The 57,671-nt window shown below is 62.3% G+C and carries 50 protein-coding genes and 1 pseudogene (1 of these 51 running past the window's edge); 25 read left to right on the forward strand and 26 right to left on the reverse strand.

Annotation, left to right across the window (positions count from 1 at the left end; translation table 11 throughout):
* The 11 genes and pseudogenes from PV772_RS11075 to PV772_RS11125 form a co-directional block, all read left to right on the forward strand.
* Positions 1–1,290: pseudogene (locus tag PV772_RS11075) on the forward strand (CoA-acylating methylmalonate-semialdehyde dehydrogenase); the annotation flags it as partial.
* Between the two features lie 188 nt (positions 1,291–1,478).
* Positions 1,479–2,396, forward strand: a complete 918-nt coding sequence (locus tag PV772_RS11080; protein ID WP_347886161.1) for a sugar phosphate isomerase/epimerase — start codon at positions 1,479–1,481, stop codon at positions 2,394–2,396.
* A 32-nt stretch (positions 2,397–2,428) separates the two neighbouring features.
* Complete coding sequence (locus PV772_RS11085) at positions 2,429–3,442, forward strand: Gfo/Idh/MocA family oxidoreductase (RefSeq protein WP_347886162.1); 1,014 nt, start codon at positions 2,429–2,431, stop codon at positions 3,440–3,442.
* 77 nt (positions 3,443–3,519) lie between these two features.
* Positions 3,520–4,395 carry a sugar phosphate isomerase/epimerase family protein gene (locus tag PV772_RS11090; protein ID WP_347886163.1) on the forward strand — a complete coding sequence of 292 codons (876 nt, stop codon included), beginning with the start codon at positions 3,520–3,522 and terminating at the stop codon, positions 4,393–4,395.
* Positions 4,392–5,831, forward strand: a complete 1,440-nt coding sequence (locus tag PV772_RS11095; RefSeq protein WP_347886164.1) for a sugar porter family MFS transporter — start codon at positions 4,392–4,394, stop codon at positions 5,829–5,831. Before PV772_RS11090 ends, PV772_RS11095 begins: the two co-directional genes overlap by 4 nt.
* Positions 5,832–6,140: 309 nt before the next feature.
* Positions 6,141–7,142: a substrate-binding domain-containing protein gene (locus PV772_RS11100; protein WP_347886165.1), complete on the forward strand. Its 1,002-nt coding sequence runs from the start codon at positions 6,141–6,143 to the stop codon at positions 7,140–7,142.
* Between the two features lie 65 nt (positions 7,143–7,207).
* The gene (locus tag PV772_RS11105) at positions 7,208–8,251 is read left to right on the forward strand and encodes an ABC transporter permease (protein ID WP_347886166.1); all 1,044 of its coding nucleotides are present in this window, start codon (positions 7,208–7,210) and stop codon (positions 8,249–8,251) included.
* Between the two features lie 13 nt (positions 8,252–8,264).
* Positions 8,265–9,215 (forward strand): ATP-binding cassette domain-containing protein, encoded by a 951-nt coding sequence (locus PV772_RS11110; RefSeq protein WP_347886167.1) that lies wholly within the window; start codon positions 8,265–8,267, stop codon positions 9,213–9,215.
* Between the two features lie 91 nt (positions 9,216–9,306).
* The gene (locus PV772_RS11115; protein WP_347886168.1) at positions 9,307–10,302 is read left to right on the forward strand and encodes a Gfo/Idh/MocA family oxidoreductase; all 996 of its coding nucleotides are present in this window, start codon (positions 9,307–9,309) and stop codon (positions 10,300–10,302) included.
* Positions 10,302–11,345 carry a Gfo/Idh/MocA family oxidoreductase gene (locus tag PV772_RS11120; protein ID WP_347886169.1) on the forward strand — a complete coding sequence of 348 codons (1,044 nt, stop codon included), beginning with the start codon at positions 10,302–10,304 and terminating at the stop codon, positions 11,343–11,345. The genes PV772_RS11115 and PV772_RS11120 overlap by 1 nt, the downstream gene beginning before the upstream one ends.
* A gap of 237 nt (positions 11,346–11,582) precedes the next feature.
* Positions 11,583–12,623: a Gfo/Idh/MocA family oxidoreductase gene (locus PV772_RS11125; protein ID WP_347886170.1), complete on the forward strand. Its 1,041-nt coding sequence runs from the start codon at positions 11,583–11,585 to the stop codon at positions 12,621–12,623.
* A 502-nt stretch (positions 12,624–13,125) separates the two neighbouring features.
* Here PV772_RS11125 and iolB read toward each other — a convergent pair.
* The 3 genes from iolB to PV772_RS11140 form a co-directional block, all read right to left on the reverse strand.
* On the reverse strand, positions 13,126–14,019 hold the full coding sequence (gene iolB, locus PV772_RS11130; RefSeq protein WP_347886171.1) for a 5-deoxy-glucuronate isomerase: 894 nt from the start codon (positions 14,017–14,019) through the stop codon (positions 13,126–13,128).
* 17 nt (positions 14,020–14,036) lie between these two features.
* Positions 14,037–14,777 (reverse strand): GntR family transcriptional regulator, encoded by a 741-nt coding sequence (locus PV772_RS11135; protein ID WP_347886172.1) that lies wholly within the window; start codon positions 14,775–14,777, stop codon positions 14,037–14,039.
* Between the two features lie 487 nt (positions 14,778–15,264).
* On the reverse strand, positions 15,265–16,275 hold the full coding sequence (locus PV772_RS11140) for a LacI family DNA-binding transcriptional regulator (protein ID WP_347886173.1): 1,011 nt from the start codon (positions 16,273–16,275) through the stop codon (positions 15,265–15,267).
* Positions 16,276–16,384: 109 nt separating this feature from the next.
* Between PV772_RS11140 and PV772_RS11145 the strand changes: the two genes are divergently transcribed.
* The gene (locus PV772_RS11145; protein ID WP_347886237.1) at positions 16,385–17,506 is read left to right on the forward strand and encodes a Gfo/Idh/MocA family oxidoreductase; all 1,122 of its coding nucleotides are present in this window, start codon (positions 16,385–16,387) and stop codon (positions 17,504–17,506) included.
* On the forward strand, positions 17,503–18,318 hold the full coding sequence (locus tag PV772_RS11150; protein ID WP_347886174.1) for a TIM barrel protein: 816 nt from the start codon (positions 17,503–17,505) through the stop codon (positions 18,316–18,318). The genes PV772_RS11145 and PV772_RS11150 overlap by 4 nt, the downstream gene beginning before the upstream one ends.
* A gap of 456 nt (positions 18,319–18,774) precedes the next feature.
* Here PV772_RS11150 and PV772_RS11155 read toward each other — a convergent pair whose 3' ends face one another.
* The gene (locus tag PV772_RS11155; protein ID WP_347886175.1) at positions 18,775–19,275 is read right to left on the reverse strand and encodes a hypothetical protein; all 501 of its coding nucleotides are present in this window, start codon (positions 19,273–19,275) and stop codon (positions 18,775–18,777) included.
* Positions 19,276–20,500: 1,225 nt separating this feature from the next.
* The gene (locus PV772_RS11160; RefSeq protein ID WP_134164216.1) at positions 20,501–21,190 is read right to left on the reverse strand and encodes a hypothetical protein; all 690 of its coding nucleotides are present in this window, start codon (positions 21,188–21,190) and stop codon (positions 20,501–20,503) included.
* Between the two features lie 852 nt (positions 21,191–22,042).
* Here PV772_RS11160 and PV772_RS11165 point away from each other — a divergent pair.
* Together PV772_RS11165 and PV772_RS11170 are read left to right on the forward strand one after the other, a co-directional pair.
* On the forward strand, positions 22,043–22,585 hold the full coding sequence (locus PV772_RS11165) for a hypothetical protein (protein ID WP_347886176.1): 543 nt from the start codon (positions 22,043–22,045) through the stop codon (positions 22,583–22,585).
* Complete coding sequence (locus PV772_RS11170; protein WP_347886177.1) at positions 22,572–23,144, forward strand: DUF6036 family nucleotidyltransferase; 573 nt, start codon at positions 22,572–22,574, stop codon at positions 23,142–23,144. Before PV772_RS11165 ends, PV772_RS11170 begins: the two co-directional genes overlap by 14 nt.
* A gap of 579 nt (positions 23,145–23,723) precedes the next feature.
* Here PV772_RS11170 and PV772_RS11175 read toward each other — a convergent pair.
* The 6 genes from PV772_RS11175 to PV772_RS11200 form a co-directional block, all read right to left on the reverse strand.
* A complete protein-coding gene (locus PV772_RS11175; protein ID WP_347886178.1) occupies positions 23,724–25,217 on the reverse strand; it encodes an NAD-dependent succinate-semialdehyde dehydrogenase in 1,494 nt (497 codons plus the stop codon).
* 9 nt (positions 25,218–25,226) lie between these two features.
* Positions 25,227–25,673: a riboflavin kinase gene (locus PV772_RS11180; RefSeq protein ID WP_347886179.1), complete on the reverse strand. Its 447-nt coding sequence runs from the start codon at positions 25,671–25,673 to the stop codon at positions 25,227–25,229.
* Positions 25,670–26,149: an NUDIX domain-containing protein gene (locus PV772_RS11185; protein WP_347886180.1), complete on the reverse strand. Its 480-nt coding sequence runs from the start codon at positions 26,147–26,149 to the stop codon at positions 25,670–25,672. The genes PV772_RS11180 and PV772_RS11185 overlap by 4 nt, the downstream gene beginning before the upstream one ends.
* 70 nt (positions 26,150–26,219) lie before the next feature.
* A complete protein-coding gene (locus tag PV772_RS11190) occupies positions 26,220–26,780 on the reverse strand; it encodes an isochorismatase family protein (protein WP_347886181.1) in 561 nt (186 codons plus the stop codon).
* Positions 26,777–28,207, reverse strand: a complete 1,431-nt coding sequence (locus PV772_RS11195; RefSeq protein WP_347886182.1) for a cytosine permease — start codon at positions 28,205–28,207, stop codon at positions 26,777–26,779. The genes PV772_RS11190 and PV772_RS11195 overlap by 4 nt, the downstream gene beginning before the upstream one ends.
* A gap of 105 nt (positions 28,208–28,312) precedes the next feature.
* A complete protein-coding gene (locus PV772_RS11200; protein WP_347886183.1) occupies positions 28,313–29,251 on the reverse strand; it encodes a flavin reductase in 939 nt (312 codons plus the stop codon).
* A gap of 140 nt (positions 29,252–29,391) precedes the next feature.
* Between PV772_RS11200 and PV772_RS11205 the strand changes: the two genes are divergently transcribed.
* The 7 genes from PV772_RS11205 to PV772_RS11235 all read left to right on the forward strand — a co-directional run bounded on the left by PV772_RS11205 (position 29,392) and on the right by PV772_RS11235 (position 34,861).
* On the forward strand, positions 29,392–30,072 hold the full coding sequence (locus tag PV772_RS11205; RefSeq protein WP_347886184.1) for a GntR family transcriptional regulator: 681 nt from the start codon (positions 29,392–29,394) through the stop codon (positions 30,070–30,072).
* 52 nt (positions 30,073–30,124) lie between these two features.
* The gene (locus PV772_RS11210; protein ID WP_141182922.1) at positions 30,125–30,733 is read left to right on the forward strand and encodes an amino acid synthesis family protein; all 609 of its coding nucleotides are present in this window, start codon (positions 30,125–30,127) and stop codon (positions 30,731–30,733) included.
* On the forward strand, positions 30,730–31,284 hold the full coding sequence (locus tag PV772_RS11215) for an amino acid synthesis family protein (protein WP_110542234.1): 555 nt from the start codon (positions 30,730–30,732) through the stop codon (positions 31,282–31,284). The genes PV772_RS11210 and PV772_RS11215 overlap by 4 nt, the downstream gene beginning before the upstream one ends.
* A gap of 13 nt (positions 31,285–31,297) precedes the next feature.
* Positions 31,298–32,035, forward strand: coding sequence for an alpha/beta fold hydrolase (locus PV772_RS11220; RefSeq protein ID WP_347886185.1), 738 nt, complete (start codon positions 31,298–31,300; stop codon positions 32,033–32,035).
* Positions 32,025–33,512, forward strand: a complete 1,488-nt coding sequence (locus PV772_RS11225) for an aldehyde dehydrogenase (RefSeq protein WP_347886186.1) — start codon at positions 32,025–32,027, stop codon at positions 33,510–33,512. Before PV772_RS11220 ends, PV772_RS11225 begins: the two co-directional genes overlap by 11 nt.
* Before the next feature lie 13 nt (positions 33,513–33,525).
* Positions 33,526–33,729 carry a tautomerase family protein gene (locus PV772_RS11230; protein WP_347886187.1) on the forward strand — a complete coding sequence of 68 codons (204 nt, stop codon included), beginning with the start codon at positions 33,526–33,528 and terminating at the stop codon, positions 33,727–33,729.
* Positions 33,730–33,793: 64 nt separating this feature from the next.
* Complete coding sequence (locus PV772_RS11235) at positions 33,794–34,861, forward strand: LLM class flavin-dependent oxidoreductase (RefSeq protein ID WP_347886188.1); 1,068 nt, start codon at positions 33,794–33,796, stop codon at positions 34,859–34,861.
* A 365-nt stretch (positions 34,862–35,226) separates the two neighbouring features.
* Here PV772_RS11235 and PV772_RS11240 read toward each other — a convergent pair whose 3' ends face one another.
* From PV772_RS11240 to PV772_RS11265, 6 genes are all read right to left on the reverse strand, one after another.
* On the reverse strand, positions 35,227–36,354 hold the full coding sequence (locus tag PV772_RS11240) for a YbfB/YjiJ family MFS transporter (RefSeq protein ID WP_347886238.1): 1,128 nt from the start codon (positions 36,352–36,354) through the stop codon (positions 35,227–35,229).
* 692 nt (positions 36,355–37,046) lie between these two features.
* Complete coding sequence (locus PV772_RS11245) at positions 37,047–38,024, reverse strand: LacI family DNA-binding transcriptional regulator (protein ID WP_347886189.1); 978 nt, start codon at positions 38,022–38,024, stop codon at positions 37,047–37,049.
* A gap of 63 nt (positions 38,025–38,087) precedes the next feature.
* Positions 38,088–39,626 (reverse strand): carboxylesterase family protein, encoded by a 1,539-nt coding sequence (locus PV772_RS11250; protein ID WP_347886190.1) that lies wholly within the window; start codon positions 39,624–39,626, stop codon positions 38,088–38,090.
* A 328-nt stretch (positions 39,627–39,954) separates the two neighbouring features.
* Positions 39,955–40,839 (reverse strand): carbohydrate ABC transporter permease, encoded by an 885-nt coding sequence (locus tag PV772_RS11255; RefSeq protein ID WP_347886191.1) that lies wholly within the window; start codon positions 40,837–40,839, stop codon positions 39,955–39,957.
* A 2-nt stretch (positions 40,840–40,841) separates the two neighbouring features.
* The gene (locus PV772_RS11260) at positions 40,842–41,822 is read right to left on the reverse strand and encodes a sugar ABC transporter permease (RefSeq protein WP_347886192.1); all 981 of its coding nucleotides are present in this window, start codon (positions 41,820–41,822) and stop codon (positions 40,842–40,844) included.
* Between the two features lie 32 nt (positions 41,823–41,854).
* Entirely contained in the window at positions 41,855–43,162 is a 1,308-nt protein-coding gene (locus PV772_RS11265) for an ABC transporter substrate-binding protein (protein WP_347886193.1), read from the reverse strand.
* A gap of 248 nt (positions 43,163–43,410) precedes the next feature.
* Here PV772_RS11265 and PV772_RS11270 point away from each other — a divergent pair, with 248 nt between their 5' ends.
* On the forward strand, positions 43,411–44,616 hold the full coding sequence (locus PV772_RS11270; RefSeq protein ID WP_347886194.1) for an ROK family protein: 1,206 nt from the start codon (positions 43,411–43,413) through the stop codon (positions 44,614–44,616).
* A 177-nt stretch (positions 44,617–44,793) separates the two neighbouring features.
* Here the strand turns inward: PV772_RS11270 and PV772_RS11275 are convergent, their stop codons facing one another.
* Positions 44,794–45,675: a LysR family transcriptional regulator gene (locus PV772_RS11275; RefSeq protein WP_347886195.1), complete on the reverse strand. Its 882-nt coding sequence runs from the start codon at positions 45,673–45,675 to the stop codon at positions 44,794–44,796.
* A 69-nt stretch (positions 45,676–45,744) separates the two neighbouring features.
* Between PV772_RS11275 and PV772_RS11280 the strand changes: the two genes are divergently transcribed.
* A complete protein-coding gene (locus PV772_RS11280) occupies positions 45,745–46,953 on the forward strand; it encodes a YbfB/YjiJ family MFS transporter (RefSeq protein WP_347886196.1) in 1,209 nt (402 codons plus the stop codon).
* Between the two features lie 314 nt (positions 46,954–47,267).
* Here PV772_RS11280 and PV772_RS11285 read toward each other — a convergent pair whose 3' ends face one another.
* From PV772_RS11285 to PV772_RS11305, 5 genes are all read right to left on the reverse strand, one after another.
* A complete protein-coding gene (locus PV772_RS11285; protein WP_347886197.1) occupies positions 47,268–48,761 on the reverse strand; it encodes an NAD-dependent succinate-semialdehyde dehydrogenase in 1,494 nt (497 codons plus the stop codon).
* A gap of 41 nt (positions 48,762–48,802) precedes the next feature.
* Positions 48,803–49,027, reverse strand: coding sequence for a hypothetical protein (locus PV772_RS11290; RefSeq protein WP_347886198.1), 225 nt, complete (start codon positions 49,025–49,027; stop codon positions 48,803–48,805).
* A 213-nt stretch (positions 49,028–49,240) separates the two neighbouring features.
* Positions 49,241–50,137, reverse strand: coding sequence for a LysR family transcriptional regulator (locus tag PV772_RS11295; RefSeq protein WP_347886199.1), 897 nt, complete (start codon positions 50,135–50,137; stop codon positions 49,241–49,243).
* A 137-nt stretch (positions 50,138–50,274) separates the two neighbouring features.
* On the reverse strand, positions 50,275–51,669 hold the full coding sequence (locus tag PV772_RS11300; RefSeq protein ID WP_347886200.1) for an MFS transporter: 1,395 nt from the start codon (positions 51,667–51,669) through the stop codon (positions 50,275–50,277).
* Positions 51,670–51,697: 28 nt separating this feature from the next.
* Complete coding sequence (locus PV772_RS11305; RefSeq protein ID WP_347886201.1) at positions 51,698–52,672, reverse strand: nitronate monooxygenase; 975 nt, start codon at positions 52,670–52,672, stop codon at positions 51,698–51,700.
* Positions 52,673–52,981: 309 nt separating this feature from the next.
* Here PV772_RS11305 and PV772_RS11310 point away from each other — a divergent pair, with 309 nt between their 5' ends.
* Positions 52,982–54,094 (forward strand): nitronate monooxygenase, encoded by a 1,113-nt coding sequence (locus PV772_RS11310; protein ID WP_347886202.1) that lies wholly within the window; start codon positions 52,982–52,984, stop codon positions 54,092–54,094.
* Positions 54,095–54,209: 115 nt separating this feature from the next.
* Here the strand turns inward: PV772_RS11310 and PV772_RS11315 are convergent, their stop codons facing one another.
* From PV772_RS11315 to PV772_RS11325, 3 genes are all read right to left on the reverse strand, one after another.
* On the reverse strand, positions 54,210–55,529 hold the full coding sequence (locus tag PV772_RS11315) for a 2-hydroxycarboxylate transporter family protein (protein WP_347886203.1): 1,320 nt from the start codon (positions 55,527–55,529) through the stop codon (positions 54,210–54,212).
* 62 nt (positions 55,530–55,591) lie between these two features.
* The gene (locus PV772_RS11320) at positions 55,592–56,761 is read right to left on the reverse strand and encodes a glycerate kinase (RefSeq protein ID WP_347886204.1); all 1,170 of its coding nucleotides are present in this window, start codon (positions 56,759–56,761) and stop codon (positions 55,592–55,594) included.
* A gap of 10 nt (positions 56,762–56,771) precedes the next feature.
* Positions 56,772–57,671 carry the 3' portion of a tartrate dehydrogenase gene (locus tag PV772_RS11325; RefSeq protein ID WP_347886205.1) on the reverse strand. Its footprint extends 204 nt past the window's final position, so 900 of the gene's 1,104 nt are visible here — the last part of the coding sequence; its start codon lies off the right edge, out of view; it ends in the stop codon at positions 56,772–56,774.

Consider the following 57,671-nt stretch of genomic DNA (forward strand, 5'->3'; position numbering starts at 1 on the left):
GTGCTGTTCAAGTTCCGCGAGCTCGTCGCCGCCCACGTCGATGAACTGGCCCAGCTGGTCACCGCCGAGCACGGCAAGGTTCTTTCCGACGCCAAGGGCGAGATCGGCCGGGGCCTGGAAGTGGTGGAGTTCGCCTGCGGGATCCCCACCCTGCTCAAGGGCGACTACTCGGACCAGGTCTCCACCGGCATCGACGTCTTCTCCTTCCGCGAACCGCTCGGCGTGGTCGCCGGCATCACCCCGTTCAACTTCCCCGTCATGGTGCCGCTGTGGATGGCGCCGATGGCGATCGCCACGGGCAACGCGTTCATCCTGAAACCCTCCGAGCGTGACCCATCCGCGTCGCTGCTGCTGGCCAAGCTCTGGAAGGACGCCGGGCTGCCCGACGGCGTGTTCCAGGTCCTGCACGGTGACAAGGAAACCGTGGACGGGCTGCTGACCCACCCGGACGTGGACGGCATTTCCTTCGTCGGCTCCACCCCGATCGCCCAGTACGTCCACGAAACCGCCACCAAGCACGGCAAGCGCGTCCAGGCCCTGGGCGGGGCAAAGAACCACGCCATCATCCTGCCCGACGCCGACCTCAACAACGCCGCCGACCACCTCGCTGCCGCCGCGTTCGGTTCCGCCGGGGAACGCTGCATGGCCATCTCCGTCGCCGTCGCCGTCGGCGAGGCCGCTGACCTGCTGGTCAAGAAGGTCGAAGAGCGCGCCCTGGCCGTCAAGGTCAACAACGGCACCGCCCCCGACGCCGAAATGGGGCCGGTCATCACCCCGGCCTCCAAGGAACGCATCGTCAAGATCGTCACAGAGGCGGAAACTGCCGGCGCCGCCATGGTCGTGGACGGCCGCGACCTCGTGGTCCCCGGCCACGAAAACGGCTTCTGGGTGGGCCCCACCGTCATCGACCACGTGAAGACCGAAATGACCGCCTACACAGAGGAAATCTTCGGACCCGTCCTGGTGGTGGTCCGCGTCGACACCCTGGAAGACGGCATCACGCTGATCAACGCCAACCCCTACGGCAACGGCACCGCCATCTTCACCTCCTCCGGCGCCGCCGCCCGCAAGTTCCAGCGGTCGGTCACCGTGGGCATGATCGGCATCAATGTGCCCCTGCCCGTCCCCGTTGCATACCACTCCTTCGGCGGCTGGAAAGCCTCCCTCTTCGGCGACAAGCACATCTACGGCCCCGAAGGCGTCAGCTTCTACACCCGCGGCAAAGTGGTCACGTCCCGCTGGCCCGAAACCCACCACGCCTCCGGCGCCTCCTACAACTTCCCCTCCCATGCCGATGACCACGCGGTCCGCCACGACGGCATCGCAGAAGGACTTCCCGATGAGCTGGCAGCGGGAGAAGACGCAGTTCCCGGACGCGCCGATGATGCCACGGAAGGCCGTAGCCGGCGGGACTAGACCCCTTCTGTGCCGTATCCAAATTCTGACCCCTCAGGTCCACGAAAGAAAGAAATGCTGTTATGACGGAAGCAGAGAACAAACTGATCATCGGCACGGCGCCGGACTCCTGGGGCGTCTGGTTCGCGGATGACCCCAAGCAGACCCCCTGGGAACGCTTCCTGGATGAAGTGGCTGAGTCCGGCTACAAGTGGATCGAGCTGGGCCCGTACGGCTACCTTCCCACCGATCCCACCCGCTTGGCGGAGGAGCTCAAGCAGCGCGACCTCAAGGTCACAGCCGGCACCGTGTTCACCGCGTTCCACCGCGGCCTGGACCAGTGGGAAACCGCGTGGGAGCCAGCCCGCAAGGTCGCCGAACTCACCGCTGCCATGGGCGGCGGGCACATCGTGGTCATCCCGGCCATGTGGCGCGACGACGTCACAGGCGAAGCCGTGGAAAGCGGAACCCTGGACGACAAGGCCTGGAGCGACCTGTTTGACGGCCACAACCGCCTGGGCAAGACCCTCCTGGAGGACTTCGGCCTGAAGCAGCAGTTCCACTCGCACGCCGACTCCCACGTGGGCGCGCAGGCGGACATCGAGACGCTGCTCGGTGCCACGGACCCGCAGTACCTGAACCTCTGCCTGGACACCGGCCACGCCGAGTACTGCGGCGCCTCCAGCCTGGAACTGATCAAGAACTACCCGGACCGGATCGGCTACCTGCACCTGAAGCAGATCAACCCGGACGTCCTCAGGCGGGTCAACGAGGAGAACATGACCTGGGCAGCTGCCAACCTGGCCGGCGTCATGACCGAACCGCCCAACGGCCTGCCGGACCTGCGCGCGGTCATCGAAGCCGTGGAAGCGCTCAACCGGCCCATCTTCGGCATCGTGGAACAGGACATGTACCCCGTGGCCTTCGACGTCCCCATGCCCATCGCCAAGCGCACCCGCAACTACCTGCTGTCCTGCGGTTCCCGCACCGCCGTCAGCTAACCCGCCCCACAGACACCACAAAGGACAAGACAATGACTGAAACCCTCCGCGTTGCCGTCATCGGCGCAGGCCGCATGGGCGCCGACCACATCCAGCGCATCAGCAGGCGCATCCACGGAGCCGAAGTTGCCGCCGTCGTGGACGTGGATCTTTCCCGCGCCCAGGCCGCTATTGAAGGCATCCCGGGCGCCGTGGCCCTGGCGGACGCTGACGAGGCCCTGAACAACGGCGACGTCAACGCCGTCCTGATCGCCACCCCCGGATTCCTGCACGAGGACATCCTGCTCAAGGCCCTCGCCAGGGACATCCCGATCCTCTGCGAAAAGCCGCTCACGCCCGACGCCGCATCGTCCTGGAAGATCGTCGAAGCCGAGGTGGCGCTGGGCCACCAGCGGATCCAGGTGGGCTTCATGCGCCGCTTCGACGCCGAATACGCCACGCTGGGTTCGATCATCCGCAACCACGAACTCGGCGAGCTGCTGATGCTGCACCACCAGCACCGCAACCCGAGCACCCCTGAGGGCTTCACCAACGAGATGCTCATCAACGACTCCGTGGTCCACGAGTTCGACGCCATCCGGTTCTTCACGGGCGAGGAAATCACCAGCATCCAGGTCCGGCTGGGCAAGCCCACCCGCAATGCTCCCAACGGCCAGCACGACCCCCAGCACGTCCTGATCGAGACCGAGTCCGGCGTCCTGGCGGACGTCGAGATCTACGTCAACGCCAAATTCGGTTACGAGGTGGCCACCCAGGCCTCCTTCGAGGACGGCATCGTCAGCATCGGCGGCGACAAGGGCCCCTACACCCGCAGCTCCGGCCGCTGGGGCGGCAACGTCACCCCCGGCTTCGAGGAGCGCTTCGGAGCGGCGTACGACGTCGAAATCCAGTCCTGGGTGGACGCGGCACTTAAGGGCGGAATCGGCGGCCCCTCCGCCTGGGACGGGTACGCCACCGCCGCCTGCTGCGAGGCAGGCGTCGAAGCGCAGAAGAACGGCGAAAAGGTCGCCGTGAAGCTGGCTCCGAAACCCGACCTCTACAAGTAACCAGGACCGGAAAGGGGGCGGAGCCATCCGTCCCCTTTCGTGTCTCCCCCCTTCCTGATCCACAATGGAGTGTTTACGTGAAAATCGCACTTGACCCCACCCCGTTCCATCACTTGCACAGCCTGCTGGAGTTCCCCAAGGTGGTGGCGGACCTTGGCTACAAGTACATGCAGATGACCCCGCACGCGGACTTCATCCCGTTCTACAACCACCCCAAAGCGGACGACGAACTGGTGGGCCAGCTGGGCAAGGCCTGCAAGGACGCCGGGATTGAAATCGCCTCCATCCTCCCCGTGCTCCGCTGGTCCGGGCCCGACGAGGACGCCCGCGAAGCCGCCGTCCGCTACTGGAAGCGCGCCATCCAGATCGCCGTGGACCTGGGGGTCAGCACCATGAACACCGAGTTCAGCGGCCGGCCCGAGAAGGCGGAGGAATCCGAGCGGGCGTTCTACCGGTCCATGGAGGAACTGCTGCCGATCATCGAGCGTGAAGGCATCGACCTGCTCATTGACCCGCACCCGGACGACTTCGTGGAGGAAGGCCTGGCCGCCATCCGCGTGATCCGGGGCGTGAACTCGAAGAACGTGGGGATGGTCTATGTGGCCTCGCACAGCTTCCACATGAAGAACTCCCCGCTGGACATCATGCGGGCCGCGGGGGACAAGCTGCGCCTGGTCCACGTGGCCGACACCATGGACCACCACGCCTCGCACGGACTGCGGTACATCACCAACCCGCCGGGCAACCCGGTCCGCGTCCACCAGCACCTGAAGATCGGCGACGGCGACGTCAATTGGGACGAATTCTTCGGCGGCCTGAAGGAAATCGGCTTCCTCGACCGGGAGGACACGGTGATGGTGTCCAGCGTTTTCGCTGAGGACGAGAACGCCGAAGAAGTGTCCCGCTACCAACTGGAGACCATGAAACAGTACGTCCAAAAGGTAAGCCTATGAGTACGCCTGTTTCCGGAAAGGCAGCGGTCAAGCAGCCCGGCAACCATCAGCGGGCCCTGCGGACCGTCACCATCATCTCCACCTTCGGCGGCCTGCTGTTCGGCTACGACACCGGCGTGATCAACGGCGCCCTGCCGTACATGCAGGAGGACCTGGGCCTGACTCCGCTGACCGAAGGCCTGGTCACCTCATCCCTGCTGTTCGGCGCCGCCTTCGGCGCCCTGTTCGGCGGACGCCTGGCCGACCGCAACGGCCGGCGCAAAATGATCATGGTGCTGGCGGTCATCTTCCTCGCGGGCACCATCGGCTGCACGTTCTCGCCCAATACCGGGGTGATGATCGCCGCCCGGTTCATCCTGGGACTCGCCGTGGGCGGGGCCTCGGTGACAGTGCCCGTGTACCTGGCGGAGGTCTCGCCGAGCCACCGGCGCGGCCGGATCGTCACCCAGAACGAGCTCATGATCGTCACCGGGCAGCTGCTCGCCTTCATCTTCAACGCCTACCTGGGCAACTCGTTCGGTGAATCGCACGGCATTTGGCGCTGGATGCTGGTCATTGCCACCCTGCCGGCCATCGCGCTGTGGATCGGGATGAACTTCATGCCCGAGAGTCCCCGCTGGCTGGCTTCCATCGGCAGCTTCGGCGAGACGCTCAGCGTGCTGCAGCGGATCCGGTCGCAGGAGGAGGCCCGCAGGGAGTTCGAGGAAGTCAAGGCCATGGCCGTGGAGGACTACAAGTCCAAAATGGGTTCATGGAAGGACCTGGGCATCCCGTGGCTCCGCAGGATCTTCGTGGTGGGCCTGGGCCTCGCGGTGATCCAGCAGATCACCGGCGTGAACTCGATCATGTACTACGGCACCCAGATCCTCTCGCAGTCCGGCTTCGGACGCGAAGCTGCCTTGACGGCCAACATCGCCAACGGGGTCATCTCGGTGCTGGCCACGTTCGTCGGCATCTGGCTGCTGGGCAAGGTCGGGCGCCGCCGGATGCTGATCACCGGCCAAGTGGGAACCACCACGGCGCTGCTACTGATCGGCTTCTTTTCGTTGATCCTGCCCGAAGGCCCGGGCCGGGGCTTCGTGATCCTTGCCCTGACCGTCACCTTCCTGGCATTCCAGCAGGGTGCCATCTCGCCGGTGACGTGGCTGATGCTCTCGGAGATCTTCCCGCTCAAAATCCGGGGCTTGGGGATGGGCGCGTCGGCCTTCCTGCTGTGGATCGTGAACTTCCTGATCGGATTCGGATTCCCGCAGCTGCTGGACGCCATCGGCATCTCCAACACGTTCTTCGTATTCGCTGTCCTCGGGGTGGGAGCCATCGCCTTCGCGGCCAAGTATGTTCCGGAGACGAAGGACAAGAGCCTCGAGGACCTGGAGCACTACTTCAAGAACGCCGCCGGAGAACAACCTGAAAGAGCTGACAGTCGATCCGCGTAGGCCAGAATGCGAAGGGACCCCATGGCACCCGGTAGTAACGGGGCGTTCCCCGCCCTTCCAGGAGGCGTGCGTCCTACCCGATGAACCCTATTGGGGCCAATTCGCCGTGGCGGTAACGTTCCCGGGCCTGGTTCACCATCCGGCCAGCCGGGCCCGTTCCCTGTCGTACCCGCACAGGTAGCAAACGACCTAACATATTAATGTCCGAACAAAGTATTGACATGTGTGGCGTGAGTCACCATGATCGGTATAGGCGTTTTTCCGGTATTGCAAGCAGCAACCCGGAGCTGAAATCAAAGGAGATTCACAGTGGTTAAATTCTCTTGGCGTAAGGCGGCATTAGTTGCGGCGGTCGTCCCGATGCTGGCATTGAGTGCGTGTTCAAGCACTGGCGGAAAGTCCCCGGACACAGGCAATGGTGCCGGCGGCGGACAGGCCGCGAGCACCCCCCGGATTAAAGTTGCGCTTGTTACGCACGCCGCTCCCGGCGACACGTTCTGGGATATCCTCCGCAAGGGAGCGGAGGAGGCAGCTGCCAAGGACAATGTCGAGCTGCTCTATACTTCTGACCCCGAAGGCGGACGCCAGGCCCAGCTGATCCAGCAGGCTATCGATCAGAAGGTCGATGGTATCGCCGTCACCCTCGCGAAGCCGGATGCGCTGAAGGATGTCCTCAAAAAGGCGACGGACGCAGGTATCCCTGTCGTCAGCCTGAACTCAGGAGCCGACGTCTGGAAGCAAGTAGGTGCCTTCACCCACTTCGGTTCCGATGAGAACCTGGCCGGTGCTGCTGTCGGCAAGAAACTGACCTCGCTCGGTGCCAAACACCCGATCTGCGTCATCATGGAACAAGGCAACGTCGCACTGGATTCCCGGTGCGCCGGCGTCAAGTCGCAAATCCCGGGTACCGAGAACCTGTTCGTCCAGGGAACTGATATGACGGCGGTCTCCTCCACAGTCACCGCGAAACTGCAGGCAACTCCTGATGCGGACGCGATCATCGGCTTGGGTGCGCCGTTCACACTGACCATCGACAAGGCTGTCGAGTCGCTGAACCTGCAAAGCAAGGTCACAGTCGCCTCGTTCGACATGAACGGTGATCTGGCCCAAGCCATCATCGACGGCAAGGTCGCCTTCACCGTCGATCAGCAGCCTTGGCTGCAGGGCTACGGAGCAGTGGACGCACTGTGGCAGGTCAAGCGCGCCGGTATCCACGAAGGTGGCGGCCAGCCAGTGCTGACCGGTCCGTCGATCGTTGACAAGACTACTGCTCCCGACGTTCTCAAGTTCGCCAAGGAAGGCATCCGCTAAGGATGCTTTGAGCCGGGTTCCGGGGCTCAATGGGCCCCGGAACCCGCCCTAGTAGGAGAAACACCATGACCCAAGTAGCCGTCCAGCTAAAGGCGCCCGATGAGCGCGTCGCCAAGCGCAACCCTGTTCAGCAACTCCTCGGCAGGCCCGAGGTGGGCGCCCTGGTGGGCGCCGTCGTTCTTTTCGTCTTCTTTGCCGCGGTCTCCCAGACATTCATCCAGCCGGCGTCCATCGCGACCGTCCTTTATGGCAGCTCCACAATCGGCATCATGGCGGTGGGGGTCTCGCTGTTGATGATCGGGGGCGAGTTTGACCTGTCCACGGGCGTCGCCGTCATCAGTTCGGCGCTGACCGCATCAATGTTCAGCTGGTACTTCAGCACGAACGTCTGGGTCGGTGTCATTCTGGCCCTCCTCGTCTCCCTCTCCATCGGCTTCATCAACGGCTGGATCCTGATGAAAACCAAGCTGCCCAGCTTCATCGTCACACTCGCGACATTCCTGATGCTGACCGGCCTGAACCTGGGCCTGACCCGGATGATCGGCGGAGGCGTGTCCTCACCCTCGATCTCGACGATGGACGGCTACAAGGCGGCTCAGGCAGTCTTTTCCTCCTCGGTAAACATCGCCGGTGTCGACGTAAAGAACACCGTGTTCATTTGGATCCTGCTCGTTGCGGTGGCCTCCTGGGTGCTGCTGCGGACCAAGGTGGGCAACTGGATCTTCGCAGTCGGCGGGGACGCCAATGCCGCCCGCGCCGTGGGCGTGCCTGTCAAAGCGACCAAAATCGGGCTCTTCATGGCTGTCGGTTTCTGTGGCTGGATCCTGGGCATGCACAACCTCTTCGCCTTCGACGCGGTACAGTCCGGCGAAGGCGTGGGCAACGAATTCCTCTACATCATCGCCGCCGTGATCGGCGGCTGCCTGCTCACCGGCGGCTACGGCTCGGCCGTGGGAGGGGCGATCGGCGCGTTCATCTTCGGCATGGCCAACAAGGGCATCGTCTACGCCCAGTGGAACCCGGACTGGTTCAAGTTCTTCCTAGGCCTGATGCTGCTGCTGGCCACCATCGTGAACCTCATCGTCAAGCGCCGCGCGGAACTCAAGTAAGGGCCCGAACACCATGAATGCCAATCAAACGGACGCCAAACGAATTAACCAGAAGCAGCTCCTCAACGGCGAGAAGGACCCCCTGACCCACACCCCCGTCCACCTGCTCTCCCTTGAAGGGGTAGGCAAGCACTACGGCAACATCGTCGCCTTGAGCGATGTCACCATGGCCGTGGACAACGGCCGCGTCACCTGCGTCCTGGGTGACAACGGGGCCGGTAAGTCCACGCTGATCAAGATCATCGCCGGTCTGCACCAGCACGACGCCGGGGTTCTGAACATTATGGGCGAGGAACGGAAATTCACCTCCCCCCGCGACGCCCTCGACGCCGGCATCGCCACCGTCTACCAGGACCTCGCCGTGGTCCCGCTGATGCCGATCTGGCGTAACTTCTTCCTCGGCTCCGAACTGGCCTCCGGCTTCGGCCCGTTCAGGAGCATGGACGTGCAGAAGATGAAGGACATCACCAAGAACGAACTCGCCGAGATGGGCATCGACCTGCGTGATGTCGACCAGCCCATCGGGCAACTCTCCGGCGGTGAACGCCAATGCGTCGCGATTGCCCGCGCCGTGTACTTCGGTGCGAAGGTCCTGATCCTGGACGAACCGACTGCGGCGCTCGGCGTCAAGCAGTCCGGCGTTGTACTCCGCTACATCCTGCAGGCACGCGACCGCGGACTGGGCGTCATCTTCATCACCCACAACCCGCACCACGCCTTCCCCGTCGGTGACCGCTTCCTGCTGCTGAAGCGCGGAAAGTCCATCGGCTACTACGACAAGAAGGACATCACTCTGGACGAGCTCACCGCCCAGATGGCCGGCGGCGCCGAACTCGCCGAACTCGCCCACGAGCTCGAGCAGCTCGGCGGCCACAGTGACGTCGTCAAGGAAGTCCAGGCCGAGGTCGCCGACGTTTCCGGGCCAGCCGACGCAGCAGGGCAAAACAGCCCACGGCACGTATAGCCGGGAGGGGACAGGGGCCAGCACTCAGGATGAGCTGGCCCCGACTTTTCTGCCGCGGCCAATGCAACCACAAAGCAGACGGGAAGACAGCATGCCAATCCGGGTTGGCGTTATCGGCGCCGGTGTCATGGGCGCTGACCACATCAGAAACCTCTCCACCACGATCAGCGGGGCCGAAGTCACTTTCGTGGCAGACCTCGACGCCGGACGTGCGGCGGCCGCGGCCCCGCCAGCGGCACGTACCACCACAGAGCCGTCCGAGTTGATCAATTCGAGCGAGGTAGACGCCGTCGTTATTGCCTCACACGACTCCACCCACGCCGGGCTGGTGCTGGAATGCTTCGAAGCGATGACACCGGTGCTGTGCGAAAAGCCCTTGGCCCCGACGCTCCTGGAAAGCCTGGAAGTGGTGGACGCTGAGGCCGATATCTTTGCCGCAACGGGCGCCCGGCTGCTCTCGATGGGCTTCATGAGGCGCTTTGACCCAGGCTACGTCGCCCTTCGAGCATCCACCAGGGCACGTACTCAAGGCGAGCCTCTCCTGGTGCACTGCACGAGCAGGACAGCAGCCGCGGGACCGGGCACGACCTCGGAGTCCGCCATCACCAATTCGGCCATCCACGAGCTGGACATCGTCCCTTGGCTGTTGGGCTCGCCTATCACTGAGGTGTCGTGGCAGTCGGGACGGAGTACCCGGGACAGCCCCGGCGGGTTGAGCGATCCTGCCTTTATGCTCCTGCGCACCGCTGACGGGACCCTGGTAACGCTCGAGCTCTTCCTCAACGCCCGATACGGCTACACGACCCAGTGCGAGGTTGTTTCCGAACTCGGCACCGCGGCCCTGCCGGAACCCGCTGCACTGGCCGTCCAACAGGAGGGGCGCCGGAGCTCCTATCTGCCCGCGGACTGGCGCCCCCGGTTCGCCGACGCCTACCGCTTGCAGCTTCAGGCCTGGATTACCGCCCTCAGCAACGGTGAACCAGCCCCGCTCGCAACCGGTGAGGACGGCTTGCGGGCATCCCAGGTTGCGCAGGCCATGATCCGGTCGCTCCACAGCGACGGGGCCTTCACGAAAGTAATTTACTGATGAATGCCACAGTATTGCCGGCCCCACGCGTTCCGGATTCCAGGGACGCCCCCCGGCTGCGCTGGGGAATCATGGGCCCGGGATGGATCGCCGGACGCTTCACGGAATCGGTGCAGGCCCACACCGGGCAAGTGATCGGCGCCGTCGGCTCCCGCTCACTGGCCCGGTCCAAGGCATTCGCGGACGCCTTCAACATCCCGGCAGCCTATGGCAGTTACGAGGAATTGGCCGCAGCTGCCAACATCGACATCATCTACGTGTGCACCCCGCACAACTTCCATCGCAGCGCTGCCATTCTCGCCATCGACGCCGGTAAACATGTCCTGATCGAGAAACCGATCGGCCTGAACGCGGAGCAGGCGCGGGACATCGCGGCCAGGGCGAAGGCCGCCGGCGTCTTCGCTTCCGAGGCCATGTGGAGCTTCTTTTTGCCGAAATTCGATGTCATCCGGCAAGTACTGGACGCCGGCATGCTGGGCACCGTGACGACCGTCCTGGCCGAATACGGCGAGTACTTCGGGCGCAGCCACCGCATCTTTGATCCCGCACTGGCCGGTGGCCCCCTGCTGGACCTGGGCACCTACCCGCTGGCACTCATTACCGAGGTCCTGGGCGCCCCCGAACGGTTAAGCGCCCTCGGCCAAACGCACGAATCCGGCGTCAACGCGCAACTTTCCGCCATCATGCAATTCCCGGGCGGAAGCCACGCCGTGATGAACACACACCTGCATAATTTCACCCCCACGACGGCAACAATCGTCGGAACCGAGGCGACGCTAGCCATCGATGGTCCCTTCAACATGCCCGGTTCTTTCGAGATCCGCTTCCCGGACGGGCCACTGCTCCGCTACACGGAGCCTTCAGGAGCACACTTTGACGGCCTGCACTATGAAGCGGCCGCAGTGTCCCGGGCCATCACCTCCGGACAGCTGGAAACCCGGCAGCGGCCCCTGGCGTCCTCCATCCGCACCATGGAAGTCGCCGATGAGATCCGCCGCCAAACAGGAATAGGATTCCCGGACGAAGACCGTGTCCCTGCCTGAGCGAGCGTTGCATTGACCATCGCTGTCGGACCCGTGGCCTGCATCGAACTGCGCTGCTCCCGCTGGTCCGGGCGGGGTACCGGCTCGGCCCTGTGAACCAGGAAACAGCCAGCAACAGCAACAGGGTGCGGAGCTCAGGAGCGCCTATTCCTGGCGGCCCGCGCAGATGACCGAGGATTTCAGCCGGGCCTCCCGGCCCAAGCACAGCACCAAAAGGTTTTCAACGGAAGGAACGCCATGAAGGACGTCATTCTTGGTCTGGTCGGAGTGGGGCGCATCGGCGTCATGCACGCCAACAACATCACCGCACTCAACGGAGATCTCAACTCTCGCGGTGTCCGCGTCAGCCTCCGGCTCACCGACGTCGCTGAGGGGCACGCCCGGGGCATCGCTGACGGTCTCGGCGCCGAATTCCTCCCATCGGTGGAGGCACTCCTGGCCTCCGGGGTGGACGGGCTCGTTATCGCCACGGGAACCGGGACGCACCCTGAACTGATCCGCGCGGGAGTGGACGCCGGAATCCCGGTCTTCTGCGAGAAACCTGTGGCCATAAACGCCGCCCAGGCTCTGCCCCTGCTGGACTATATCCGGAGCAACAACGGCGTGGTACAGATCGGTCACCAGCGCCGCTTCGACGCCGGCTACCTGGAAGCCAAGCGGGCTTACGAATCGGGCGAGCTTGGCTGGATTCACACGCTGCGTGCCGTGACATGCGACATGACTCCGCCTCCCGTGGAATTCCTCGCAACTTCCGGGGGCTTGTTTCGTGATTGCTCCGTCCACGATTTTGACATTCTGCGCTGGCTGACCGGCCGGGAAATCGTTGAGGTATATGCCACCGGCTCGAACAACGGCGACCCGGCCATCGGCGCGGTAGGGGACCTGGACACAGCCCTGGCGCTGGTCACACTCGATGACGGAACTGTTGGCACTGTTTCAGCCTCACGTTACAACGGCGCCGGCCACGATGTCCGCCTGGAAATCCAAGGCTCCAACCGCTCGTTGATGGTCGGGCTGGATGAGAAGACAGCCTTGGTTTCGGCTGAGCCTGGAATCACCTTCCCCCACGGGGAACCCCACAAAACCTTTGCTGAACGCTTCCATCAGGCATACCGTTCCGAGATGGCCGCGTTTATAGAACTGACCCAGGGTCAGCGGGAAAATCCCTGCAGCCCAGAGGACGCTGTGGCCGCTTCCCTCGTCGCTGACGCCGCACAGGAATCCCTGGCAACGGGTGTCCCGGTCCAGCTCAACCTTCAGGCTGCCAAGGAAAGCTAAACCGGGCTAACAACCGTTCCGGCAGCCATTGACAGCCGCATGATGCTCTGGCGGGCGGACAGGAATCGGCGGGGTCCGCTCCGCGCGATTCCAACGCATGCCGGTCAACGTTGTCGCGGCCGGGAGTGGCAACATCCCCGGGGGACGGGCGGCCCAAGCGCTGTCAGATCTGGGAGACGCCCATGATCTTGGTTGCCGCAGCCCGTGGTGCCTTCGTTGATTCCGCCCCAAATGTCGGCCCGGCAGAGTTATGCAGGTCCAGGAAAGGGACGCCGCGACTGGCCAGCGTGTTAAGGAAGTAGCCCCAGGCCGGCGACGCGTTCCCCTACCGTCACCCGCTTCGCCGGCAGGTCCTTGAGGGGAGGTAATTACCACCCGGGAGACTGGAGCACGGCTCGCCGGGTCTCACGTGCCACGTCCTCCATGGGGGACCGAGGTGCAGGGGAAGTCAGTTTCAAAACCCCCAATATGCCATTTTGCAGCCGGTCGTTCCGGAACGGCGTTACGCGCCGAAGGGCAACCGGGGATCGATGTTCTGGCTCTCCCAGGTCTGCCGCACCCAGCCGTGGTGCGGGTCGTCGCTGATCAGCCATTCGCGCACCGGCCCCGGACCGGCCATGACGTTCAGGTAGTAGAGGTCATACCCCGGCGCGGCCATAGCGGGGCCGTGCCAGCCGTAGGGCACCAGGACAACGTCGCCGGTGCGGACTTCGGCGGAGACGTCGATGGGCCGATCGTCGGAGGCATAGACGCGCTGGTAGCCAATGGCATCGGCTTCAGCGGGCGCCGCACCGCCGGCCGCTACCTGCGTTTCGAAGTAGTAGATCTCCTCAAGGGAGGTCTCGCCGTCCTTCTCCTCGTCATGCTTGTGCGGAGGGTAGGAGGACCAGTTGCCGGCCGGGGTGAGGACCTCGCAGACGATGAAACGGTCGGCCTCAAGCGCGGCCGGCGTGCCGAAGTTGTGGACCTGGCGCGAGCAGTTGCCCGCCCCGCGCAGTTCCACCGGGGTCTCGGTGGCGGGCAGCAGCCGGGTGGGGTAGGAAACCTGTGCCGGGGCGGTGGCAACGGCCACCCGGCCGCCGTCGGCCGAACTGATGCTGACGGCGCGTCCGGCGCCGGAATAGAGCACGTCGGTGGGGCCGGAGAAAACGGCCGGGCGCCCGTCCAGCGGATATTCGGTGCCGTCCACGGTGACGGTGAAGGACCCGTTGAGCGGCACCACGATGCGTTCCTCGTCCGCGGCGGGAAGGTCGACGGCGGCCCCCGCCGGCAGGGTGGCCACCTTCAGTCCGGTGTGCGCCCAGCCGTCCACGGCCAGGGGGGAATCGGAGGTTCCGATGGACACGTCCCAGGTGCCGTCGGCGGCGGTGCCCAGGGGGTAGACCCAGTTGGTCATGGAGTTGGCTCCTTGGATTATCGCTGTACGAGTGTCATTTCAAAACTGTAGGAATCGGCGCGGTACACGTGGTGGCCGGTTTCAACCCGGCGGCCGGTATCGTCCACGGCCGTGCGCTCCATGGTGACCAGGGCGGAACCTTCAACGGCTTCCAGCATTGACGCCTGGTACTCATTAGCAATCATGGCGCCAACCCGCTGGTTCGCCAGTCGGAAGTTCACCCCGCCGCGGCGGAGGATCGAGTAGAGGCCCTCGGCGCCCAGCATGGCCTCATCCATGTCCGCGATGTCGTCCCGTACCCAGTTCTCCATCAGCGCCAGCGGTTTTCCGCCCACCTTCCGCAGCCGCGTGAAGTGGTAGACCTTGGAGCCCGCGGGCAGCTGGAGAGTGGCCAAGATACTCTCGTCCGCCTCCACATGGGCGAAACTCAGAACGTCTGTAGTGGGTTTCTTGCCGTTGTTGGTGAGGTCGTCGTAGAGGCTTGAGAGCTCCAGCGGGCGGCGTACCTGGCTGGAGACCACTTGGGTACCCACCCCGCGCTTGCGCACCAGCAGGCCGGACCTTACGAGCTCGCTCATGGCCTTGCGCATGGTCGGCCGGGAAAGATTGAGCTGGGCGGCCAGGTCGATCTCGTTTTCCAGCCGGGTGCCGGGCTCCAGCACGCCGCTGTAAATCGCAGCTTCAATGCCCTGGACCACCTGGTGGTACAGGGGCACGGGGGAGGAGCGGTCAATGCTGAGACCCAGGTTGTTCGCCAAGTTTCGTTCCCTCATGTTCCCTCGACTACGGTTCCAGCTGATGCACCTACAGCGTCGCTGGCCGGCTGCTACATGTTCGCTTGATAGAACAAAGCTCATCTTCGATACTACCAGTCAGCTTCGGCCGGAACCAAGGGCTTCACCTCCCTGCAGCCACTATAAAAGCCTTGTGTCTAAGATCTAAAAGCAGTATGTACTGACATGAGAAACTGGCGGAGGGCGGCCGCGAAGTCTCAAAGACGCAAAATCGCTACAGCAAATTTCCCAGACAGCACCTGGTTGAGGTCTTCGAGATCACAAAACGGTGATGCCGGTGACGCTGCCTCCCGGGCTGGCACTTGACGCCGCTTGGAGTGGGACTGCCCCTGCAGACCTCCAAAGCGCCGACAAGTTTATGACCCGGCGTTGCTGGAGGCAGTGTGTCAGCCCAACTCCCGGCTCCTTAAATTGGTGCTCTTGATGCTGAAGGGATGCACTCACTCCGGCTTTAGGACTTTGTCCCGCACGCGGGACCCGGTGCTGCTGTTGTGGCTCGGAGAACCAAATGCGGTGTCCTGATAACACTTGCTGCCGGTCCGTCTCCCTCCACGCGGTCCACGGCCCGGTCAACAGCAGCAGCGGCGAGGATCGGCGCGTCCTGACTGATGGAAGACAGTTGGACGTAGCTTAGTCGGGCAAACTGGCTATCGTCGTAGCCCACGACGGATACATCTGCAGGGACCTTCATTCCGTGCTCCCTCAGACCTGCCAGGATTCCCAAGGCCGACCGGTCATTGAAGGCAACGACGGCTGAGGGCATCTCGGCCGGAAGGAAACGGCCCGCCCGCAAGCCGTCTTCCTCAGTGGGTCCACCCGGAACGATGACAGGTTGGAGTCCGCGCCGAAGCATTTCGGCGCGGAAAGCAGCGCGCCGCTGCTCTGCGGAGATGGCTGTTCCGCCGTCGACGTGAACGATACGGCGGTGGCCCAGGCCGGTGAGGTGTTCAACAGCCATCCGGACGCCCGCGCGATCGTCACTGCTGACCGAATCAACCGCCTCCCCGACACTGTCGCGAAGAAGGCTCACGACGGGCACCTGGCGGGCGTAGTTATCCAGGTCCTGGTTACTGAGGGTTGGGGCGATCAGGACGAGAGCTTCGGAACCGAAATCCAGCAACGCTTCGATGGACCGTGCTTCCGGCCGGTTGTTGGCTACGGCACTTAAGGCTATTTCATAGCCCCTGGCAGAAGCCGCAGCGTAGGCGGCGTCGACGATTTCTGCGTGAAAGGGTTGTGAACTGGAGAAACTCAAACCTAAAAGTTTCGTCCGGTTGCTGCGCAGCAGCCTCGCCCGTGTGTCCGGGCGGTAGCCCAGATTCCGGGCGGCTTCCAAAACCCTTTGACGCGTTGGTTCCGCGGCGCCCGGTGCGCCCCGCATCACAAGGGACACCAGCGCCCGTGAGACGCCTGCCGCCTGGGCTACATCCATTAGAGTCGGGCGGCGCTGCTGTTCCGTCATATTCCTCCTTGACCCTCTGCAGTCTATAGAACGATCTAGACAGGGTGCCAACCAAGTGCCAGTATGGAGATCGCTAGAACGATCTAGGGAAATTAGTTCAGGAGTTTGGATGACTTACCTCAAGCATCCGGTCAGTGAGGACCGGCCCGTTCATATCGGTTTGATTGGTGCGGGGTGGATTGGAAGTTTCCATGCCGAGTCCGTTGCTAAGCGCATTCCCAATGTCGTCCTGGAAGCAATCGCTGATCCGGTCCTTCCTGCGGTGGAGGCATTGGCCAGCCGTCTGGGTGTTTCAAAAATCAGCGTGGATCCCGCAGACGTTATCAATGATCCGAATGTTGATGCTGTCCTTGTTGCTGCGCCGGCACGGTTCCACTCGGAGTTAATCGCAGCAGCGGCCAGGGCAGGAAAGCACGTTTTTTGTGAAAAGCCCGGCGGCCGCACGGTGGAAGAACTTGATGCCGCTCTTGATGCAGCTGAAGTTTCCAGGGTCATCGTCCAGTTCGGTTTCAACCGGCGCTACGCCGCGGATTTCGCCGCCGCCCGCACACTTATCGACACCGGTGCAGTAGGAACCCCGCAGCTGATGCGTTCCCTGACCCGCGATCCAGGCAGCGATGCCGGGATTGCCAACCCCGAGCGCATTCCGCCGGGCACGATCTTCCTGGAAACCCTCATTCACGACTTCGACACGTTGAACTGGCTGAATCCTGGCGCTGTTCCCGTTCGCGTTCATGCCGTCGCTGACGCTCTGGTCGCCCCGGAGGCAAAGGCCGGGGGACTGCTCGATACGGCGGTTGTAACGGTCACTTACAGCAATGGGGCCATTGCTGTGGCCGAAGCCAATTTCAACGCCCTGTACGGCTACGACGTCCGGGGCGAAGTGTTCGGATCCGCCGGAATGGTTACAGCGGGAGGGCCGCAGGCGTTCAGTGCCGCCAGCTACACCGCCACTGGAATCAACTCCGCCACGGTCAGATTGAACGTGGATCTCTTCCACGATGCTTACACGGCCGAACTTGCCCACTTTGTCGACTCCGTTACATGCCGCCGCGATGATCTTCAGGGTCCTGCCGGCCACGTTCCAGGGGGAACCGATGCCCGGAACGCCTTGGCTGTAGCTTTGGCTGCTATGCGTTCGGCGGAAACGGGCGTTCCTGTTGAGATCACATCGATTGCGCAACTGCGTCCGGCCGAGCCTGAACCCGACCTGGTTGGGGAGAAGGCATGAGCTTCCGGTTGGCCGTATGTGCCGAAATGGTCTATGGAGACCTGCCCCTGGTTGAAAGGGTCGAGAGGATCCACGGACAGGGCTTCGAAGCGGAGCTCTGGGACACCCGCGGTCGGGACATAGCAGCTCTCACTGCGACAGGGGCACGGTTCTCTTCAATGAGCGGCTACTTCGGCGGCAGCCTCATCGATCCCTCCAGTACAGACCAGGTTCTCGCCTCCGCCGAAAAGTTGATCCCTGTGGCACTTGAACTTGGCGTCGAGCGGATGGTGGTACACCCGTCAGAGCTTGGGGAGGGCGGCCGCGCGGTGCGGCCACTGCAACGGTCCACGGGACAGATGTGGCTGACCGGTCTACGGACCCTCGAACGCCTCGCCGTCCTGGGAGAGAAACACGGCGTTACTTTTGCGCTCGAGAATTTGAACACAACAGTGGATCACCCCGGCATACCCCTGGCGCGGGCCAGGGACACCATGGCGCTGGTCTCCGCCGTGAACCACCCCAACGTCAGAATGATGCTCGATCTCTACCATGCTCAAATCGGCGAGGGGAACCTGATAGAACTCGTTCGGGCCGCTCTGCCCTGGACCGGGGAGGTCCAGGTAGCCGACGTTCCCGGAAGATTCGAACCCGGGACCGGGGAAATCAACTACCGCGCCGTGGCAACTGCACTGGACGAAGCTGGCTACGACGGTGTCATCGGCCTTGAGGCGGGAGCCTCCGGCGGTCAGGACCTCCAAGCCGGGGACGCGGCCCTGGCAGCCTTCCGCGCAGCCTTCGAACCTGAGCCGCACATGCTCGCCGAATGCTGAGAAGGTTCTCACGGGCCCCCTGCCCACCACGTTGACTGTTGTCGAGGATGCATGCGCAGGCAATAGCGGTCACGGATGACCTGGCGGTGGCACGGATTGTTGACGCCTGCTACCGGGGTCAGAGAAAGAAAAGGGAGCATCCGTTGAGGTGGACCCGGCAAGGATCCAGAAGGGCGGAACTTGCCTCATGACAGCCGTAACCTGTGCGGCCGGCACACAGGAGAAGCCAGGGTGGGTGCCAGGGCCTCTGTGCAGAGGGCTGCAACCAAGGCATCTTGCATGACACGGTTCCGGTTCCCAGGTTTAACCGAAGTCCAATTCACTTTCACGTAGTCCCGGCCGTTCAGCCCGGTCGCCCTGTGAGGTGCAGCCAACAAGGACTGGAGAGGGAGGCCCTGGCACCCCGGTGCAGGCCCTCCCTTTCCGCGTTCGATCATTGACGGCTAGGCAAGCAGTTCAGCTTCTCCAGCAGCCGAAAAACTGCCAGCGAAGCCAGCGACCTTTGCTGTCGTAGATGTGGGCTCCAGAGCAGTTCTCCCGGCCGATCCCGATTGACGGGCCATTCTGGTAGGCATTCGTCCACGGACCCATCCAGTACGGGGCAGCGGGTTGACCCGGCTGCCAGATGTAGACGGTGAACTTGTAGTTATTGTTTGTGAGGAGATTGTGGGAGTACCACTGATTACGGCAAGTATCCGCAACGTTCTTCGAATATCCGATAACTGCGCCGTTAGGGGCCTGAACTGTCCTGCCGTACGAGCCGTCCGTAAAGGGTCGGAGCGAATACGAGTTACAGTATGCGGCGTCTGCCGGCGCCCCGCCGAGAACAGCGAATCCAAAAACGAGGCCAAGCGCGGTGATGATCGTGGCGATTGCCCGGACAGCCTTGCTCGGAAGGAAACGCTGTGGCGCGGCCATGGGCGCCTTGTCTTGGAGGGGCTGCTTGCTCTTGCTCATGATGTGGCTCCTTCTAATTTTGGACAGACCTCACGTGTCGTGAGGCATCTGACTAGGAGTCGCACCTGCTCAGTCGATCCGCACACCCGGACCGTTTCCCTGACTCGGAGACCGCTCGGCCGCCGACCTGAGTGAAGGGCTAGGAAGAGTCTGCCCGAGGATGGGCAGCTTGGTCCATACGGTTGATGTAACGGATTCATTACAGGCCCGTGGCCCTTGGCCTTGTCAGGCTGCTTTGCTCTCGGGATAAGTGACGCCGGCAGAAGCAATGCAGCCGGGCTCGGCTTCAAGATGTGACGTGGGCGGGGGAGTTCCTGCGATTGGGCTCACGGACGGCACCGGACACGCCCCCGCACATCATCATCCTGCACGGGCTGGAAACGGGCAGCGCTGACATTCAGAGCATCTTGAACGGCGTTTCGCGTTTCGCGACAAACGCGGTGTGCAACGCGGCCTGTGGGCGATCGAGAGCGCAGTACTTGCAGCGACGCAAACGGGCCGCGACCGTTGCGGGAAGTAGCGGCAACGGTTGTCATGTCTGACCATATCGAACAAAGTCTCCGCCAAGGCCCCTGCCTGGAAGCCCTGGACCTCGGCCACACAATGCACTTCGCTGACGTGTCCACCGGCGATCTGGCCCGCATACAGCCGGACACGTCGGCGAAGAGAGGCCGGAGCGCGTTGTGCGTCCCAATGGACCTGGGAGAAAGGCCCGAGGCGGTCCTAATCTTTCGCTGCCGCCACTGGTGTCTTTACCGCAGAGGTGATCGGCGAAGCATCTGACTTTACGCATGTAGGCGGCAGTACCCTGCGACTGCGATTCGCATCGAGGCAGTGGAGCAGCTCAACTCTGACCTGAAAACTGGGATGGCCACGCGCACCGTGATCGATGCAGCCTGCGGCGTGATTATGGCCCAATACCATAGCAGCCAGTGACGAGGCGTTCGAAATGCTGGCCAAAGCCTCCAGCCACCGGAACTAAAAACTTCACGACGTGGCAGCAGACATCATCGCCCGTCGCGGTGTGCCGCATGACAACTCCCTGCACTTCGAGGACTGAAAGTAGCCCCAAAGCTCCTGGCCCGCGGTCCGCACCAGCCGCACGCTTTAGGACCGGGCCCAGCATCTGACTACGAAGGTTATGGACGTTGGCGGAGGACGACAACGAGGCCGCCACTATGATCCCGGGCGGATCACGCGTAGGTTGTTCAACCACCCTGGGCTGTTATTGGCCGAGCAGGGAGACGGCGTGGGCGATGACCAACGCCAGCAGCACGAAGCCGCCGAAGGCTTCCAACCCCATCAGTCCCTTGGCCCGGGCTGAAAGCGGCATTGTATCCGTGGGGCTGAATGCCATGGAGTTGGACAGCGAGAAGTACAGATAGTCAATGAACGCAGCCGTCCAGCCGGTTTTGACCGAAGATCTGGCCGCAACTTCCTTGACGGCGTCGTGGTCTTCATCTTGCGGGAAGCGGAAGTCTGCTCTGGGCAGGTGGGGGCGCGGGGTGTGTCGGCGGGATACGGGTCCGCCGCGGTCCAGTTCCCAGTAGACCAGGGCAAAAGCGATCACGTTCGTTACCCATACCTGAAGTGCGGCGAGCAAAAGGGTGGGGCCGTTGCTGTTGGTTGTCGTAAGGGCAATGACCAGCTGAACCAAGGCAGCCTCGTTGGCCACGACCAGGAGGAGTGCCTGGCCAATGGAAAGAATTCTGGACCAGCGGGTTTCGCGGGTGAGCCGCCGAGGATTTAGGACCACCAGCGGAATCAGCAGGCCAAGTCCGACCACGACGACGACGTAGCGGACGCCCGGCAGGAATGTCGTCGGCAGCGTCCCGTATAAGCCCAGCGCAGCGAGGAGGCCAATCACGGCGGGCCAGCGATGCTCGGCTCGGCTCTGCATTTCGACTGAGATCATGATCAGGAGTCTAGGCTCGGTTGCCCCGTCGGCACCGTTCAGGGCATTGAATGTGCGCCGCGTCGGCTTAGCGTCCGCACCCAGGGGGGGTGCGGGCCTTGAACCACCCGTGAGTCGGCCGCCCTCTGCACGAACGTTCCTCACACATCGGGGGAGGCTTTTTCGCGCTGAAAGTCCACGGGTGCACCCCAGCTGATGCACTCGGAAAGCATTCCCGGCCGAGACTGCTGAGGCGTTGAGGGGCACTGACCATCCGGCACGACACGGCGGGAAACACGGACTTCGCCAGGACGCAGCCGCCCGCTTCGGACACCACGCTTTCAGCCCGTCCCATCTTTGCCTGACAGCCAGATCCCACGGGCAGGAGTCGTCACAGGCCCGGCCAGACTCCTTGCACCGTCCACCCTCCACCCCTGGTAAAGGCGGCGACAACCGGTCCCAACCCCACAAGGGCGTGCGGGTAAGTAGTCTGCCGGCACACCGCATGGCTGCACTCCAGACCCCGCAAAGCCTCCACAGCCTTGGCCATGGCATCCCTGGAGTTCGTGCCCGCAACCGTGAACCAGGCCGCCCCGTCGTCGGTCCCGTACTCAAGAAGGAACGGCATAGACGAAAGCATTCCGCACCAAACCAGAATCAGACAGGGCCGATGGTCCCTCTGGGTCGACATTGGTCCTCGGGGCCTGACACTACGCCCAGGAAAGAAGAGGGGCCGCCATCGGCACTGCGTACTGCGCCGGCACATACTGTCGGGAAACAGCCCCTTTTGCAGACACTCCCCGCCCTTTTTGAAGAGCCGATAGCGGATATTCCGTAAAGCTGAAAGTGACTGTATGGGGGTACCATACATATATGGAGGATCTGATATCGAGGCTCTCGGCAGAGGCCAGGGCTTTGGCAGTGGAGTCGGAGGGTGCCCGGCAGCGGATGCTGGTCCTGGCCCGTGGCCGCCAGGAGTGCATTCTGGGCCTTCACGCCTCCGGCCTGTCCGTGCGGGGGATCGCGGAGCGGTTGGGAAGCAGCGCTTCTGTGATTCAGGACGCGATCCGCACCGCCAAGGGACGGCATCCGCAGGCGCGGCGTGAGGAGCGGTTCCCATTTGAACTGCATGTCATGCTGGGGATGAGATTGCGGGAGGATCCGTCTCGGCTGCGGAGCGTGGCGCGGGAGAATCTTGAGCGTATGCGTCGCACTCCGAGAGCGGCTGTTGCTGAGCGGTGGCTGGACCGGTGGGAAGAACTTCTTCGATTGCCTGATGACGAATTGGAGAAGGCCATGCTGGCCGACGACGAAGAGGGCAGGGACCTGCGCCAGATCAGCCCCTTTGCCGGGGCACTAAGCCCGGAGGACAGGCTGGTGGCGATGAAAAAGGCGCAGTTACTTGCGAAGGGATGAACTCGAGCACGCGATCCGTGCCGCGACACAGATCATCAAGGATGACCAGGTCATCATCATCGGCAGCCAGTCGATCCTCGGTTCCTACACTGAGGATCAGCTGCCCGCCGAGGCCACGATGTCCCCGGAGATCGACATCGCGCCGATGCGTGATGCGGACGCCGATGCCCTGAGCGATCAGCTTAGCTTCGACGTGGGGGAGTGGTCTGAGTTCCATGCAACCTACGGCTTCTACATCGAAGGGGTCGGCAAAAGAACCGCGATCCTGCCTCCCGACTGGGAATACCGCCTGGTCGGAGTGCGCAGCGAAGCCACGAACAACGCCACAGGGCTCTGCCTGGACCCCCATGACCTATGCGCAGCGAAGCTCATGGCACACCGCGAAAAGGACTTCGAGTTCGTTCGAGCATTAGTGGATGCACGGCTGATTGACCCAGTAGTCCTGCAGAAGCGGCTGGCATCGATCGACCTAGCCCTTGTCCAGAGCGATCAGGACATCGATGTGCTGGACTACCGGCAACGGAACGCCATTGCCTGGGCAGCCGCCCTGACGAGCTGAAAATAGGGGCATATCTGACGCCTCAAGCGGTGCATTGCGTAAGAATAATGTCCAGAATCGATTTACTGACAGGTGCTGCGGATCATCTCAGATCTCAAGCTGACAGTCCGCAACCAACGCAAGCACGTCCATCGGCTCGAGAACGGTCGAAACAGGCCAAAGCATCCGGAATTGACGACACCCACTCGGGACAAACGGCCCGATGCCACCTGTTGCGGCTCTGCCGGCACAGGGCGTCAGACCCATCGACCGGGCACGGGGCGAGTCTTCCCACGTCGGACGGCTCGGACGTCAGGTTGGGGTGTACCCAAACTGATGTCAGGCTTGTCGGAGCGCGCGGTAGAGGTAAGGCTTGGTGGGTGGCTGCTCAGGTTCGGCGGGGACTACGACGACGCCCTCGCGGTAGTCAAAGGCACGACGTGAAGTTCCAGCGATTATCCATAGGACGGTCTTGTCTTCAGTGAGTTCATCAACTGTGCCTGAATACTGAAGAGCGGAACTTTCGGTGATGACGACGGATTGGCCTGCTGTGAGCGCTGACCAGTTCTGCGCAACCTGACTATTCATCACGCCCACATCCTAGTTGGCGAAGGGGTCTGCGATGCCGATGTATTGGGTGGTGGTGTATTCGGCGATGCCTTCGGAGCCGCCTTCGCGGCCGAGGCCGGATTGTTTGACGCCGCCGAAGGGTGCTGCGGCGTTGGAGATGACGCCGGCGTTGAACCCGACCATGCCGAATTCGATCTGCTCCGCTACCCGGAGGAGGCGGTTGAAGTCGCGGCTGTAGAGGTAAGAGGCTAGCCCGTACTCACTGGCGTTGGCGAGTGTGATGGCTTCTTCGTCAGTGGTGAAGGTGGTGATGGGGGCGACGGGTCCGAAGATTTCCTGGCCCAGGATCGCAGCGTCGTTGGGGACGTTGGCCAGGACGGTGGGCTGGTAGAAGTAGCCGGGCCCGTCCACGGGGGCGCCGCCGGTGACGGCCACGGCTCCGGCCTCGACAGCCGCTGATACCAGGGTGTGGACGTCGGCGCGGGCGCCGCCGTCGATGAGCGGCCCGACCTGCGTGCCGGGGTGGGTGCCGCGGCCGGTGGTCAGGGCGCCCATGGCGGTGGCGAACTTGCGGGTGAATTCCTGGGCGACGGTTTCGTGGACGAGGAAGCGGTTGGCTGCGGTGCAGGCTTCGCCCATGTTCCGCATCTTCGCCGCCATGGCCCCTTCGACGGCGGCGTCGAGGTCGGCGTCCTCGAACACGATGAACGGGGCGTTCCCGCCGAGCTCCATCGAGGTCCGCAGCACGTTCTGCGCGGCGTCCGCCATGAGCCGTTTCCCGACCGGGGTGGACCCGGTGAAGGAGACCTTCCGGAGGCGGGAGTCCTTCAGAAGCGGCCCGGAAACCCCTGAGGCGGAGGAGGACGCGACGACGTTGAGGACTCCGGCGGGCAGGCCCGCGTCGACCATGGTCTGCGCGAAGTACTGGGCCGTGAGAGGGGTCAGCTTCGCAGGCTTCAACACCATGGTGCAGCCGGCGGCCACTGCCGGGGCGACTTTGCGGGTGGCCATGGCCAGGGGGAAGTTCCAGGGGGTGATGAGCAGGCAGGGGCCGACGGGTTTGTGCTGGACCAGGATCTTGTTCTTGCCCTCGGGGGTGGTGAGGTAGCGGCCGTAGTCGCGGACGGTTTCTTCAGAGAACCAGCGCAGGAACTCGGCGCCGTAGGTGACTTCGCCGCGGGCTTCTGCCAGGGGTTTGCCCATTTCGAGGGTCATCAGCAGGGCGAAGTCCTCGACCCGTTCGGTGACGAGGTCAAAGGCGCGGCGGAGGATGTCGGCGCGTACCCGGGGTGCGGTGCGCGCCCAGGAGGCCTGGGCAGCATCGGCTGAATCCAGCGCAGCAATAGCGTCGTCGCTGGTGGCTGAGGCGAGGGTGGCGAGTACCTCCCCGGTGGCGGGGTCGTTCACATCGAACGTGCCGCCGTCGGACGCGTCCCGCCACTGACCGTTGATGAGCAGGCCGGTGGGGACGGAAGCGAGCAGGGTCGTTTCGCGGTCAATGGTCAAGGTGGTGGTTTCAGCCATGTCGGCTCCTTAAGTTGTGTAGCTGAAGGCCACAGGGCGAATGGCGTGTGATTCGCGGTAAGTCTGCGGCGGGGAGGGTGGGAAGTGGGAGAGGGACCATTGGTGGACCTGTTGGACGTCTTGTCGCAGCTGCTCCATCAGTGACTCGGCGTTTTCAAAGGCCCGTTGGGGTCGAAGTTTCGTGGCGAGTGCAATACGGATGGTTTGTCCGTAGAGATCCTCGTTGATGTTCAGGAGGTGGGCTTCCAGCAGGCGTTGGCCTTTTTCGGCGTAGAACGTCTGCCGGCGACCTATGGAGACTGCGGCCGGAACCCACCTGCCCGCTCCGAGCCGTGCGATCGCTCCCCAAACGCCGTCCTCAATGTCGTCGTTCTTTATCGGGATGTTGGCGGTGGGGAACCCGAGGAGTCTGCCTCGCTGGTCACCGTGTTCCACGGTGCCTTCGATGGTGATCACTGTGGTGCCCCAGTTGATGTGCCCGGCGCTGCCTGCAGGACGGTGTCGAGCCAGGGAACGCGATTGGAAAACCGGATGATCTTGGACGGGACCGTCCAACGGTAGGCATCGTGTTCGTCGTTGATTGTTAGCCGGCGCCTAAGACTTGTCGCGGTGAAGGTGTGCACCAGCCAGGGGTTACCCTCTTGGTCCGGAATCAGGAGTTGCCCTCCGGGCTGAAAGTCGGCCAGGTCCTGCGGCGTGAGCCCGGCTTCTTCCTCCAGCTCGGCAAGGGCCTGCTGCTCAGGGGAAACGTTCGGCTCGAGATAGCCGGTGATGCAGTGCCACAGGCCGCCTTCGTGTCCGACAGACTCGCTGCGCTTGAAGAGGGCGATCCGTCCGCGCCACTGAACGACGGCCGCGATGACCTCGCGGGGAAGGCCGGTGGTCGCTTTGTGGTCTTGTTGCAGTGTCGCCTGCAGGGTCAGGGTGTTCATGCGGTGCTCCGGGTAGGACGGGGTTTCACGCGCTGACGGCTATTTCACCGCGTGTGCGGTGAACGCTATTTCATGCTCGCCGGGAGAGGTACTGGTCGCTGGTCATCACTTCACACATTGGTGAGAGCAGGCCCAGCAGTGCCAGCGTCTGTTGCTGGGCTTGATCGGCGACGGCGGCGCAGCCATCGGAGATAACGGTGACGAACCGGCCGGCGTCAACAGCGCCTAGCGCGGTAGACAGGACACAGCAATCAGTCGCTACCCCAGTCAGGACCATGCGTGTCCCTTCCGGGACGAGGGCGGCCAGCTGTGGACCCCACTTGGAGAACGTCGGCGCGTCGACCACCGTTGCTGTGCCTGGGACATCGATGGTGATGTCCCAGGCGTTGGAATTGGCTGGGTACCGCATCTCGTTCCAGCGCTGGTAGTAAGCGGCCCAGGCGCCGTGCTCGGTCTCGTCCCGAACGAAGCGGGTGAACACGGCGCTTGATCCGAGTTCTTGCTGGAGCTGTTCGATAACGGGGACTATCTCGTCGTAGCGGGGAACCTGCCATTGCCCCTCGTCCCGGAAGACCCGCTGCATGTCGATCACGACGAGCCTGACTACGTCGGGGCGAGGGGCGGATGTCACAGGATCTGTCCAGCGGGGGTTCGGTCCAGCATCTCGTGGCCGGAGAGACGCTGGCGCCGCTGGGTGGCGAAGTAGACGGCTGCCGCGACGGCTGCTCCGACGTAGTAGGAGAGGTCCCCGATCCCTGGGAAGGCTGCGGCGATAGGGCCCGTGTAGATGGAGGACATCCAGAAGGGGGAGGAAAGGACCACTCCCGCGGCCCAGGCCACGAAACCCCATTCAAACTTTCGGGACTTGTCGAACAGTTCACGCAGGCCGCGTTCTGTGCGGCGCCCACCAAACAGGTAGTCGCAGACCAGGACGGCGACGTAGGGGGCGATGCAGTAGGCCGTGAGGTTCAGGAATGCCGTGAAGCCTTCGTTGAAGCCGGTCTGCCCCCACTGGGCCACCAGGTAAGAGGCCACGCAGATGAAGACGACTGCGGTGTGGCGTTTTACCGGTACGCCCATCGTTTGAATGGAGATGGCACCGCCGTAGACGTTCAGGAAGTTCTGGGTAAAGGAGGACAGTGCGACGACGCCGAGACCGACGGCGGCCCAGGGACCCATGAGTTCCTTGAGTGCACCGATGCTGTCGGATGCCGTCGTGGTGGTTCCCAGGAGGGTTCCAAGGATGCCCATCCAGACAAGGGTGATGAAGTTCCCGAGCATGGTGGCCCACCCTGCGCCGCGCCGGTTACCCGGGGTGTTGGGGAGGTAGCGGGAGTAGTCCGAGGCAAAGGGCATCCAGGCGACGATGAAGGAGAAGAACCATCCGAAGAAGATGATCCACCCACCGACCCCGTCAAAGCCCTTTGCAGCCGGGTTGAAGTCGCTCTCAATGCGTCCGCTGGCCGCTGCCACGACAGTAATGAAGATAAAGCCGATGACAAGCACGAAAGAGAGGATTCGCTGCAGGAAGTGGATCAGGTTGTAGCCGATGACGGCGACGCCGAGCTGGATGCCCATAAGGATCAGCGAGGAAAGCCAGAAAGGAATATCAGTCAGCAGGGAGATGGCCTTGCCGCCGAGGATCACGGTGACGGCTGCCCAGCCGATGCCGGCGAAGACGTTCACGTAGGCGACGGGGAAAAGGTTGCCGATGAAGCCGAGTGGTCCGCGGCCCTGCATCTGCTGGGGGACTCCAAGGCGGACTCCCATCTGTGACAGGTACCCCATTCCCGCGGACGAGGTTACCCCAGCGAGGACGATGGCCAGGGCCGCGGCCCAGAAGGGGAGGCCGAAATACGTGGCACTGAACCCAAGGACGACGATGGGGAAGTTCATTCCTGCGGCGAACCAGAGGAAGAACTGGGAGCGGGGTTTGCCGTGTCGTTCGACGTCGGGGATGTGTTCGATGCCGTAGGGCTCGATTTTAGTGAGGCTGTTGCGGTAACCGCGGTCTTCGGCGACGCTGTCTTCGGCCGCGTGCATGGTGTCAGGGCTCATCTGTATGTCCTAATGTGGAAGGCGCACCCGTTGGTGCGCTGCTTACGAGCAGATGGGGTCGGTGTGGCTGGAGCCTGTCGGAGGGTGGCCAGCCGCGCCGGCTGTTTAGAGTTCGGCGAGTTCAGCGCCGTCGAAGAACCGTCCGGCCTTGTAGACCATAGGTGTGGTGTTGCTGGTTTCCGCATGGCGGACCCGGCAGATGAAAACGGTGTGCGTCTTGGCCTGGAACCGTTCCTGGATTTCAGCTTCCAGGGAAGCTGCGGATCCATCCAGCAGGGGACTGCCGTTGGGTCCGTCATGCCAGTCGAGCTCGGCGAACTTGTTGGGCGTCTTGGACGCAAACGTCTTGACCGTGTCCAGTTGTTCGGTGCCCAGGATGTTGATGCCGAGGTGGCTGGAGGAGAACAGGGCGGAGTAGGTGCTCGAGGTCTTCTGGACGCAGACGAGCACCAGGGGCGGTTCGAGGGAAACCGAGCAGTACGAATTCGCTGCCAGCCCCTTCGGGGTCTCACCTTCCTTTGTGGTCACCACCGTTACCCCGGTGATGAACTGGCGGTTGAAGGACTTCATCAGGTCCGGGTCCAATTCCGGGAAGTCCTCGCCGCCGGGGGCGGCCGGTGTCGCGATGCCGCGCAGGGGCCTGATCCCGAGACCGGCAAGCAATTCGCTTCCGTCCCACGTCACGGACTCCTTCAGGATTCGTCCGTTTTCAAGGACGAGGATGTTCGATCCGCGGGTCTGGACGGTCAGTCCGGTTGCGGGGACGCCGAGGTATTCGTTGGTGTGGGTTCCGGTGGAGGTCCAGAAGACGGCGACGGTGCCATCTCCTTCGACGACGTCATCGACCGTGGTGCGCAGATCGGGGAAAGCTTCCCGGACCGCCGCGATCTCTGACTTAAGGCCGGCAAGGTCAACGGTTGCACCCGTCGCCTTGCTGGTGCGCGTGTAACCGGGGGCTACGAGGCCGTCCAGGGCGTCAAGGTCACCCTTGTCCCAAGCGGCCAACCAAGCCGACGTGATGAGCGGTTCCAAAGTCTGTTGCATACCAAGAACGGTAAGCTAGCTCACAAGCCAAGGTCAAGGGGGTTGAGAAAATCACGTATGTTTCCGGCTTTTCTACGGTTTTTGCAGATTTTTGGAGGTCCTATTGACGTTGCTGATGCATGCAACATACGCTTTCATGTATGCAAGATAATCTCGCAACAGTCGGTGAAGCCGCCGAACAGGACGGACTCCTGGATCGCATCCGCAGGCTCGTCCTGAGCGGGGAGTTCCCTCCGGGGGCAGTCCTTCCGGAGGCCTTTCTGGCGCAGGAATTCGATGTCAGTCGAACACCGATCAGGGAGGCCCTAAAGCAGCTTCAGCACGAAGGGCTTGTTGAGATCCGCCCGAAAGTAGGCACCTTCGTCCGCGAGCCTACGCGCCGGGAGATCATCGAACTCTTCCAGCTCAAGGAATCCATGGAGGGACTGGCCGCTTCCCTGCTTGCCCGCCGCGGAGAGGTCCCGGAACTCGCTGTACTGCGGCGGAACCTTGAAGAATCCGAAATGGCCTCGCTCACGCACGACACCGACGCCTATGCCCGACTTGTCCACGAATTTCACTGGACCATCGTGCGCGGCTCGGACAGCCACAAGCTCGTAGAGCACTACGGGCGGCTCATGAACCAGCTCGCCTACCAACGGCTGGTCCTGCGCACGGTCGAACATCCCGGCAGGCTTGAAGCCTCCACCCGTGAACACCGTGCGGTCCTGGAAATGATCGAACACAAAGACCCCTTCGGAGCCGAATCCGCTATGAGGAACCACGTTCATGCCTCCTCCCGGGAAGCTCTGAGCGACACCGCAGTGGATCCCCGGAGTTGAACACACCACGAAAGGAAGCCATGCGCTTCGTTACGACCGAAAAGACTCGACGATGAACGACCAAACTCCTGGCATCCGGAAAATCGTGTATTACAGCGAGGAAATCCTGGACGAGAACGGCCTCGCGCCGGCCATCCCCGCAGTCCGCGCCACTGCAGCGGCAGTGGTCACCAATCCCTGGCTGGATGGCCGTCCGACGGATGACCTCAGCGAGGAAGTGGTCCAGCTCGCGCCCGTCCTGGCACGTAAACTCACCGACGTGCTCGCTGAAAACCTCGGTGGCGTCGAAGCCATCCAGGCTTTCGGCAAGGCGGCAATCGTCGGTACAGACGGTGAAATCGAACACGGCGCCGCCCTGATCCACACACCCTTCTTCGGCAACCTCGTTCGCGAATTCTTTGAAGGCGAGTCCATCATCTGCTTCGCCGACGACCGCGGTGACGCCGGGGCCTCGCTCGTCGTACCACTGTGGCACAAGAACGCTGCTGCAACGCGGACCCACTACCAGACCATCACAACCCGTGTCAGTGACGCGCCGCGCCCGGGCGAGATCGTCGTCGTTCTCGGGGCCTCCACCGGCCCGCGCCCGCACTCGCGCATCGGCGATCGCCGTACCGACCCCATCGTCAAAGCAGACACAGTAGGAGAACTTGTTTCATGAGCATTCGTAAGATCGTCACCGTCACCGAAGACGTCCTCACTGAAGGAGGACGGGAAGTCAGCCCGGCCGCGCGTGTCGCGGTTGTCGCGGCCATCGTCAAGAACCCGTGGGCCGGCCAGGGATTCGTTGAAGACCTTTCCGAAGGTATCGACGCCAACGCTTCGGACCTTGGAGCGCTTCTCGCCCCGCGGGTGCTCGAGGCCCTGGGCGCTCCAGCCGAGGCGTATGGCAAGGCCGCCATTGTGGGGCTCAACGGCGAGATCGAGCACGGCTCGGGGCTGATCCACACCTTGGCCTTCGGAAATCATTTCCGGGACGCCGCCAACGCCACGACACTTCTGCCCGCAGTGGAAAAGCGCGGTCCCGCCGGTGTCCTGTTCGACATCCCGCTCAAGCACATCACCGATGCGACCATCCGCTCCCACCACCAGAGCATCGAGGTCAGGATCAACGACGCACCGCACGCCGATGAAATCGTGATCGCCCTCGCCGCCGCTGCCCAGGGCCGGCCCCAGCAACGCCTGGCAGCCTTCTCCACCGAAAAGAACTGAGGTGCCATCCGCCGTGAGCCGTGAGCGTGTAGCACTGATCCACGGGGTGGGACTGGATGGATCGATGTGGGAGCCCCTCCGCGAATACCTCGAACCGGAATACGACGTCCAGGTCCTGGAACTGCTCGGACACGGACAGCGTCCACCGGCCCGGGACGGAGTCACGCTTGCCGAGCTCGCGGCGGACGTCGCCGGACGGCTCGAACCGAACACCCATCTGGTGGGTTTCTCGCTCGGCGCCCTCGTGGCCCAGCACGTGGCCAGATTCCGACCTGACCTGGTGGCGAGCCTGGTATCGGTGGCATCCGTGTGCGACCGCACTTCCCAGGAGCATGCCGCGGTTATGGTCCGGCTCGCCTCCGCTGCATCGGATTTCCCTGCGACGGTCGAGGCATCGATCGAGCGCTGGTATCCGGAAGAATCCGCTGTCCCCACGGCACTGATCGATGCCACGCGCGAGGTGCTGCAGAGGAACGATCCGAAGTCCTTCCTAGCCTGCTACCGCGTCTTTGCCACCGCCGACGCCGAAATCGCGCCAGAACTCCCTGACATCAGCGTACCTTCCCATGCAGTGACGGGGGAGCTGGACCCGGGCTCCACGCCGGAGATGAGTGCCCGGCTTGCCGCGGCCATTCCCGGCTGTACCTACTCCATCATTCCCGCCGCACGTCACATGATGCCGGTCGAGCGTCCACAGGAACTCGCCCACACGCTGACCGCCTTTATCAAGGAGCATTCAAATGTCCGCTGAACTCCGCTACGACCACTTCATCGGGGGTACCTGGTCGCCTCCAACTGGTGGCGAATACTTTGCCAGCACGAACCCCGCAACCCTCGAAGTGCTCTATGAAGCTGCACGGGGAACCGAAGAGGACGTCCGCCGCGCCGTCGCAGCAGCCAAAGAAGCCTTTGAGTCCCCGCTGTGGCGCGACCTCACGGCCACTAAGCGCGGCCACCTGCTCCGCCGCCTCGGGGACTTGATTGGCGAACACGCCGACGAACTCGCCGAACTGGAAACCCTTGACAACGGCAAGCTGCTGCGCGAGATGCGTGGCCAGATGACCTCCCTGCCCGAGTACCTGTACTACTACGCCGGGCTGGCCGACAAAGTCCAGGGCAGCCAGATCCCCACGAACTCCATCACCATGCTGAACTACACCCAACGTGAGCCTCTTGGCGTCGTGGGTGCCATCACGCCGTGGAACTCGCCCCTGACACTGACCACCTCCAAGCTAGCCCCGGCCCTGGCCGCTGGCAACACCGTCGTCATCAAGCCCAGCGAGTACACCTCCCGGACCATCCTCCGCGTAGCCGAGCTGGCCTCCCAGGCAGGGTTCCCCGACGGGGTCGTGAACGTTGTGACCGGCTTTGGACAGGAAGCAGGAGCAGCCCTGGTCAGCCACCGCGACCTGGCTAAGATCTCCTTCACCGGCTCAACCCAGACAGGGGCCCGAATCGCCGCAGAGACGGCATCACGCTTCATCGGCTCGACCCTGGAGCTGGGCGGCAAGAGCCCCAACATTGTGTTCGAGGACGCGGACGTATCCAACGCGGCGATGGGTGTCATCGCCGGGATCTTCGCGGCGGCGGGTCAGACCTGCATTGCCGGCAGCCGGGTCTTCGCGCACCGCAGCGTCTACGACGAACTCGTCGAGCGCGTCGCCGAGCGAGCGGCCTCAATCATCATCGGTGACCCGCGGCTGGCCACCACCGAGCTCGGCCCCCTCGCTTTCGGTGCCCAGCTGGACAAGGTCAGCTCCTACGTCGATCTCGGTGTCAGCGAAGGTGCAACTGTCCGCACCGGCGGCAAACGCCCAGAGATCGAACTTCCCGGGTACTTCTTCGCACCCACGGTGCTGACCGATGTGGACAACAGCATGCGTGTCGTGCGGGAGGAAATCTTCGGACCAGTGGCGGCGATCATGCCCTTCGAGTCCGAGGACGAGGTCGTGGGTCTGGCCAACGACACCGAATACGGACTCGCCGCCGGTATCTGGACCCAAAACCTTGCACGTGCCCACAGAATGGCGCGGCGGCTGGAAGCAGGCACGGTGTGGGTCAACACCTACCGGGCGATGTCCCCGATGTCACCGCGCCAGGGATTCAAGAACTCGGGCGTCGGCATTGAGCACGGACTCGAGTCCATGCACGAATACACCCGGCTCAAGAGCGTCTGGATCAACACCGACGAAGGCCCCGTCTCTGATCCCTTCATCATGCGCAGCTAAAGGAAAACCCCACATGCCACTTATCGAAGTATCCATCGCCCGGGGCCGCAGCCCCGAACAGCTCCGCTCGCTCATCAACGAGCTTCACCAGGCCGCCGAAAAGGCAGTCGGCGCCGTACCGGAAAACACGACCGTCATCATCCGCGAAATCGAGCACGAGCATTGGTCCCGCGGCAATCGGACCATCGCCGAACGTAACGCCGCAGCCACGAACTAGCTACGGCGCAGGCCTTGCCGTAGCGGCCGACCCCCATAAACCGGCCCCCACTAAGGAGTTATCAATGCGCTTTTCCCTCTTTGTCCACATGGAACGCTGGGACGAATCTGTCTCGCACCAGGAATGCTTCGAGAACCTGACCGAGCTCACGCTCATGGCCGAGGCCGGCGGCTTCAGCACCGTCTGGATCGGCGAGCACCACTCGATGGAATACACCATCTCGCCGAGTCCCATGCCGCAGCTCGCCTACCTCGCGGCGCGGACATCAAAGATCCGGCTCGGCGCCGGAACCATCATCGCGCCGTTCTGGAACCCGCTCCGGGTCGCCGGGGAGTGCGCCCTCCTGGACGTGATCAGCAACGGACGCATGGAAGTAGGCCTGGCCCGCGGGGCCTACCAGTTTGAGTTCGACCGCCTCATGGGCGGCATGTCAGCCGTTGACGGCGGCAAGCACCTCCGCGAGCTCGTTCCGGCCGTGCGCAGGCTGTGGGAAGGCGACTACGCCCACGACGGCGAAGTCTGGCAGTTCCCCACGTCAACCAGTGTCCCCAAGCCCGTCCAAAAGCCCACGCCGCCCATGTGGATCGCTGCGCGCGACATCTCCTCGCACGAGTTCGCCGTCGAGAATGGCTGCAACGTGATGGTGACGCCACTGATGAAGGGCGACGAGGAAGTCGAGGACCTGGCACGCAAATTCGACTCCGCCGTCGAGAAAAACCCCGGCATTCCCCGCCCGGAGCTCATGGTCCTGCGCCACACCCACGTCCACTCGGCAGACGAGCCCCAGGGCTGGCGCCGCCCTGCAGAAGGCATCAACAAGTTCTACCGGACCTTCGACGCTTGGTTCGGCAACAAGACAACCCCCAAGAACGGCTTCCTCGAGCCCAGCCCGGAAGAAAAGTTCGCCGAACGTCCAGAGTTCACGCCGGAGTCCCTGCACAAGACGGCCATGATCGGCACCCCCGACGAGATCATTGAACGGCTCCGTCACTACGAAGCCCTCGGCGTCACCGAATTCAGCGTATGGTCCGACAACAGCCTCACCCACGAGGAAAAGAAGCGCTCACTCGAACTCTTCATCAAACACGTCGTCCCGGCGTTCCAGAACCAAAGCGTGACCACAACGAGCTGAGGCGATCAGAGGCCGACCACGGACCTTTCTTATCTCTTTCAGGCGGCGGTTCATCCTTAGCCAATCACTGGAAGCGCCCTAATTATGGCAGTCTAAACGAGACGCTTCTGCAGTTTGCTTCGGGCCTGAATCAAACTGCCATAGTGGCGGGCCCACATGGCGGCTCGCCGGTCGAGGAATCGTACGAGCAAATGCGGTCAAAACCCAAGACGTGGCAGAGCATCCGCGCGGCACCAAATTGGAGATCGCGCCCGGAAGTTACGTGAAGGAATATAATACCTTCCGCGCATCTTCTATGCATGGCGCGCATAGACCACTTCTCTCTCAGGGCCAGCTCATGTCCCAGTGGTTGTGAGGGGTTGCTGTCAAGAGGTTCCCGTGCGGGTAAGGACTGCCACGACTGAGGCGCAAGCGACGATGCCAGCGCCGAGAAGCAAGGCGGCTGAGTACCCGCTGGTGAGCAATGGTGCCGCGATTAGGGGCCCTGCGACCTGACCGGTGCTTAATACGATTGTGAGGATGGACACCGCGTGTGGTAGGCCGCTGGTGGCCCCCATGGTCATCGACAGTGTGGCAATCCCCTGGAACGTTGCTCCGAAGCAGGCGCCGGCCATCAGTGCTGGAAGGGCGCCGGGAAGCACAGCGGGTAGGGCCATGCCTACCGCCTGCAGTGCCAGGGCCGAGGCCAGCAGGGTCGGAGCTGAAATGCGGTGGGACAGCGCCCCGTACAGTGCTGAGGACGGGGCGGCGGCAAGTCCGACGAGGATCCAGCTGCTGTTCCCCACCCATCCGGGCGAATTAGCCGCGACCGCTGCGACGAGGAACGTGCCGGCAATAATGTAGCCGACGCCTTCGAGGAAGTAACTGACGGCCAGAGGGGTGAAGCCCCGGACGGCACGTCTCATAGCCTGAACGCTGGTTCGTTTCCCCGCGCGGGTCGTTGGCGGGCTTGTGATAACCGGATGAAGGGGTAGCCCCCATGCCAGCGCGGCCAGCACCAGGGAAGCCAGTGCAACGACCTGCCAGGCATGCTGCCAGCTGCCCCCGGAACCGAAGGCGAGGATCAAGATCCCGGACAGGGCGATACCGGCCCCAATGCCCCCGTATGCCCACCCGGTGACGCGCAGGCCGGCGGCCCGGCAGTGATAGGCGGTACTGGTGGCAATCATCACAAACAGCAAGGCGCTGGCAGTGCCCGCGAAGAACCGCAGGCCTAGCCAGATGAGTTCGTTGGAGGTGAGGCCCATTCCGAACAGGGAAAACACAATAAGCACCAGGCCGAAGCGGTAGAGGCCTCGGGAAGAGACCAGCCGATGAAATATCAAGGTCAGGAAGGGCCCGACCAAATAGCCGAGGTAGTTCGCCGTCGCCAAATTCGCTCCCGCACTGGAGGAAAGGCCCGCCTCTCCGATCATTAGGGGGAGGATCGGTGTGAAAGCAAACCGGCCAAGTCCCATAGCCACGGCGAAACTGGCCGCAGCCATTCCTACCATGCGTGGCACACCAACACCGACAGCACTCACAGCGGCATTTCCTTTCTATTTCCTGCAGGAAACCAGTCGAGCAGAGCGTCCCTTCAATTACCGTAGGTGCCGCAGGTAGTGCCAAAAGATGTCGATCATCAAGTGTGGCTATGCTTGGGAAGCAAGGATGTGAAGTACGGCACCTCAGGGCTTTCGTCGCGGTTCCCTTCCTCGCGTTCCTGCCGGCATGCTAATGCTGCTCGGAACCATCACGCTGGACGACCGACGTCTCTCATCAGGCCGTCACTAGCGCTTGGATCAGCGGGTCAGCTGGTGTCGGGCACGGGAGTCTGGGATCGGTGCAGCGGCGACCCATCTGCGGGTGTAGTCGTTGGCAGCGCTGGTGTATATGTTCCTCATGCCAGGGTAACGGCAATTGCCCCAGCTACCTCAAATTGCGGCGTATATGATGATTCTTCGCAATAAGTGGCTGCATATTCGTTTCCTTGATGTACTGCCCGACAGGATGGTTAACAATATGATTAATTGCAGATTCATGTCCAGTCAATAAGTTATCGACAGAGATTTTAGAATTCATCCGGCTTTGCTTTTTCTTTGAGGGCTGGGCGAAGCGCCGAAGGATTTTAGTGGCATTATTGGCGATAACGTAAATCTTTCGTCCGCCAAGTATTCAAGTCTATTTCGTTGGGCGGCGTCCGTCTTTACATCTCAAACTGTCTGGTACTGGAACGAATGGTAAGTATGGGCTTCACCAAGGTGCGTCTTGGCTTTAGTCCTGGGTTTGCGACGTGGGCTAGGAGGGCTTTGGCGGCTTCTTCTCCCACCGTTTGGCTCTGAACATCCACTGAGGTGAGGTCTATGTATTGGGACTTCGCCAAGGGAGTATTGCCGTAGCCGATAACCGAGAGGGTCTGCTCGGGTGTATCCCCTCGGTTGCGTATGGCGGCCAGCGCACCAACTGCCAAATAGTCGCTGGTGGCGAAGATCGCGGTGATGTCACGCTGCGAGTCCCAGATTTGGCAAGCAGCCCTGTAGCCGTCTTCCTCAACATCTCGAGCGTTTTCCCCGACAACTGACACTTCCAGGACTCCTGCCTTATGCATTGCGTCCAGGAATCCTGTGCATCTTCTTTTGGCTGCAGCTCCGCTGGAGGTAAGGACGACCACGCGTGAATGGCCAAGGTTAAGCAGATGTTGTCCCGCGAGTACACCCCCCAGCCTGTCGTCACTGGCGACGAGGCCCACCGACAGTGGTGGTATGCCGCCACTCCAACCCACGACGACGCCAGGCGGCCGCCTTGGGAGAGCTAAACGGCCTCCGCACTCCGCTGAGAGCACCAGACCTTCCACATTTGTGGACAGGAGACTTTCAAGAGCTTCTTCTCCCGGAGTCCCTGCTGGTGCTTCCGTCACAGCAACCTTGTATCCGTCGTTTCGAAGAACTGTTTGAATGCCCTGAACCAGTCCGGATGTCCCCAAGCTTCGGTAGTCGTCAACGACGAACCCGATGCATTTCGTTCTTTTTTTCCGACTGGCTAATGTCCTCGCCGCATGGCTCGGCCGATACCCAAGGGCGGAGATCGATGCCACCACTGCCGCGCGGCGACGCTCGCTTACATGAAGGGAGCCCCGCAGTACGAGGGAGACCAGAGAAGGTGAAACACCTGCCAAGTCAGCCACATCATAGATTGTGGGCTGCGCCAAAGGGGTCGGCCGCGACTTCATTGCATTGTTCATGGGGGCTCACGAGACGGTTGTCGTACTGGCGTTCAGGACGCCGACCTCGCGCCAGACGGAAGTGTCCTGAGCCTGGTCGACAAGGGAAACAGCGGACTCAGCTTTCAAGATCATTGTGGCTGGATGTTGTGGCGTGAAGGCTTCCCAGGAGGGCAAATCAGGATGCTCGGGAGCTCCTGTTCGGGCAAAGGCCGCCCATGCCCCGTGGATTTTGGCGGCAAGTGCATGGGCGGATGGATCGGTGGCAGTGAGCCCAGTTGCGGCGGTGTTGTTGAATACGAACACGCCCTCGCTTCCGTGGGTTGCTCGGGAAACTGTTGCCCCGTTAGGGGCGTAGCCGAAGTCAAAAAGGTACATGTAGACATTCCCTGGACCGGTTTGAGAATGTGTCTCGGCCAACTGAATGCCAGGGATACGGAACGTTGCGTCGGTGAGGAAAGCCAGTTCTACCTCACGGCCGGCTGCTCCTGGCCGGTTTGCTTTGTAGGAGTCGGTAATTTTCCACTTTTGTTCTTCGGTTAACCTGGTGCCGCCGATGAATTCGTTGTTGGCGTCGCCGTCATAGAGCACATCCATCTCATGTCGGCACGAGCCGACAAGGAGCGGAATGGCTGTGGTGGCACCGCCTGGTGGCGGCTGCCAAGGTTCGTGCTGGATGGACGTGCCGTCAACTACAGGCTTCCACGCAAGCAGGTTTGGGGACATGTTCGCATCCGCCCTGACGAGGTCGTCTATTGGCGTGGTCCTTAACCGGTGAAGCCGCGATGTGCTCACTCCTAAATGGTGCAGGTAGCGCAAGCTCGTTTCGGTTGCCTCGGCGCGGGAGGCAACGGTGATGGGACTGAAATTCGACAACGCACCGGCTTGCAGGATGGCCTTGTGGAATAGTCCGGAGGCCTTCGGCATGGCCATGAGGGAATGGGCCTTGGCGGCACCTCCGGATTCCCCGAAGATTGTGACGTTGCCGGGGTCCCCGCCGAAGTTCTCAATATTCGTGCGGACCCACTCGAGGGACGCGACTATGTCGAGCAGGCCCACATTGGCGCTGTAATCCTCCCTAGGTGCCAAGTCATTGAGGAATAAATAGCCGGAGACGCCCAGCCTGTGAGTGGGTGAGACCACGACAACGTCCTCGTTGGTGGCGAACGAGGCGCCATTCTCCCGTGCCCGCGTGGGGGCTCCGGTTGCGAATCCCCCACCGTGAAGCCACACCATCACCGGTCGCTTTGCGCCGGCGTCGGTTGACTTGGTCCACAGATTCAAGGCAAGGCCTTGGTCGGAGTGCGGTCTTGGATAGTAGCGGCCCCAGAGGTCGGCATGTTTGTCTGCGCCGGTGTCGGGAATCTGGGGAGCGATGCACGGCCACTCGTTGCATTCAAGGACTCCTGTCCATCCACTGGGTTTGGAAGGCGGCCGGAACCGACCCGCGCGATCAAAGGGGCCGGCGAAGGGAATGGCCCTGAATTCGTATGATCCCCCTGACAGGTGACCTCTCACAACACCATGTTCTGTCGTAACGTCGATGTGATTAGGCGGTGCAGCCATGGACCGGTCCTTTCGAGGGCAGATTGGTCAAATGCGATTCAAGCGAAATTGGCCAAGAGAAGGCGCGCTGGCGCCACTTCCAAGCAGAGAAATGCTTCCGGCTTTCCCACGAGAACCTGCAGGACCGTCACACCTGAGAGGTGATGCGGTCAGGTGTTCTGAGAGCCTTGTGGGCAAATAAAGTCAGGGAATCTGCTGGCATGCATCTTTCACTTGAGGAAAGGCCTTCTGGTACGCATGCCCGGCCGGGGAAGGGCGGAGCACCGGCATCCTGATCGCCCTTGGCTTGGTGCAGGTGATTGCTTATTCGGGGCAAACAGGCGCCAGGTCAGCGGAAGGATCCAACCCGGAAGCTTTCCATGATGTGCCGGTGAAGGAGGGCATACGCGGCAATGAGCGGCAGGATGCTGATCAGCATTCCAGCCAGTTGCGCGCCCAGATCGACGCTGTACTGAGCTGTAAATAAAAGCAGTCCTGGCGCGACCGTGGTGCTGTTTGGTCGAACGAGAAGCGGGAGCGTATGGGAGAGGTTATTCCAGGCATAGATGAAGCAGAGCAGCAGATTACTCAGGATGGCACTTTTCGACATCGGCATGACGATTGACGCGAAGATCCGGGCTTCGCTAGCGCCATCGGTTTTGGCCGACTCTATGACATCGAGTGGGAAACCCGAAAAGAATCCGTACATGAGGGTTACGGTCAGGGGAAGCCAGCCTGCCGCAAACACCAAGCCAATACCCGCTGGGTTGCTTCGGATTCCCAGATCGCCCGTGATGGAATACAGGGGAATGATTACCGCCAGGAAAGGCAGCGCGTAGAGGACTGCGAAGTAACGTTCAAAGAAAGACGAGGCGAAGCTTGTCCTCCTTGCCAGCGCGTAGGCCGCCATTGTCCCAGCGATGGTGGAAGCCGCGACTGCGACCACGGAAAACACGATGGTGTTCATGAAGTAGGTGGACATTGGTTCGCCGACCGCCACGCCTTCCCAGCCACGGATGAAATTGTCCAAACGCAGCGGGTTGGGAAGGCCAAGTGGATCGGAGGAGATCTGTGTCTGGGTTTTCAGCGCTCCCAGAAGGATCGTGAGGACCGGAGCAACACTGGTTGCTACCCACACGGCGACGGCGAGGGTCGCTATGGCGTTTCCGGTCAGTAATTTGCGGGGACCCGTTTTCACGGTCACAAGATGGGGAGATTGCGCGGTGATGTTCACGTTTACTGCCTGCTCATTTTTTGTGGGCGGAAGAAAAAGGTATACGCCAGCGACAGGCCTACGATCACGACCGTGCTGACCATCGCTGCCGCCGAGCCGTAGCCAAAGTTGCCGAAGTCGAAGGCGTTCCGGTAGACGAAGGTCGCCACGATGTCCGAGGCTCGGCCGGGTCCACCCTTCGTTAAGGCGTATACGGAGTCGAGGAACTTGAAGTTTGCAACGAGCTGGAGCCCGGTAACCACGATGAGTACGTCCCTGGATAGGGGCAAGGTGATGTGACGAATCCGCTGCCACGCATTGACACCGTCAAGTGTCGCGGCCTCATTCACCGACTCCGGAATGTCATTCAGCGCAGCCAGCATGAGGATCATGGGGATCCCCGAATACTGACAGATGAGTGCAACAATGGTGATCGGTAATGCCGCGTCCGCATTGGCCAGCCAAGGCTGGCTGAGCTCTGGATTAATTGCCCGCAAGATCGCGTTCACCCATCCAAAGGTAGGATCCAAGGCATTTTTCCATGCCAGCGCCACGAAGGTGGGCGGGAGGATGACCGGTAGGAAGGCGAGGAACTTGAGCGTGCGGCTGAAGGGGATTTTGCGATGAAAGGCTACCGCCAGCGCAGTTCCAACGCCCACAGTCCCGATGGTTGTCCAGAATGTGTAGACGAGCGTCCGCCACAAGGCCTCAGCTGCCTCTCTGTCCTGGGCCAGTCTGTTCAGGTTTTCCAGCCCCACGAAGGAAGCCTTGCCGAAGCCCTGCCACTTCTGAAACATGAGGGGGAAGGACTGGACGAACGGGACAACAGTGAACATGACTGTCAGCACGACAGCGGGTGCCAGGAACGCGATGAAGATCGTCCGCTGCGACCCCGTCGGCCGCCGTAATGTGGTTTTCTCGGCCGCACCCAGGTCAGGTGCCTTGGAAGCGGCCTGGTTCGCAGCCTTCCGGCTGTGGCTCCGGGTTAAAGTTCGCAGGCTCATAGAAGTTCCTTTTCGGGAAGGGGTCGAGAGAGCTACTGGCTCTGCCGGTAGCGGTCAGCTGCGTCCTGCAGCGCTTGTCCGGCCTGCTGCGCTGTCATTTTTCCGGCGAGAAGCCCGTTTCCGACCGCGCTGGTCATGGGTTCAATCAACTCGTTGGGAACCAGAGAAAACCACGCCGGGATGAGTTCGTGATTCTTCAGTTCAGCGGCAATGTTCGCCTCCAGAGGGGAGCTGATGACCTTGGACAAGTCCAGGTCAGTTCTTGCGGGCACCCGGTCCATTCCCGTTTCAAGCGTCGACTTTTGCACCATGTAGCTGATGAAGGACTTAGCCAGCTGCGGATTGTGAGCCTTTGCCGGGACCATAAAGGAATCGAGGCCAATTGGCATTGCAACTTTAGAACTCTCCCCCACCGGCGGCAGAAGAGCAAAGTCCCAATCGAAACCCGGCTTGGCAACGGGAGGGGCCCAGGAGCCCTGCAACCATGCGGCAGACTTTTGGGTGTCGAACAGCGCGCTGGCCTGGTCGTACGTCACGCTCGAGTACCCTTCGGGGAAGAGTTTGTCCGACCATTCTTTTAGCGCCTCGAGGGCCCGGATGGAACAGGGGTCAGTGTATTTGGGCGCGTTCTGTGCGTCCTTCTTCCAGTTCCCGGACATTTTCAAGTAGGTTTCGGTGCCGCACGAGGAAGGCAGCAGGTGAGACCACGGCAGGTCCGGCAGAGCCCCGGTGGCGGCAACAGGTGGGACGTATCCTGCTGCTTTTACCTTGTCCATTGCCTGGAGGAAGTCAGTCTGGGATGCGAAAGTCCTATCCTTCGGGACTGATACGCCGGCCTTATCAAAAGCGCTCTTGTTGTAGAAGAGCTGGGGAAGGACTGTCAGACCAAGGGGCACGGCATATTTCTTTCCGTCAGAGGCAGTAGCAACCTCTGCGGTCGTTTTGTCATGGACCGCTGCCAGGCCGTCCTTTTCCCACACGTCGTCCAAGGGAAGGACGGCTCCAGCTTTCACCCAGCGGTCCACCAGCTCGGTGTACAGGGTAAACGAAACGACATCAGGGGCCTCATCGGAGGTGAACAAGCGGCCGCCGTTGTTCCGCAGCTCGTTGTTGTCGATGCCTCCGACGTCGATTTTTGCCTCGGGATGTTCCTTCATGAAAGCCTCGGCGTACTTCTTGACGAAGGGCCAGTCGCCGTAGACCCGCACGCTCAGGTCACCGGAGAATTCCCCTCCCTCCTTTGTCCCGCCGGTATTCCCAGAGCAGGCGCTGAGGCCGATGAGGGAGACCAGCAGAGCAGCACCGAGTTTGGTTCGGGTTTTAGTATTCAAAATTTTCAAGGCAATCCTCCATGCGGGGGCCGCAGCTTGTGCCGGGCCAGATGCTGCCCCGTTCGAGAGCTTCGGACGGAAAGTCAGCGGAGTGAATATCGAATCAAAGGTGTTCTTAGAACGAAGAGTGGAAGATCAGCTGACCGCCATTGGACAGCTGCTTCCCGTTTAGTTCGACTCGGGGTCACCGATTGCGTCTACCCACTATTAATAACACGCTCTAGGAATAATCGTCTAGGCCCGCGTAAGCTTTCTTTGTGCCAGCAATCGCCTTTTCGCCTCTTAAAGCAGTTCGCGGTGAGGATCTTCGCCGCCAGAACCTCGCAGTGGTAGTCGCTGCCCTTGAGGGCACGACCCTATCTCTGACCGAGCTAGCAAAGGAGACGGGCCTTGTCCACGGGGGCGTGACCAATGTTGTGAACCAGCTGTTGGAACTGGGTTTCATAGTGGAACAACAGAAACTCCCGTCCGGTGCCAGGGGCCGCCCGAGCCGCAACTTCTCCGTGGCCGACAAGGCCGCTTTGGCGGTGGGGATCTCTGCAGGAAAAGATCGGGTTTCCGTCGAAGTTGTGACTCTGACGGGAGAGCGCCTGGGCTCGATGTCTGAGGCGGGCATCCCTTTGTCCCTGACGCCGGCAGAGTTCTCCTCCGCCGCGTTTGCGATGGTCGAGAAGCTGGTGAAGGAGGTGACGCCTGACCCCGTGCCGCTCAGCGTTGCCGTTGCCGTGCCCGGAAGGGCTTTCGATGGCAGGCTGACGTCGTTTGGTAGGCATTGGCAGGGAGCGGAAAGCGTCACGTTGTTTAGCCACGCGCCAGCCGCGGTCAAGCTATCCCAGATCATCAATGATGGTGCCGCAGCGACTGTGGCGGAACATCGACTCGGTGCCGCATCAGGTGTGGGAAGCGCTGTCATCATGTGTGGCACGGACGGCATCGCGGGCGGTCTTATCGATGAAGGCAGACTGGTGCAGGGCAGCCAGGGTGGCGCTGGCTCCCTGGGGCACATGAGTGTTGATTTCGACGGAATCGCTTGCTTGTGCGGCCTCCGAGGCTGCCTTGAACGCTACATATCACTGGAGGCCCTCGCGGGAGAACTGGGAATGCTCGCAGAATTGGAGGCAGCAACCTTGCCGGTTTTCGCAGACCATCTTGCATCACTTGCCGCGGCCGGAGATGCTGCTGTGCTGGCCGTACTGGAGGGGGCGCGACAACGGATTCACCGGGCAGTTACGATCCTGGGTCCAGTCTTCAGCCCAGACCTGGTTATTCTTAGCGGAAATATCGCTCCGCTCACGCCCTGGCTCGGAAGCGCCGGGGGTGGACCGAAGCTATCGTCAACATACCGTGTCAATTGGGTTCCACCCATTGTCGCCGGAGCCGTTGGAAGCAGAGCTGTCATTGAAGGGGCATCCGAAATTGCCCGACAGGCGCTTCTGCAAGACCCCTTGGCGCTGGCATCCTAGTCGTCGGATACCGATACCGCTGGCCTCGGCCAGGAAGTCGGCCCAGTGCCAGTGTCGTGGTCAGTTCCAGCACGCTGATCCGCGTGATCCGGTGTCCGCTCCCGCTGAAATTTCACGGGCGTTCGGTCACTTGCGCAACGTCCGGCGAAGTCTATGGCACTATGGTTCCGGCCACCCCTACTGCGCTTGCTGATCCTGGGGCAGCGCCGCCCGAAGGGCGGCATCAACGAAACGGCGCACGGGGGCACTCGGGCTCTTCCGGCATGCGAGCCTAACCTGCACCGGAGGAGCGTCGGAAACGAGCACGAAGTGGATCGCGGGATGAACGATTCTTCGTTGCGCGACCAGAGGTGCTACTCCAACTCCGCGGTTCGCCGCCACTGACTCAATCCATTCGTCAAAGGTTTCCGTTTCGATTACGGTTTCGGGTCGACGCCCCTCAGGCCATGACCATGGGCCCGTCGTCCCGCTAAGCGTGTTCACGACCAGCGGAAGATCCGGGATCTCGTCCCAAGGTATGCTTTCGCGTGCCGCCAGTGCGCTGGCGTAGGAGCAGACAGCGACGCGCTCCTCGTTGAAGAGCTCAAATATCTGCACGCCGGGAGTTGGGACGGCATGACCACGGATCACGGCAACTTCCACCGACCCCCGAGCCAGCGCAGCTATGGGATCTGCGCAGCTGACAAATTCAACCGAAGCTTTAGTCGAAGCCTGAAAAAGCCGGAGAGTGTCCTGAATCCAAGGGTCCGGGACCAACCAACTGAACCCTAGACGGACTGTAGCCCTTCCCGTGGAGTCCCTCACTGCTTGGTCCAACAGACCCAGTCCGGCCCGCACGTCCGACAAGAAATCCTGTCCCGCCTTGGTTAAGGCTACGTGCCGTGTAGATCGCTCAAGCAGCTTGACCCCGAGACTGTCCTCCAGGTGTTTGATTGTGCGGCTGAACGCTGGCTGGGTGATGTGCAGCGACTCGGCGGCACGGGTGAAAGAGCCGAGCTGCGCGACGGCGACAAACGCGCGAAAATGACGCAATTCCACATCCACAGCCTCACCTTTCATGCCGCTGGAGCATAAATCCAGTGTAGCTGGCAATTCACAGGACTGGGGAGCGCCCCTAGCGTTAGAAGGGTGCCAAGAATACAACAGATCACAGCCTCGTCCGATGAAAACCCACGCTTCGCACCCCACTGGTTCCTCATAGCGAAAGTCGCGGCAGCGCTTGCCGCAGCGATGGGGATCGGGCGGTTCGTCTTCACCCCTATCCTGCCGATGATGGAAGCTCAGGCTGGGCTTTCTGCTCAGGGCGGGGCGGATCTGGCTATTGGAAATTATGCAGGTTATCTCGTGGGTGCCCTTTTGGGCATTGCGTTCCCGGCCCTGACCAGGTCGTCGATCGCCTTCCGCGTCACACTCGGGGTCCTCGTGGCGTCTCTTGCACTGATGCCCGCAACGACTTCAGTGGTCGCTTGGTCCGCACTTAGGCTTCTCGCAGGCGCGTCAAGTGCCCTCGTCTTCGTTGTCGCAGTGTCCGCCATGCTGAGCGGGTTAACTGGTACCACACGTCATCTGGCCGGTTGGGGCTTTGGGGGTGTCGGTGCCGGCATTGCGCTCTCCGGGGTTTTGGTTGCAGTGGTTCGTACCGCTTCCACTTGGCTCCAGGCCTGGTGGGTGTGTGCGGCCGCTGTAGCGATTCTCGCGGTGGTCGCCTGGCGGCTGCCCGTGGGCGAGGTCCGCATCGTTGAAGCGGCCGGACTGCAGCAGCGGCCTCGTACCGGAAAATGGTTCACTGCTCTGTGGGTCAGTTATGCATTGGAGGGCATCGGATACATCATCGCCGGGACGTTCTTGGTCGCAGCAATCCAGTATGGATCCTCAAACGATATCGGGACCATGGTTTGGATCATCGTAGGGATAACGGCCGTACCCTCTTGTGTGTTATGGGCTCACTTGGCCCGGCGCTGGTCGCGGCCGGTGTTGCTGACTGCCTCACTGCTTATCCAGGCCGTGGGTATAGCCCTGCCCGCACTGTTTGGAGGAGCGGCGGTTGCACTCGTGGCCGCAGGATTGTTCGGCGCCACCTTCATGGGAGTCAGCTCTCTAACTCTGGCGATCGGTGATCACCTTCAGACCCCCCGAGCGGTTGCGCTGCTCACATGCGGTTACAGTGTCGGTCAAATACTCGGTCCGTTGTTGGCAGCCCCGCTGCTCCACAGCGGCTACAGCCAGGCCATGCTTCTGGGCAGCGCATTGGTCCTAGGAGCCGCAGTGGCCGCGGCGCTGATGTGCTTGCGGTTCCCGCATCAGCTCGTGGACAACACCAGCGGATCTTCGGCGTGAGCGCGACCTTTTTGTAACAGCCCGGGCGTCCGACGTCGTCAAGCGGAGTGTCTGGGTGGTCTGCTACGCCAGCTGCTTCTCCGCTCCATCGTCCACACGGCAAATGATCGGTTGTTCGAGCCCTTGCGCTTACCCGCCATTGTCATCTCGGCCTTCGCCCTGCAGATGATAGGGACAACGTTTCCGAATATCCTGATCTGTTCCACAGGACGGTCAATATGGGTAGTAGACATGCAGCCGCTTCGGCAGTTGGGTTACGAATTTGCCTAGGATGAAGAGGGCCACGGGGGCGAAAGCTCCCGTGGCCGTCTCCGTTATCGCGCGTAGGGGTCCGGGATGCAAACGTATTGCGTGGTGGTGTATTCGGCGAGCCCTTCTGCCCCACCTTCCCTTCCCAGCCCGGACTGCTTGACGCCACCGAAGGGTGCCGCTGCGTTTGAGATAACGCCGGTGTTGTAACCGACCATGCCGAATTCGATCTGCTCCGCGACACGGACCATGCGGGAATAGTCGGTTGTAAAGACGTAGGAGGCCAAGCCGTACTCGGAGGAGTTGGCCATCCTGATGGCTTCTTCCTCCGTTGTAAAGGTGGTTATGGGAGCGACCGGTCCAAAGATTTCCGCATCGAGGATGGAGGCCTCCCGTGGCACCTTGGCCAGGACGGTCGGGGCGAAGAAGTAGCCCGGCCCGTCCAGGGGGTTGCCGCCAACGGCGACGGTGGCTCCTTGTTCCACTGCCTCTGTGACCAGCGCGTGGATATTGTCCCGGGCTTTCCCGTCGATCAGGGGCCCGACTGCCGAGTCAGGATCGGTACCGCCGCCGACCTTCAGCGCGCCGAGGGTTTCCGCGAATCTTGCCGTGAATTCCTCCGCAACTGACGCGTGGACAAGAAAGCGGTTCGCAGCGGTGCAGGCTTCACCCATGTTTCTCATTTTTGCCGCCACAGCACCCTGAACGGCCTTGTCCAGATCGGCGTCCTCGAAAACGATGAAGGGAGCATTCCCGCCCAGCTCCATGGACGTTCGGAGCACGTTTTCAGACGCCGCGGCGAGCAGACGTTGGCCGACCTGCGTGGAGCCTGTAAAGGAGATTTTCCGTAAACGCCGGTCCTGCATCAAAGGGGTCGAAATCTCGGAAGCGGTCGAGGTTGCCACGACGTTCAGCACGCCTTTGGGCAGACCGGCCTCCTGCATGACCTGCGCGAAAAGCAGTGAGGTGAGGGGCGTAAGGTTGGCCGGCTTGAGCACCATGGTGCAGCCGGCCGCGATGGCGGGGGCGACTTTGCGCGTCGCCATTGCCAAAGGGAAATTCCATGGGGTGATCAGCAGGCACGGACCCACGGGTTTACGCTGGACCAGGATCCTGCTCTTGCCCTCGGGGGAGGTCAAATACCGTCCGTAGTCACGAACGGTCTCCTCGGAAAACCAGCGGAGGAACTCTGCCCCGTAGGTAACTTCCCCCCGGGCTTCGGCCAGTGGCTTGCCCATTTCCATTGTCATCAGGAGAGCAAAGTCCTCAGCGCGTTCTGTAACGAGCTCGAACCCCCGGCGAAGGATTTCTGCTCGCTCCCGCGGTGCTGTGAGCGCCCACGCCCCTTGGGCAGCGTCTGCTGCGTCCAGGGCGGCAATGGCATCGTTGCTTGTCGCGTCGGCGATTTCCAGCAGGGTTTGTCCGGTGGAGGGGTCTTCGACGGCGAATGTCCCCCCATCGCTGGCGTCGACCCACCTTCCGTCGATCAGGAGTCCGGTTGGCAGTTGCTCGAGAAGCTGTTGCGCGCGTTCGGGAATGACTGGGGTTGCTGTGTCCATGGTGTTGTCCTTTCAACGCTGGCGCAGGCCGGCGTCCGTGCTTAGTGGTGGGGTGTCCAGGGAATCTGTTGGGTGGTCTCGAGACGGATTTCTTCCCGGCAGTCAAAGGCGCGTCGTCCGCCGACATTCCCGAGGACCCAAACGACGGTGGAGTCATCCATCTTCATGTCAACGGTGCCCGGCCAGCGTTGGCCGGTGCGCTCTATAACTGTGACGCGGTCCCCGATGTTCAGGGCTGCCCAATCCTGAAGGTTGTCTTGGTTCATGAATTGCTTTCCTTGAGCCGGTTTACGTGGTGCTTCCCTGGGGCAGACAGCAAGGGGCCGCCGAATGGCAGCCGATGGCAGCGGCGGATTGAGGAGTCCGTTAACGGGCGTCTGGTGCAGCCATGCGGGCATGGGTGGCGGGTTTAATTGTCAGGAGGGGTAAGGGAGTGTGCATTTGCCTAGTCCGAGACGGGCGGCTGCATCGGGTCGGCACTAGCCGATGATGGTTTGTGCCTGCGGGAAGTTGCTGCTTTTGCGCATCTCCGCCAGGAACCTCGACATAGCCGGAGTGTCTTGGTTTTCTGTACGCCAGACGAAGGTTGTCTCGGCGTGTGAGAGTTCCTCCGGAAGGGTATGCACGGCGATTCGGTGGTCAGCTGCCCATTGGGATACGACGCCGCGCGGCAGGATGGTGACTCCCATGCCGGCAGCAACGCATCCGAGGATCCCTTCGAGGCTTCCGTAATCCAGGGCCGCCGGTTCTGTTTTGTTGCGGGAGGCCAGCAGTGCGAGGAGTTTGCGCCTGTAGTTGCAGCCGGAACGGAAAACGAGCGCCTTCGGGTTGGCGCTGGTCAGGGCTCTTTCCAGGTCTGGCGTGTTCCGGGACGAGACGAGGACGAGTTCTTCGACGAAGACTGTTTCCTCGCGCAGGTCCGGGTGTGCAACGGGTCCGGCTACGAAGGCGCCGTGAAGACGGGAGTCCAACGTTCCTTGAACCAGGGCGGCCGTCGGTCCGGTCTCGAGTACCAGATCGACACGAGGGCAGTCGGAGGTGAACGCTGCAAGGAGTTCAGGCAGTCTCCACCCGGCCGTGGTTTCCATGGAACCAATGGCCAGGCGCCCCGAGGGGTCATCGATATCGCCGATGAGGTCGATGCCTTCTTGCATGAGCCGCCCGACGCGTTCGGCATACGGCAGGAATTTTTCACCGGCACTGGTCAGGCTCACGCCCCTGGCGTGCCGGAGGAACAAGGGCACCCCGACCTCGTTTTCCAGTGCCCGGATCCGGGAGCTGATGTTGGATTGAACGGTCAGCAGTTCCTCGGAAGCCCGGGACATGCTCTTGGCGCGGGCCACCGCCAGAAAAAACTGCAGATCGGAAGTTTCCATGGAGTTCTCCTGTTCCTGTATGTCCATGATCCTCCGAACACGTCAACCCGCCCAGCAGGGGGGCCGACGTGTTCGGGGCTCTTTGCCTGACTGCCGCAAAAGGCAGAAGCCAGTCATTCGTCTTCCGGCGGGCGCTTTCAGGAGGTGGGGAGGGCAGGAATGGTGGTGGTGATGCTTTTTTCCTCCTGCTCCCATGCGCGCCGGACCAGCGGGCTGGCTGTTCCCTTCCTGAGAGCAACCAGGCAGATGATGAAGCTCAGGGACGTCATGACGAGGGGGTAGATCAGGCCTGCAAGGTCGTTGCCGGAGCTGCTGGTTGCTGCCAGGGCAATCAGGGGAGTGAAGCCACCGACGACGCCCAGGCCGATGTGGTAGGCCAGGGAAACTGTGGTGTACCGGATCTGGGGAGGAAACAGTTCGACCAGGAAGGCGGCCAGCGGGCCGTAGATCATGGTGATGAACAGGACCTGGATGGTGACGGAGGCTACGATCTGGACGTAGTCACGGGAGGGGGCTGCCGCCTGGATCCAGGAGAACAGCGGGAAGAAGCCGATGGCTGAGAGGGCAAGCCCGGCCAGGATAAAAGGGGGACGCCCGAACCGGTCCGAGAGCCGGCCGAATACGACGAAGAAGGGCGTTCCGATCACCAGGGCGACGCCGACGCAGATGTTCGCCTCGAGGAAGTTCATGCCCAGGACTGTCTGCATGAAGTACATGGAGTAGAACTGGCTGGTGTACCAGGCGACGCCGAGGCCGGCGGTAATGCCGAGCATCGTCACGATAACGAGGGCCAGGACATTTTTGTTGGCCAGTGCGTCCCTGAGGGGGGACTGGGAGAGCTTGCCGGCTTCACGCATTTCCTCGAAGACCGGGGATTCGTGCATTTTGAGGCGGACCTTCAGGGAGAAGATCACCAGTACTGCAGACAGCAGGAACGGGATCCTCCAGCCCCAGGCGTTGAAGGCTTCCTCTCCGACGACGAAACGGCAGGAGATTGTGACGATGATCGACAGCAGAAGTCCCAACGCGGCCGTCGTTTGCAGGACGCTGGTGTAACCGCCCCGTTTGGTGCGCGGGGAGTGTTCAGCGATGTAGATGGCCGCTCCGCCGTATTCTCCGCCGATCGCCAGGCCCTGGAGGAGCCGCATCAGCACGAGCAGGATGGGTGCAGCGAAGCCGATGGCAGAATAGGTCGGCAGCAGGCCGATGGCGCTGGTTGCACCGCCCATGAGCAAAAGGGTTGTCAGGAATGTCTTCTTTCGTCCGATGCGGTCTCCCATCCGCCCGAAGACCAGGGCCCCGATTGGCCGCACGACAAAGCCTGTGCCAAAGGCGGCGATGCTGATCAGGAGCGCCGCTGTGGCGTTCCCCTCGGGGAAAAACATCTTGGAGAAGACCACGGCGAGACTTCCGTAAATGTAGAAGTCGTACCATTCGATCAGGGTGCCCACGCTTGATGCGCTGATGACTTTGCGGAGCTTGGCCGGATCTGCCGGCTTGCCGCCCTCAGTGTTCTGTGACAGTTCAGTCATGTCGAGTCCTATGGTTCCTGTCCGCTGGCTAAAGTGCCGCGGAGGCCGTCCCGAGGCGGGCTTCTGCTGTGCGGACCATGTGCTTCACTACTTCTGCCGCGTGTTGGATGTCGTGGATCTGGCCCACGCCCTCACCGAGCACCACCTGGGCGATGGAGAAGTCCTGGGCGTCAACTGCGGAGAAGTACTCGCTTTGCGTGGTTTTCAGCGCGGCCGTCAACTCCGGTTCGTGACCGTGCCAGCGGCCAGTGAAGGCGTTACGCAGCACGCGCCCGGTGTATTCGGCAGGCCACGCCTTTTCGCGGACGATGTCGTAGATCGAAGACCTCACGGTGTCGTCGCCGCTAGCGGCAACAACTGCTGACTTCAATCGTTCCGATGCCTCGGCCTCGTAGGTGGCGCAGAAGCGGGTGCCGACCAAAACCCCGTCGGCCCCCAGCGTCAGTGCCGCGGCAAGGTGCCGGCCATCCGTGACCCCGCCGGCAGCGAGAAGGACCGTTTCAGGAGCGGTCTTGGCGATCAGGTCAGCGACGTCGGGCACCAGGGTGAACGTGGACCTTGTCCCCAACCCGTGGCCGCCGGCTTCCCCGCCCTGCGCCGACAGCGCATCAGCCCCGAGGTCGATCGCCTTCCGGGCCTGCTCAACATCGTGCACCTGGCAGATGAGTTTCGCACCTGCTGCGTGGATCCTCTCCACGAAGGGCGATGCGTCGCCGAACGAGAGAAAAACCGCTTTAGGTCTGTGAGCCAGAGCCTCGTCCAGCAATTCAGGCTGCTGTGCCAGCGACCAGGTGATAAACCCGCATCCGACAGTGCCCGGCTGTACTCGCGCGAACTGGTCCTTCACCCACTGAAGCTTTCCGTATCCACCGCCAAGCAGGCCCAAGCCCCCTGCGGACGAGACCGCACCGGCCAGCCTGGCATCCGCAACGTCATCCATAGGGGCCAGAACCACCGGGTGCTCAATACCGAACATGCGGGTCAAACGGGTCGTGATACTCAAAATTTCTCCAAAGTTCGCTCAGATGGATAGCTGCTGTGCTTCAAAAGTAAGCTCGATCACAGTGATCAATCCAACAGTTTGTTCTGATACGAGCTATCTCAGAGCAAGATACCGCGCGGAAACCGCCCTTATGCCGACAAGGCATAGATGTCACCTTGGTCGGCATTTAACGGGCGCCGTCACAATCCCTAGCATGGGATGAGTTATCGGTTCCGGCTGCCCACTGGGGTTGGGAGGCTGGCCGTCCGCGACTCACCGCCCTTAATCCGGCCCCACATCCGCGCCGCCGCCAGTAAAGGATTACGCCCCATGAATGACCACGGCTCAGCAGCTGACCAGCAGAACTCGCAGAGCACCCCCGGCAGTCGATTGGAAGCCACTGGGCTTCTCGCAGGTCTGGGGGCGGCTATCCCCATCGTCGCCGCACCAATGGCAGGAGGTCCCAGCACTCCCGCGCTCGTCCTGGCAGCAGCGGAGGCTGGTGGCATTGGATTCCTCGCCGGCGGTTACAAGAAACCTGATCAGCTGTCTGACCAGATATCGGCAGTGCGGGCCGGCATCTCCCGTTTCGGCGTCAACCTGTTTGGCGTCAATTTGTTCGCGCCGAACCCTGTGGCGATCGACAAGGACGCGTTCGCCGAGTATGCCGAGGCCCTTCGCGAATTCGCGGCTACTTTTGATATCGATCTGAGGGAGGTCGAAGCGCTCGAAGACGATGACGACTGGGCCGATAAAGTCGACTTGCTCACCGCCGATCCCGTACCCGTGGTCAGCTTTACCTTCGGGCTTCCGCCTGCAGGGGTGGTCAGGCGCTTGCGAAAGGCCGGATCCCTGGTCATTCAAACCGTGACAAACCCTGATGAAGCGGAGCAGGCCGTTGCCCTGGGCGTTGACGGGCTGGTGGTTCAGTCCTACAAGGCCGGAGGGCACTCCGGAACCCTGACCCCTGCCGTGCCGGTCGCGCAGATCCCCCTGGACGAACTGCTTGATCGGGCCCAGGCCCGCGTTCGCGTCCCGCTCTGGGCCGCAGGTGGCGTCTCCACCCCTGGCGCCGTCAGGGAAGCGCTCAACCACGGCGCGGAAGCGGTTGCCGTTGGCAGCGTACTCCTGCGCAGCCCCGAAAGTGGAGCCTCGGAAACCTACAAGTCAGCCCTTGCCGACGAGAACCGCAGCGAGACAGTTCTCACCACAGCGTTTTCCGGCAGGCCGGCCCGCGCCCTGCGCAACAGTTTCACCGACCGTTTCCACTCCATAGCTCCCGCTGGATACCCGGCCATCCACCATTTGACCAGTCCACTCCGCAAAGTCGCAGCCGCAGCCGGAGCCGCTGAAGCCATCAACATTTGGGCAGGGACCGGATATCCGGACGCGACCGACCAACCAGCCGGGCAGATACTCCGCCATCTCGCCGGAGCGGAATAGCCATAGCCCGGAAGCACTTTAGACACCCGGTCGCTGCGGGGATGCAGGAAAGCGGAGGAACCGCGTAGGTTCCTCCGCTTTTCGCACTCCCTATACGAGACCGAAAAGGATCTCGTCAGGAGGTGGTTAGGTGGATGAGTGATGCTGCGGAGATGACGGTGGTGACGCCGCCGATGCGGGTGGAGATTTGGGCGAAGGGCATGAGGTTCATGCGGTTGGAGGCGGAGAGGATGGCGACGTCGCCGGTGCCGCCGAGTCCGCTGTGGCAGACGGTGACGAGGGAGGCATCCACGGGGTACATGCCCAGGGCTTTGCCGATATAGAAGCCTACGACTGCCATGGTGACCACTACTGCCGTGCAGGTGATGATGTAGCCGATGGAGAGGACGCTGATAACGTCGGCCATGGGTACGTAGAGCATTCCGAGGCCGATCATCGTCGGGTAGATCAGGTGCTTGGAGATGATGACGTACACGGCGCGGGCGGAGCCTTCGACACTGGCCGGGACGATGCCGGCGACCTTGAGGATGACCGAGAAGACGATGACCAGGATCGGGGCGGGCAGGTGCAGGACGGGTTCTGCCAGGCTGCCCAGGACGTACATGCCGCAGATCAGCAGGATGCCCATGGCGTAGTTGGGGTTGGCCGGAACGGCGTCGTGGTCGGTGTCGTGGACCTCTTCCGCCTGGGCGCCGCGCTTGGGCTTGACGAGCAGACCGCCGCCGTCGAGTTCGCTCTTGCGTTCTCCGAGACGGCGGAGCAGGCCGGCGAGGATGATGGCGACGATATTGCCAATCACTGCTGCGGGGATGAGCTGGGCGATGAAGTCTTTCGGGTCACCGCCGAGGGCGTTGGCGTAGGCGGCCGAGAGCGGGATGACGCCTTCACCGATGCCGCCGCCGATGATGGGGACGACGATGTAGAACAGGGCGCGTTCGAAGCTGTAGCCGAACAGCATGGCCACCCCGATGCCGGCGGCAACTGCTGCGACTGTTCCGGCCAACAGGGGCGGGAAGATGCGGACGAGTGCCCGAAGCATGGTGCTCCGGTGCATGCCGAGGATGCTGCCCACGACCAGGGTGCAGATGACGAAGTAGAGGAAGTTGGCCTCTTTCATCAGGGCGGTCGCCGCTTCGAGCACGGTGCTGTTGAACGCACCGAAGTACACCAGCAGTGAAGGCACCAGCAGGCAGATCAGGGCGCCGCCGCCAATCTTGGAGATGACGGGGAGCCAGTTCCCCAAGGGTCCGAGCAGCATGCCAAACGCGGTGATGATCGCCAGACCGCCGATCATGTTACTGGGAATGGCTTCGAAAACGCCCGCGGTGATGACGATGCCCGCCATCAGGACCGGAACGATCAGCGGAACGCCGCCGAGCATGAACCGGGACGATGTAGCCGGGCCTGCTTCCTTGCTTTCTGTGGTGGTGCTCATGATGGTCTCTCGCTTCATTGGGAGGGGAGGGGCGCTTGCCCCCGATTGGAGTGGGTGGTTTGTTAGTTCGCTGCCGGCTGGGGCTGCAGTTTGTGGACGTTGATCCGCGTGGCCAGTTTTTCCAGCAGCGGTCCGGCGTTGCTGATGGCTGTGCGAAGGTCGGGTGCGATGTCGGTGAGCGCGTGCACGGCGTCGAAGTCGGGGTACCGCGGCTCGGTAGTGAGCAGGCTGGAACCGCAGACGGCGACGGCGGGGATGTTATGGCGTGCAGCTGCTGCCAGCACCCCCGTCGGCGCCTTCCCCTGGAAGCTCTGGTCGTCCAGCCGGCCTTCGCCGGTGATGACCAGGTCTGCTCCTGTCAGGTGCGTTTCGAAATCCAGCATCTCCAGCACGAGCTCTATGCCCGGGCGGGCGGTGGCGCCAAGCACGGCCAGAGCGGCGAAGCCGATGCCTCCGGCGGCGCCGGCGCCGGGCAAGTTTGCAGCCTCAAGGGAAACCTTGGATGCGAAGTGGCTGAGTGCCCAGTCAAGAATCCTGACGTCTTCTACGTCCGCCCCCTTTTGGGGCCCGTAGACGGCGGCGGCACCGTTGGGGCCATAGAGGGGATTGGTCACGTCTGTGGCCAGGATGATCTCGGTGTCGAGGGTCCTTGGGTCAAGGCCGGACAGGTCAACGTGTTCCAGATCCAGCAGGCTGACGCCGCCCGGGTAGAGAATGGCGCCGGAACCGTCAGTCAGGCGGACGCCGAGGGCCTGAAGCATGCCTGCCCCTCCGTCAGTGCAGGCGCTGCCGCCCAGACCGATGATGATGCGGTCGGCTCCGGCATCAAGGGCGGCCAGGATGGCGTCGCCCACACCCCGGCTGGTAGCAGCCAGAGGGTTGGGCGTCCGGTCCCCGCGCATGGCCAGGCCCGAGGTGAGGGCTGTTTCGATGACCGCCGTGCCGTCCTTGACAGCGATTGCCGACCGTTGCAGGTCATTGTCCGGTCCGGTCACCATGATTTCTTTGGCGGTGTAACCGTTGGCGAGGAAGGCATCGAGTGTCCCGTCACCGCCGTCGGCTACCGGAAGCTCGATGGTGTGGATTCCGGGCACTGCCTTCTGCAGTCCTTTGGCGATGCCGCTGGCGACTTCGGACGCAGTAAGCGAGCCTTTGAACTTGTCCGGGGCGATGACGATGGAGAGCCCTCCGGGGCCTCGGTCCCGGCCCGGGGTGTTCGCCTCGGACGGCACGGCGGTCAATTTATTCGCCTGCTTCTGTCAGGGCGACGGTAGCGATTTCGGCGGCTACGGTTTTTCCGAGGACTTCGGTGGTTGCTTCGCCGCCGAGATCGGGGGTGAGGATGTGGCTGCCGCCGCGGGCGAGGACGTTTTCGAAGCCCTGCTGGACCGCTGCTGCTGCCTGGCGTTCGCCGAGGTGATCGAGCATCATCGCCGCGCTCCAGATCTGTCCGATGGGGTTGGCGATGCCCTTGCCGGCGATGTCCGGGGCGGAGCCGTGGACCGGTTCGAAGAGGCTGGGGAACTTGCGTTCGGGGTTGATGTTCCCGCTGGGGGCGATGCCGATGGTGCCGGTGCAGGCCGGACCCAGGTCCGAGAGGATGTCGCCGAAGAGGTTGCTGGCGACGACGACGTCGAACCAGTCCGGGTGCATGACGAAGTTAGCGGTGAGGATGTCGATGTGGTACTTGTCCACGTTTACGTCGCTGAAGCGCTCGGCCATTTCCTCCACCCTCTCGTCCCAATAGGGCATGGAGATCGAGATGCCGTTGCTCTTGGTCGCGGAGGTCAGGTGCTTCTTGGGGCGGCTCTGCGCCAGGTCGAAGGCGTACTTGAGGATGCGGTCCACACCGGTGCGGGTCATGACGGTTTCCTGCATGACTGTTTCGCGGTCGGTGCCTTCGAAGATTTTCCCTCCGATGCTGGAGTATTCACCCTCGGTATTTTCGCGGACGACGTAGAAGTCCACGTCGCCGGGAACGCGGCCGGCCAGCGGGCTGTCCATGCCGGCAAGCAGTTTCACAGGACGCAGGCTGACGTACTGGTCGAACCCCCTGCGGAACTGCAGCAGGCTGCCCCACAGGGAGACATGGTCCGGGACGACTTCAGGCCAGCCGACGGCGCCAAAGAAGATCGCATCGTA

Source organism: Pseudarthrobacter sp. CC12 (assembly GCF_039907755.1).
Taxonomy (GTDB): domain Bacteria; phylum Actinomycetota; class Actinomycetes; order Actinomycetales; family Micrococcaceae; genus Arthrobacter; species Arthrobacter niigatensis.

Coding starts and splice junctions, on each gene's coding strand:
- PV772_RS11080 (WP_347886161.1), top strand. CDS start 1,479: ATGACGGAAGCAGAGAACAAACTGATCATCGGCACGGCGCCGGACTCC.
- PV772_RS11085 (WP_347886162.1), top strand. CDS start 2,429: ATGACTGAAACCCTCCGCGTTGCCGTCATCGGCGCAGGCCGCATGGGC.
- PV772_RS11095 (WP_347886164.1), top strand. CDS start 4,392: ATGAGTACGCCTGTTTCCGGAAAGGCAGCGGTCAAGCAGCCCGGCAAC.
- PV772_RS11105 (WP_347886166.1), top strand. CDS start 7,208: ATGACCCAAGTAGCCGTCCAGCTAAAGGCGCCCGATGAGCGCGTCGCC.
- PV772_RS11110 (WP_347886167.1), top strand. CDS start 8,265: ATGAATGCCAATCAAACGGACGCCAAACGAATTAACCAGAAGCAGCTC.
- PV772_RS11115 (WP_347886168.1), top strand. CDS start 9,307: ATGCCAATCCGGGTTGGCGTTATCGGCGCCGGTGTCATGGGCGCTGAC.
- PV772_RS11120 (WP_347886169.1), top strand. CDS start 10,302: ATGAATGCCACAGTATTGCCGGCCCCACGCGTTCCGGATTCCAGGGAC.
- PV772_RS11125 (WP_347886170.1), top strand. CDS start 11,583: ATGAAGGACGTCATTCTTGGTCTGGTCGGAGTGGGGCGCATCGGCGTC.
- iolB (WP_347886171.1), bottom strand. CDS start 14,019: ATGACCAACTGGGTCTACCCCCTGGGCACCGCCGCCGACGGCACCTGG.
- PV772_RS11140 (WP_347886173.1), bottom strand. CDS start 16,275: ATGACGGAACAGCAGCGCCGCCCGACTCTAATGGATGTAGCCCAGGCG.
- PV772_RS11145 (WP_347886237.1), top strand. CDS start 16,385: ATGACTTACCTCAAGCATCCGGTCAGTGAGGACCGGCCCGTTCATATC.
- PV772_RS11150 (WP_347886174.1), top strand. CDS start 17,503: ATGAGCTTCCGGTTGGCCGTATGTGCCGAAATGGTCTATGGAGACCTG.
- PV772_RS11155 (WP_347886175.1), bottom strand. CDS start 19,275: ATGAGCAAGAGCAAGCAGCCCCTCCAAGACAAGGCGCCCATGGCCGCG.
- PV772_RS11160 (WP_134164216.1), bottom strand. CDS start 21,190: ATGATCTCAGTCGAAATGCAGAGCCGAGCCGAGCATCGCTGGCCCGCC.
- PV772_RS11165 (WP_347886176.1), top strand. CDS start 22,043: ATGGAGGATCTGATATCGAGGCTCTCGGCAGAGGCCAGGGCTTTGGCA.
- PV772_RS11175 (WP_347886178.1), bottom strand. CDS start 25,217: ATGGCTGAAACCACCACCTTGACCATTGACCGCGAAACGACCCTGCTC.
- PV772_RS11185 (WP_347886180.1), bottom strand. CDS start 26,149: ATGAACACCCTGACCCTGCAGGCGACACTGCAACAAGACCACAAAGCG.
- PV772_RS11195 (WP_347886182.1), bottom strand. CDS start 28,207: ATGAGCCCTGACACCATGCACGCGGCCGAAGACAGCGTCGCCGAAGAC.
- PV772_RS11200 (WP_347886183.1), bottom strand. CDS start 29,251: ATGCAACAGACTTTGGAACCGCTCATCACGTCGGCTTGGTTGGCCGCT.
- PV772_RS11205 (WP_347886184.1), top strand. CDS start 29,392: ATGCAAGATAATCTCGCAACAGTCGGTGAAGCCGCCGAACAGGACGGA.
- PV772_RS11210 (WP_141182922.1), top strand. CDS start 30,125: ATGAACGACCAAACTCCTGGCATCCGGAAAATCGTGTATTACAGCGAG.
- PV772_RS11215 (WP_110542234.1), top strand. CDS start 30,730: ATGAGCATTCGTAAGATCGTCACCGTCACCGAAGACGTCCTCACTGAA.
- PV772_RS11225 (WP_347886186.1), top strand. CDS start 32,025: ATGTCCGCTGAACTCCGCTACGACCACTTCATCGGGGGTACCTGGTCG.
- PV772_RS11230 (WP_347886187.1), top strand. CDS start 33,526: ATGCCACTTATCGAAGTATCCATCGCCCGGGGCCGCAGCCCCGAACAG.
- PV772_RS11235 (WP_347886188.1), top strand. CDS start 33,794: ATGCGCTTTTCCCTCTTTGTCCACATGGAACGCTGGGACGAATCTGTC.
- PV772_RS11240 (WP_347886238.1), bottom strand. CDS start 36,354: ATGGTAGGAATGGCTGCGGCCAGTTTCGCCGTGGCTATGGGACTTGGC.
- PV772_RS11250 (WP_347886190.1), bottom strand. CDS start 39,626: ATGGCTGCACCGCCTAATCACATCGACGTTACGACAGAACATGGTGTT.
- PV772_RS11260 (WP_347886192.1), bottom strand. CDS start 41,822: ATGAGCCTGCGAACTTTAACCCGGAGCCACAGCCGGAAGGCTGCGAAC.
- PV772_RS11275 (WP_347886195.1), bottom strand. CDS start 45,675: ATGAAAGGTGAGGCTGTGGATGTGGAATTGCGTCATTTTCGCGCGTTT.
- PV772_RS11285 (WP_347886197.1), bottom strand. CDS start 48,761: ATGGACACAGCAACCCCAGTCATTCCCGAACGCGCGCAACAGCTTCTC.
- PV772_RS11290 (WP_347886198.1), bottom strand. CDS start 49,027: ATGAACCAAGACAACCTTCAGGATTGGGCAGCCCTGAACATCGGGGAC.
- PV772_RS11295 (WP_347886199.1), bottom strand. CDS start 50,137: ATGGAAACTTCCGATCTGCAGTTTTTTCTGGCGGTGGCCCGCGCCAAG.
- PV772_RS11300 (WP_347886200.1), bottom strand. CDS start 51,669: ATGACTGAACTGTCACAGAACACTGAGGGCGGCAAGCCGGCAGATCCG.
- PV772_RS11310 (WP_347886202.1), top strand. CDS start 52,982: ATGAATGACCACGGCTCAGCAGCTGACCAGCAGAACTCGCAGAGCACC.
- PV772_RS11315 (WP_347886203.1), bottom strand. CDS start 55,529: ATGAGCACCACCACAGAAAGCAAGGAAGCAGGCCCGGCTACATCGTCC.